The organism is Actinoplanes sp. NPDC048796, assembly GCF_040650035.1.
Classification (GTDB): Bacteria; Actinomycetota; Actinomycetes; order Mycobacteriales; family Micromonosporaceae; genus Actinoplanes.
The window spans coordinates 866,088-923,464 of the sequence record NZ_JBEZGO010000001.1 but is presented as its reverse complement, the minus strand read 5'-3'; the positions used below and the strand labels follow the sequence as shown (position 1 = coordinate 923,464).

Genomic DNA, 57,377 nt, shown 5'->3' with positions numbered 1-57,377 from the left:
CGCTGCCCACAGCTCCCGCCCCCGCGGCGGCCGGAAAGGGACCGGTCCCAGTGGACGGGCAGATGCTCCAAGCCGCCAGCAGCAACAGCGGCGGCGTACCAGGCGTCAACACCACTGTGATCCTCCTTGTCCTCGCCGCCGCGCTCGTGGCCGGCGTCATCACGACCATGCGCATCTTCCGGGCGCGGTAGCCCCAGCCGCCGTCCGAGTCGCGTAAGAGAAAGGTTCACCCCATGCGAAGGTCCAAGTACCGGCGCGCCGCCAGGAGCAACAACTGGTTCAGCGGAAAACGCCGGATCATCGCGGTGGCTGCCACGCTGGTCGCCTTCGGCGGCATCGTGACCGTCACTCAGGTCTCCAACGCGAGCACCGACCGGAACCAGCGCAAGGCGCTCAGCGCGTGCGATCGGATCCAGGCGCCGCCACCGGCCGAACTGTCCACCAAGACACGCAAGGGCACCTACACCACCAACAACGGCAAGGTGACCCAGCACGCGGACGACGGTGCGGGCGAGACGGTGTCGGTCTCGACGCTGCGTACCCGGTGCCGTAACTGGGTGATGAACAACGTCGGCAACAACGGCAACAACAACGGTGGCGGCAACAACGGTGGTGGCCAGGCCACGACGCCGCCCACCACGCCGGCCACCCCGGCCGCCGACCCGAGTGCGAGCGTGCCCGCGGAAGAGGGCGGCAACAACGGCGGCGGCAACAACGGCGGCGGCAACAACGGCGGCAACAACGGTGGCCAGCCGAGCGAGAGCGCGCCCGCGGAAGAGGGCGGCAACAACGGTGGCGGCCAGGGTAACGGTGGCAACCAGCCCGACCCGCAGCCGACCGAGTCGCAGACCACCCCGCCGCCCGGCGCCGGCCTCGGCGTTTTGACCAACAGCTGCGACACCAGCCAGCTCGCGCCGCACGACGGCTTCCAGAACGGCAACCGCTGCGTCTCCACCGAGTTCGGTGAGGTCGGCGAGGCCGCGAACAACCCGACCCTGCTGATCACGCAGGCGCCGCGCCAGGTCGCGCCCAACACCCCGTTCACGCTGACCGTCAGCACCCGCAACCTGATCCGTGACCGCTTCCTGGCGGCCGGCAAGGGCGGGTACTACGTGGAGAGCTCGGTCCTGCAGAACGGCCTGGTCCGCGGTCACTTCCACACCGCGTGCCGGATGCTCGAGAACACCAACGCCGCCCCGGCGCCGGATCCGGTCCCCGCGTTCTTCGTGGCGACCGAGGACAGCCGCGGCAGCGCCACGCCGGACTCGGTGCAGATCCAGGTTCCGGGCCTGCCCACCGCCGGCACCGCGCAGTGCGCCTCGTGGGCCGGTGACGGCTCGCACCGCATCCCGATGATGCAGCGCGCCAACCAGATCCCCGCGTACGACGCCGTCCGGATCTCGGTCCGCAACGGCCGCGGGCGCTAAAGGTCGAGGAGCGGCGCCGCCTCACCGGCGGTGAACCCGGCCGGGGCGAGGCCACCGACATGGCCTCCGTCCCGGTCCGGGACCCCCCATCCCCGCCGGCTGGTCGTCCTTCCCCCTGATGGACGATGTGCGGCGGTCTCCGCTCCCAACGGCGGTCCGGACCAACTCGGGTGTCCGGTCGCCCCTCCGATGGCCCTGACCGGGAGCGCGGTCAGGGCCATCGGTCTGCCTGGGCAATCGCCGCCGAAGGTGGCACAGTGTTCCGGTGACTTCCGAGGTGACCCGCCGGCTGACGACGCCGCCGCGCTATCACTTCGGCGCCTCGGTCCGTCAGCTCGTGGTCCCCAAGCACGACCCGTGCGGCCACGTCACCGGGGACGACCTCTGGCTCGCGGCCCGCACCCCGGCCGGCCCGGCCACCCTCCATCTCTGCCGCGACAAATCGGGCATGGACGCCACGGCGTACGGGCCCGGCGCCGAGTGGATCATCGAGCGGGCCGACGCCATCGCCGGTCTCCGCGACGATGTCGAGGGCTTCGCCGAGCTGGCGGCGGGCAACCCGCTCGTCGCGCGATTGGCCAAGACCTTTTCCGGTGTACGGATGCCGTCCACCGCCATGGTGTTCCCGCGCGTGCTGCGGGCGATCCTGGAGCAGAAGGTCACCGGCAAGGAGGCCCACCGGTCATACCGGGGAATCTGTAAGGCTCTGGGCGAGCCGGCGCCGGGCCCGGCCGATCTCGTGCTGCCGCCCGACCCGGCGGCGGTCGCGGCCATGGCGTACTGGGAATTCCATCCGTTCGGGGTCGAGCAGCGCCGCACGCAGGCCCTGCTGCGCGCCGCCCAGGTGGCCGAGCGGCTCGAGCGCTGCGCGGACTCGGCCGAGGCGACCCGCCGGCTCGTCGCCCTGCCGGGGATCGGGCCGTGGACCGCGGCCGAGGTGGTCCGGGTGGCCTACGGCGACGCGGACGCGGTGAGCGTCGGCGACTTCCACATCCCGAACACGGTCGCCTGGGCGCTGGCCGGCGAGGCCCGCGGCACCGACGAGCGCATGCTGGAGCTGCTGGAGCCGTTCCGCGGCCACCGGGGCCGAGTCTGCGACCTGCTCGCGCACGGCGGGATAGGCGCGCCGAAATTCGGCCCTCGGATGCCGATCCGCTCGTTCGCGCGCTTTTGAGGAAGCCGGGAAGCGCCCCTTCAGGGATGCTCTAAAATCGGGCGAATGGGCGAAATCGTCCTGGTGCTCGTGCTCGTCCTGGTCAACGCGGTCTTCTCGGGCAGCGAGATGGCCCTGGTCTCCTTGCGCGACAGCCAGGTGCAGCGGCTCGAACGGCAGTCGGGCGGTGGACGGGTGCTGGCCCGGCTGACGCGTGACCCCAACCGGTTCCTCGCCACCATTCAGATCGGCATCACGCTGGCCGGCTTCCTCGCCTCGGCCACCGCCGCGGTGTCGCTGTCCGAACCGCTCGTGGGGCCGCTCGGCTTCCTCGGCAGCGCCGCCGAGCCCGCCGCGATCTTCGTCGTGACCGTGCTGCTGACCTTCGTCACCCTGGTCATCGGCGAGCTCGCGCCCAAGCGGATCGCCATGCAGCGCACCGAGGGCTGGGCCCTGCTGGTGGCCCGGCCGCTGGACGTGCTGTCGATGATCTCGCGACCGGCGGTCTGGCTGCTCGGCGCCTCGACCAACCTGATCGTCCGGCTGGCCGGCGGCGACCCGGCCGCCCAGCGCGAGGAGGTCACCACCGAGGAGATCCGCGACATGGTCGCGGCCCAGCAGGACTTCTCGGCCGAGCAGCGGACCATCATCAGTGGCGCCTTCGAGATCGCCGACCGGATCCTGCGGGAGATCCTGGTGCCCCGCCGCGACGTGCTCACCCTGCCCAGCGGCGCGTCCGCGCACGACGCGCTGCGCCTGCTGATCGACGGCGGCCACTCGCGGGCTCCGGTGGTCGGCCCGGCCGGCCTGGACGACGTGGTCGGCACGGTGCACCTGCGCGACCTGGTCGACGTCGCCGGCACCGTCGACGAGCACTGCCGCCCCGGCGTCTTCCTGCCCGAGACGTTACGGGTCTCCGACGCCCTCATGCAGCTGCGCGGCGAGCGGCGGCAACTCGCCTTCGTGGTCGACGAGCGCGGCGCCATCGACGGCATCGTCACCATGGAGGACCTGGTCGAGGAGATCGTGGGGGAGATCTACGACGAGACCGACCGGGACGTGGCGGCGGTGGTCCACGAGCCGGACGGCGCCATGTCGATGCCCGGCTCGTTCCCCGTGCACGACCTGCCCGACCTCGGCTTCCACCCCGCGGGCGACTCGACCACGGTGGCCGGCATGGTGCTGGAGGCGCTCGGGCACATCCCCACCTGCCCGGGCGAGGTGGTGGCGCTGCCCGAGTTCACGGCCGAGGTGACCGAGGTGACCGGCCGGGCGATCACCCGTGTGCGGATCCGCGCGACCGCTGCCGGCTGACCTCGTAGAGCACGACGGAGGCGGCGGTGGCCGCGTTCAGTGAGCTGGCCGCCCCGGTGATCGGAATGCGGACCATGGCGTCGGCCGTCTCCCGCCAGCCGGCGCTGAGCCCGGTCGTCTCGTTGCCCACCAGCAGCACGCGCGGCCCGGTGAGGTCGTAGTCGGCCACGTCGACCGTGCCGTGCTCGTCGGTAGCGACGAGCCGCACGTCAAGTCCCTCCGAGCGCAGCCGGGACACCCAGCTCAGCACCTCCTCGTGGCCGTCGGCGCGGATCACCGGCAGCGCGAAGAGCGAACCCGTGCTGGCCCGGACCGCTTTCGGGTCGTACGGATCGGCGGCGTGCCCGGTGATCACCACGGCCGCCGCCCCGAACGCGTCGGCCGACCTGATCAGCGTCCCGATGTTGCCCGGCGTGGACGGCCGGTCGAAGACGACCACGAGAAGATCGTCGCTCCCGCGCGGCAGATCCGCCATTTCCGGAACGCGGACCACGGCCACCAGCTCAGCCGACTCCTTGTCGGCCAGCTCGGCGAACAGATCGAGCGCCATGGCCACCGGGCGCGCGCCGGACCGATCGAGGGTCGACCGAGCCCAGGCCGACAAGGAGTGGTTGTCGGGATAAATCAGGTCGGAGATCTCCCACCCGTAGTCCAGGGCCAGCGAGATCGGGCGCACACCATGAACCAGAAACGAGCCGGCGCGGTGCCGCTTCGTCCGGTTGGTGAGCAGCGCCTGCCACTGCTGAAAGGAGGCATTCCGGGTAGTTACTCGCACGGCCGTCGACCCTACCCAACCGCACACACGCCAGTCACAATCGCTAGGCGAGGAGGTGTCCGCCATGCAAACTGACGGCGTGGCTTTCACCCTGACGATCGATTGCGGCGGCGGCGGCATCAAGGGGTCCGTCCTCGACGAGGCGGGCACGATGCGGGCGCAGCCGCTGCGCGTCCCGACCCCGTACCCGCTGCCTCCCGACCTCTTCGTGAAGACGCTGGTGCAGCTGGGGGAGCGCCTGCCCAGCGCCGACCGGGTCACCGTCGGCATGCCGGGCATGCTGCGGCACGGCGTGGTGGTCGCGACCCCGCATTACGTGACGCGGAGCGGGCCCCGTACCAAGGTCGATCCCGAGCTCGTCGAGGCGTGGAGCGGGTTCGACGCGCGCACCGCGCTGGCCGAGGCCTTCGGCATGCCGACGCTGGTGCTCAACGACGCCGAGGTGCACGGGGCCGGTGTGGTCGCCGGTACCGGGTGCGAGCTGGTGCTGACGCTCGGCACCGGGCTCGGCTGCGCGCTGTTCGACGGCGGCAAGCTCGCGCCGCACCTGGAGATGTCGCAGGCGCCGGTGCGCTGGGGGATGTCCTACGACACGTACATCGGCGAGCACGAGCGGCGCCGCCTGGGTGACGCCCTCTGGTCGCGGCGCGTCCGCAATGTCATCGAGGGGCTGCGGCCGGTCTTCCTGTGGGACCGGGTCTATCTGGGCGGTGGCAACTCCCGCCTCATCACTCCCGCCCAACTGGCCCGCATGGGCGACGACGTCGTGGTGGTGCCGAACACGGCGGGCATCGTCGGGGGTGTCCGGGCCTGGACGTTGGGTACCGTTCGTTGACATGCGGCCCGCTGCGCTTCTCCTCGACTTCGGGGGCGTACTGGCGGACGCGCCGCCGCAGCGCAGCGCTCCGCCCGGTCTCGTCCTGCGGATCTTCAATCTGACCCGGGGCGCGCTGTCGCCGGGGGAGATCCAGCGGTCGGTCACCAAGGGCGCGGCCGATTACGCGCGGTGGCGCGACGAGGACTGGCCGGACGAGCTGAGCCAGGCCGAGGTGTTCGAGCGGTTCATCCTGCCCGGCTGGCCGCCCGCGGCTCAGGTGCCGGTGCGCGGGGCGGTGCGGAAGCTGGCGTACGAGTGGGCGTGGCGCGACAACTGGGCGCTGCGGGCCGGGATTCCGGAGATGCTGCATTTCGCCGAGCAGGCCGAGATCCCGCTCGCGGTGGTCAGCAACTCCCTGGCCGGCGCGGCCCACCGTGACTTCCTCGACAAGGCCGGTATCGGCGGGTTCTTCGCCGCCCAGATCTACAGCGACGAGGTGGGCGTCCGCAAACCGAACCCGCAGATGATCTGGCACGCGACCGACGCGCTCGGCGTGGAGCCCGAAAAATCCTGGTTCGTCGGGGACACCCCGCGCCGCGACATCGAGTGCGGCCGCCGCGCCGGCGTCGGCCGGGCCCTGCTCATGCCGTCCCCGCGGACCAGGACGGAACCGGACGGCCCGGCCCCGGACGACGTCGTCGAGGACGGTTTCGCCCTGCTCAGGCTCCTGCGGGAATGAGCCCCGCTCAGGCTCCGGCGGGAATGAGCCCCGCTCAGGCTCCGGCGGGAATGAGCCCCGCTCAGGCTCCGGCGGGAATGAGCTGCCAGACGGTGGTGTGACGCACCGGCACGCTTTCCAGCGACACCGGCACCGGTACGTCGTACGACGCCCGCCTGGTCAATCCCTCGGACGGCAGGTAGGCCCGGCCCGGGTCGCCGATCAGCACCAGGCTGCCCCGGCCGGCCGCGCGCCGCAGGAAGGGCAGGACCCGGCCCGCCATCTCGCGGCTGTAGAAGACGTCACCGGCCAGGATCACGCCGTACGGGTCGTCGGTGTCCAGCAGATCGGCCTCCACCGTCAGTACCTCGACGCCGTTGGCCTCCGCGTTCACAGCGGCCGCGGCCAGCGAGTACGGATCGACGTCGTTGGCCGTGACCGGCCGCGCCCCCGCCTTGGCCGCGGCCACGGCCACCAGCCCCGAACCCGTGGCCAGGTCGAGCACGCTGCGCCCGCTCACCAGGTCGGGATGGTCGACCACGTGCCGGGCCAGCGCCTGCCCGCCCGCCCAGGCGAACGCCCAGAACGGCGGCGGCTGCTCGGCCCCGGCCTCCTCGGTCTTCTCCCACAGCGCGATCGGTTCCTCCGCCTGGTACAGCGAGAGCTCGGGGACGAAGGGCACGGGTGCGAGCACGGTGTTGCCGCGGATGAACTCGAGGAGCACACCACGATTGTGCCGGTTTCACTCAGGTCACCCCGCGCCGGGCCGATCAGGCACGCCGCGGAACCGATCGCGGAAGTGGGGGGCGGATCAAGAATGCCGGCACGCTGGGCCGCCGCCTTCGGTGGCTGGATGGCGCTGATCGCCGTCCTTTTCGTGCTGGCGCCGGCCGAGGCGCAGAGCCTCGTGCGGGTGGCCGGTGGTCTCTCGGCGGTCGCCGCTGTCGCTTATGGGGTACGCCGTTCCCAGCCGGCCGACCGCATGCCGTGGCGCCTCCTGGGTCTCGCGGTGGCGCTCTCCTCGGTCGGCGCCGCCGCCGTCGCGGCACCGGCCTGGCTTCTCGGCCACGTTCCGGGCCTGTCCACGGCCGGCTCGGTGCTGGCGCTGGTCGCCTACCCGGTGCTGGCCGGCATGCTCCTCGTGCTGATCCGCCGGCGTACCGGGGGGATCCGCGACCGGGCCGCCCTGCTCGACGCGCTCACCCTCACCGCCGGTGTCGCGCTGCTCGCCTGGAGCTTCGTGCTCGGCCCGGACCCGCAGCGGACCGGCGCCTTCGCCGAGATCGCGTTCCCGCTGGCCGACCTGTTGCTGCTGGGCACGCTGACCCGCCTGCTGACCGCGGGCCGCCCGGTGACGGCCGGCCGGATCCTCGGCGCCGGCCTGCTGGTCATGGTGGTGTCCGACGCCGCCTGGCCGCTGTCCGCTGTCGGCGGCTTCGCCCTGTACGCGGCGGCCGGCCTGGCCGCGCTGCACCCGTCGATGATCGAGCTGAGCCGGACCGCCCCGGCCGCCGAGACCGAGCTGACCCGCGTCCGGCTGGCCCTGCTCGGTCTCGCCTCCATGGTGGCGCCGGCGGTGCTGGTGATGCGGATGTTCCGTGCCGGCGAGGCGCCTGATCTGACCGTCGTCGCGATCCTGAGCGCCCTGACGTTCCTGCTCGTGCTGGTGCGGATGGCCGGCATCATGGCCAGTCACCGGCAGGCGCTGGCCCGGGAGCGGGCGCTCCGCCGGGCCTCGGCCGCCCTGGTCTCGGCCAACGCCACGGACGAGGTCAACGCGGCCGTCCGCGTCGCGGTGGCGGAGCTGCTGCCGCCGGACACCTCGCACGGGGTCGTGCTGGCGCTCGCCGAAAGCGAGGCCGAGCCCGGCGGCACCGAGGCCCGGATCGTGCCGACCAAGGACGTCGACTGGGCGGTCGCGGTGCGGCTCACCAACTTCAGCATGACCCTGCGCAGTCCGATGGTGCTCGGCGATCGCCCGGCCGGGGCATCGCTGCTCGGCGTGCTGCACGTCGGCGCGCCCACCGCGCTGCTGCCCGGCCTGCTGCGGGCGGTCGAGGTGCTGGCCGGGCAAGCGGCGCTGGCGCTGGAACGGATCGCGCTCAGCCACGAGGTGATCCGGCGCAACAGCGAGACGTACTTCCGCACCCTCGTGCAGAACACCTCCGACGTCATCCTCATCGTCGACGAGTTCGACCGGATCCGGTACGCCAGCCCGTCGGCGGCGACGGTGCTCGGCGCCGACCCGAGCGGCACGCTGCTGCCCGGCGTGATCCATCCGGGCGACCGGAGCCGGCTCGACGAGGTGCTGGCCGCTATCCGGGCCGGTGACACGATGCGGGAGGGGCTGGACTTCCGGGCGGTCGGCCACCGCCGTACCTCCGTGCTGCTGGAGATGCGGGCGCAGGATCTGCGGGCCGATCCGACGGTGGCCGGCCTGGTGGTGACCCTGCGGGATGTGACCGAGCGGCGCCGGCTCGAGCAGGAACTGACCCATCAGGCGTTCCACGACTCGATGACCGGGCTCGCCAACCGGGTGCTGTTCCACGACCGGCTCGGGCACGCGCTGCACCGGGGTGCCCGCGACGGCTCGGTCGTGGGCGTGCTCTTCATCGACCTCGACGACTTCAAGAAGGTGAACGACACGCTCGGCCACGCGGTCGGCGACCAGCTGCTGATCACGGTGGCGCACCGGATCGCCGGGGCGCTGCGGGCCGACGACACGGCGGCCCGGCTCGGCGGCGACGAGTTCGCCGCGCTGGTCGAGAACGTGCAGGACCCGGGCGCGGTCGAGGAGACCGCCCAGCGCATCCTGGCCGCGCTGGCCGAGCCGGTGCCGCTCGACGACGGCACGAGCATCATGGCCGTGGCCAGCATCGGCATCACCACCACGCCCGAGGCCGACTCGGCCGACGAGCTGCTGCGCCAGGCCGACCTGGCGCTGTACGTGGCCAAGGGCGCCGGCAAGAACCAGTGGCGCCGCTACCGGGCCGACCTGCACGGCGCGATGGTCGAGCGCCTGGAGCTGCGCTCGGCTCTCGACCACGCCGCCCGGGAGGGACAGTTCGTGCTCGCCTACCAGCCGATCGTGGACCTCGGCTCGGACGAGCCGGTCGGCTACGAGGCCCTGGTCCGCTGGCACCACCCGGCCCGCGGCGTGGTCCAGCCGGCCGAGTTCATCGAGGTGGCCGAGGAGAGCGGCCTGGTCGTCCCGATGGGCCGCTGGGTGCTGGAGCAGGCGCTGCACACGGTCGCCCAGTGGCGCCGCATCCTGCCGCGCTCGCGCCAGCCGTACGTCAGCGTGAACGTCTCGGTCCGCCAGTTCCGCGAGACCGGCTTCGTCGACGAGGTCAAGCAGGCCCTGGCCCGGGCCGCCGTGCCGCCGCACGCCCTGATGCTGGAACTGAACGAGACGGCGCTGACCCCGGAGAACGAGGCGGTCCGGCCCCTGCTGCGGGAGTTGCGGGAGCACGGCGTCCGGATCGCCGCCGACTACTTCGGCCCGGACCTGGACGGTCTGCCCCTGGACGTCGTGAAGATCGACAAGTCGGCCATCGACGACATCGCCCAGAGCCAGGAGCAGCTGGCCCGGGTGCAGGGCATGGTCGCCCTGGCCCGCCAGTACGGCCTGACGGTCATCGCCGAGGGCATCGAGAGCACGACCCACCGCGACCTGCTGTCCTGGCTCGGCTGCCCGCTGGGACAGGGCTACCTCTTCTCCAGCCCGGTCGACGGCACCGACGCCCTCAGCCAGATGACCGCCCGCCTGCCGCTGACCGCATAGAAAAAAGCGCTAGTACGGGTTGCCGGTGCCGGGCAGGCGCCCCCGGAGCAGGCCGCCGAGGCGGCCCGGGAGGGCGGGGTCGGCCGACAGGGGCGGGCCGTCGCCGTGCGCGCGGTCGGCCATGCCGGCGATCAGCTCCCGCAGCGACTCGACGGCGTCGTGGGCCGGGCGCCAGCCGAGTTCGGTGGCCGCCCGGTCGCAGGACATCAGCGGGGCCTTCAGGGCCAGCCGCACCCAGCCGGCGTCGATCGGCTGCAGGCGCAGCCACCACGACAGGGCGGCCGCGCCGGTCAGGGCGGCGCCCGGAACCGGGACCCGGATCCCGTGGAAGGCCTGGGCCGCGACCCGCGTGTCGAGCACCGGGCCGGCGGCGATGTTGAAGGCGCCGTGCACGTCCGAGAGCACCGACCGGGCGTACGCCTCGGCCACGTCGTCGGCGTGGACGGCCTGGACCCGCAGGGCCGGGTGGGACGGGATGGCCGGGATCCACTGCGGCCGCAGCAGCCGCGCCGGCAACAGCGGCCCCGCGAAGTAGCGGGCGATCTCGGTGCCCACGGCCCGCTGGAAGATCAGGCCGGGGCGCAGGCGGACCACGCGCAGCGTCGGATGTTCCGACTCGACAGCGTCCAGCATCCGTTCGACCTGGGCCTTGTGGCGGCTGTAGGAGGAGGCGAGCACCCCGCCCCGGGCCCAGTTCTCCCGGACGTAGGCGTCCTTCGGCCCCGGCGAGTAGACGCCCACCGACGACGCCTGCACCAGGGCGCGGGCCCCCGAGCGCAGCACCGCCCGGGCCACCGCGCGGCTGCCCAGCACGTTCGTGCGGTACAGCAGGTGCTGGTCGTGGCTGGGCTGGATCTGCCAGGCCAGGTGCACCACCGCGTCGGCGCCGGTGAAGACCTCGGTGAGGCGCTCGGTGGCGTCCTCGGCCCCGATGTCCACCGAGTGCCAGGTCGCGCCCGCGTACACGCCGACGGGGTCGGGCAGCCGCCGGGCCACCCCGGCCACCTCGACCCCGGGTTCCGCGGCCAGACGGCGCAGCAGGGCGGTTCCGGCGTTGCCGGTGGCTCCGACGATGACGACTCGCATGCATTGGCCGTACCCGAGGCGGCGCGGTTGAATCACCCCGGCCGGGGTAGGCAGTCCACTCATGAACCTCGTCGTGAACGGCGTCGAGCACGAGCTTGACCTGGACCCGCGCACCACGCTGCTGGACGCGCTGCGCGAACACCTCGGCCTGACCGGGGCCAAAAAGGGCTGCGACCACGGCCAGTGCGGCGCCTGCACGGTGCTGCTCGACGGCCGCCGGGTGAACAGCTGTCTGATCCTGGCCGTCACCCAATCGGGCACCCCGATCACCACCATCGAGGGGGTCGATCATCCGGTGCAGCGCGAGTTCCTGGAGCACGACGGCTTCCAGTGCGGTTACTGCACGCCGGGCCAGATCTGCTCGGCGGTCGGCATGCTGGACGAGGTGGCCCGGGGCTGGCCGAGCGCGGTCACCGACGGCGGTGACGATCTGCTCAGCGACGCCGAGATCCGGGAGCGGATGAGCGGCAACCTGTGCCGCTGCGGGGCCTACGCGAACATGGTCCCGGCCATCAAAGAGGCGGCGGCCCGGTGAAGACCTTCACTTACCGGACGGCCACCGACGCGGAGGGCGGCCTCGAGCCGGGCGCGACGTTCCTGGCCGGCGGCACCAACCTGGTCGACCTGATGAAGCTGGGCGTGGCCACGCCGGACGTGCTGGTCGACGTGACCCGGCTCGGCCTGGACGAGGTCAGCGAGCGGCCCGGCGGCGGGCTGCGGATCGGAGCCGGCGTGCGCAACAGCGACCTGGCCGCCCATCCGCTCGTGCGCCGCGACTTCCCGGTGCTGAGTCAGGCGTTGCTGGCGGGGGCTTCGGGTCAGCTGCGCAACATGGCCACCACCGGGGGCAACCTGCTGCAGCGAACCCGGTGCCGCTACTTCATGGACCCCACCAAGCCGTGCAACAAACACGCGCCGGGTACGGGCTGTCCCGCGCGCGAGGGCGACCATCGCAACCTGGCCGTCCTGGGCGGCTCCGAGCACTGCATCGCCACGCACCCGTCGGACATGGCGGTGGCCATGGTCGCGCTGGACGCCGTGGTGAACACGTCGCAGCGGGCCATTCCGGTCAGCGATCTCTACCGGCTGCCCGGCGACGACCCGTCCCGGGACACCGTCCTCGAGCACGGTGAGCTGATCACCTCAGTCGATCTTCCCGTTCTGAAGGGGAAGTCGGCCTACCGGAAAGTGCGCGACCGGGCCTCGTACGCCTTCGCCGTCTCCTCCGTCGCGGCCGCGGTGACCGTCGCGGACGGCCGGGTGACCGACGTCCGGCTCGCGTTCGGCGCGGTGGCGCCGAAACCGTGGCGGGCGCTGATCGCCGAGGAGGCGCTGCGCGGACAGCCCGCCACGCGGGAATCCTTCCTGGCCGCGGCCGACGCCGAGCTGGCCGCCGCCGAGCCGCTACGGGACAACGCTTTCAAGATTCCGCTCGTCCGCAACCTGGTCGCCTCCGTGCTCGAAGGGCTGACGTCATGACCGCCACCGCACACCGCGCCGTCGGGCAGCCGCTGCCGCGCGTCGAGGGACCGGACAAGGTCACCGGCACGGCGAAGTACGCGGCCGAGTATCAGGTGGGCGACGACGTCGCGTACGCCTGGGTCGTGCAGTCGCCGGTGCCCCGGGGGCGGCTCGTCGACGTCCAGGTCGATCCGCTGCTCGACGTGATCGCCGTTCTCTGGCACGGCAACGCGCCCCGGCTCGCCGACGGCGACGACCCCGAGCTGGCCGTCCTCCAGTCCGACCAGATCAGCTACCGGGGCCAGGCCGTGGCGCTGGTCGTAGCCCGCACCCTCGAAGCCGCCCGGCGCGGGGCGCAGGAGCTGTCACTGACCATCGAGAAGGAGCCGCACGACGCCGTCCTGCGCACCGACCATCCGGACCTTTACACCCCTTCGGTCGTCAACCCGAGCTTCCCCTCGGAGACCTCGGCCGGCGACGTCTCGGTCGCGGCGCCGGTGACGGTCGACGTCACCTACACGACGCCGGCACTGCACAACAACCCGATGGAACCCCACGCCACGACCGCCGTGTGGTCCGGCGACGACCTCATCCTGTACGACTCGAACCAGCACCCGGCCGGCGTCGCGGCCACCGTGGGCGCGCTCTTCGGTCTCGAACCGGAGCAGGTGCACGTGGTGACCGAGCACGTCGGCGGCGGGTTCGGCTCCAAGGGAACGGCCCGGCCCAACGCCGTCCTGGCCGCGATGGCGGCCCGGGTCACCGGCCACCCGGTGAAGCTGGCCCTGCCCCGGCAGGCGCTGTTCAGCATGGTCGGCCACCGCACGCCGACGATCCAGCGGGTCCGCCTCGGCGCCACCGCCGACGGGGTGCTCACCGTGATCGACCACGAGGCGTACTCGCAAAGCTCCCGTCTCCTGGAATTCGCCGAGCAGACGGCGGTGGCCACCCGGCACATGTACGCGGCCCCGAACCGCCGCACCGGCCACCGCCTGACCCGGCTCGACATGCCGACGCCGCGCTGGATGCGCGCCCCCGGCGAGGCGCCCGGCATGGTGGCGCTGGAATGCGCGATGGACGAGCTGGCCGTGGCGCTCGACATGGACCCGATCGAGCTGCGCGTGCGCAACGAGCCGACGGTCGACCCGGACTCGGGCAAGCCGTTCACGTCACGCCACTACGTGGAATGCCTGCGCCGGGGCGCCGACCGTTTCGGCTGGGTGAACCGCAATCCCCGGCCCCGGCAGCGACGCGAGGGCGACTGGTGGATCGGCACGGGCGTGGCCGGCGCGACGTACCCGACGATGGCCCAGCCGTCCACGGCCCGCGTCCGCGACCTCGGCGAGGACCACTTCGAGGTGGCGATCGCGGCGGCCGACCTGGGCACGGGCGCCCGCACCATCCTGACCCAGATCGCCGCCGACGCCCTCGGCGTGCCGGTCACCCGGGTGCGCCTGCGGATCGGCGACAGCACGCTGCCCAAGGCGTCGGTGGCCGGCGGCTCGTCGGGCAGCGCCTCCTGGGGCTGGGCGGTCACCGGGGCCTGCCGGTCGCTGCGCGAGACCGGACAGAGCGAAGTCGTCTTCGACAGCACGGAGATCGTCGGCCGGCAGGAGAAGGAGGGAAAGCACGCCTTCGGCGCCCACTTCGCCGAGGTACGGGTGGACGCGGTCACCGGCGAGGTGCGCGTGTCCCGGCTCTTCGGCATGTACGCGTGCGGCCGCATCCTGAACCCGCGCACGGCCCGCAGCCAGTTCATCGGCGGCATGACGATGGGCATGGGGATGGCCCTGTTCGAGGAGGGCGTCCTCGACCCGGCCATGGGCGAATGGGTCAACCACGACCTGGCCGAGTACCACATCCCGGCGCACGCCGACATCGAGTCCATCGAGGCGGAGTGGCTGGACGAAGAGGACTCCGCGGTCAACCCGATGGGCAGCAAGGGCATCGGCGAGATCGGCATCGTGGGGTCCCCCGCCGCCATCCTCAACGCCGTCTGGCACGCCACCGGCGTCCGGATCCGCGACCTCCCGGCCCGCCTGGACAAGATCCTGCCGTTCCTCTAGCCCGTTCCGCCGGCCCCCGGGGGCACGTCAGCGGCCGCCGATCCGCCGGCGCCGCCCACGAATGATCACCGCTCGCGGTTCACCGAGCAGGGCGAGATCGTGGCGGGGGTCGGCGTCGTAGACGACCGCGTCCGCCGGAGCGCCCTCGACCAGGCCGGGCAGGCCGAGATAGGCGCGGGCGGTCCAGGACGCGGCGGCGATCGCGTCGTGCGGGGACACCCCGGCCGCGACCATGGCCCGGATCTCCCGGGCGATGCCGCCGTGCGGCCGGGTGTCCGTGCCGGCCAGCACGGTGACCCCGGCCTCGACGGCGGCGGCGGTCAGCCGGCCGTGCGCGCTCGCCCCCGGCACGTACCAGCTCCGGCCGGCCCGATCCGGGTCGGCGGTGATCCGCTCAAGGGACTCGGTGATCACCGCCAGCGTCGGGGTCAGCGCGATGCCTCTCTCCGCCATGCGGGGCAGAAGCCGGGGATCCAGGCCCATGCCGTGCTCGATCGAGTCCACGCACGCCTCGACCGCGACCTCGCCACCCGCCGCGTGCTGCGAGTGCACCGCCAGGCGCCCGCCCACCGCGTGTACCCGCGTGACGGCCTCCCGCAGCACGTCCACCGGCATGACCTCGTCGCCGGGCTTCCAGTCGACGACCACCTTCGCCCATCCCGTACGGGCGGCCTGCTCGGCGGCGACGGCGGGCAGGTCCACCGGCTCGGGCCGGCGACCCCACCCCTCGAAGAACTGTCCGTGCTGGACGATCCACGGCCCGGCGTGCCGGGCCCGGGGGCTGTCGTCGTGCCGGCCGAACCACTCGGGCGGATCGCCGGCCAGGCCCGGGGACCGGATCAGCGTGACCCCCGAGTCCAGGTGCGCCCGGAGGTCGCGGCGCAGGGTGCCGTCGTCCAGCGGCCGGCCGGGCGCCTCCGCCCCCGGGTGCGTGTGCGCGTCGACCAGCCCCGGCAGGATCCAGCCCTCGGCCACCAGTTCGGCGTGGGGAACCGGGTCGGCCGTCCATCGGTCGCCGTCCGCGTAGAGGTCGATCGGCTCACCGTGGGGAAGGGCGAAGCCCCGGATGCGCAGCGCTGCCATGCCGGCGATCCTAAGGTCGATCGACACCTCGCGATGGCCGGCGATCGGCGAACCGTGATGGTGTGCGGAATTGGACGAGCCGCCCCGGCGCCGGAGAATCGGCTACGAGGCGGCTCGGGTCTTTGCGGGCTAGACCCTGGCGCAGGCGGTGCCGTTGAGGGTGAAGGCGGCCGGGGCCGCGGTGTTGCCGGTGTGGGTGGCCTGGAAACCGAAGCTGGTGCTCGCGTTCGGGGCCAGCGTGCCGTTGTGGGCGACGTTTCTGGCGGTGACCGCACCCGAGGAACCGGTCAGGTTGGCGTTCCAGGAGCCGGTAATGGTCTGGCCGGAAGGCAGCGTGAATCCGAGCGCCCAGCCGTTGAGGGCAGTACTGCCTGTATTGGTCACCGTTACATTTGCGGTAAGGCCGGTGTTCCAAGTGTTGGTCGCATAGGTGACGCGGCAGGCGGAACTGGCGGGCGGCGGCGAGGTTGTTGTCGGCGGGGAAGTGGGGACGCCTCCACCGTTAACCGTGGCCGCGAAATCGGTCACGGCCAGACCGGCGCCGCCGATCCACGGCTCGAATCCGGCTTGAATGCTCGTCAAATACCAAGCGTTGGTGATCGCGCCGCGATTCTGCACGTCGCGGATGAAGTCGAGGACGCTGAACGACCATGACGTGATCGGTGCCGGTGCCACGTACGAAATCACGGCATTGGCGCCGTTGCTCCCCCGCCACACCTCCCAGGACCGGCCGCCGATCGTGGTGGTGCCGACGACCGAGCCGATGGGCTGGATGGAGCCCTGCCGGTTGAACCAGATCATGATTTCCTGCTGGTTGACGCCGTCGGTCCGCGGCGAGGGGTCCAGCCAGATGTCGAACGCGGCGTCGTAGGTGGCGCCCTGCACGTAGTTGAAGCTGACCCGGCTGGTGGCGCTGGAGATGTCGCTGACCCGGATCGGCAGGTTCGTGCCGGGGGAGCACTTGGTGTAGTGGCAGCCGAAATAGACCGCCGGATAGGAGACCGGGGCACCGCTGGTGCTGCCGGTGCCCTGCTGGCTGGTGATGGTGAAACCGCTGCCGGTCACGTTGATGCACTGCTGGGCCGAGGTGCCCCAGCGGTTGTTCATCACGACGTAGCGGCCGCCGATGGTGGTGGTCCCGTATTGCTCGCAGATCTCGGCGTCGGCCGAGGCGGGCCCGGCGACGGCGAACGCCGCCACGCCGGCCGCGGCGAGCAATCCGGCGGCCAGGCAGGCACGGAAGAGGCGTCTCATTTCCACATGCTCCGGGGGAGGGGGACGGGGGTGGGAGCGCTCCCAGCACACGTTACAGGACATTCACAAGCATGAAAAGAGGGGCACCGGAGGAGCGGAATTGCGACATGCGAAGGGGTCAAATTTGCTCTGACAAGGGTCGGGAGACAGAATGAAAGCGTATCGACATTCACGGCGTCGCCGACGTGCGCATAGTCGTGACTCAAATGACATCGCTGTAGGAGCGGGGCACACCATGGCCAAGCAGGTAATAACCCTTCTGACCGACGACCTCGACGGTGGGGAGGCCGACCGCACGGTCGAGTTCGGACTGGACGGTGTGAACTACACGATCGACCTCTCCGAGAAGAACGCCGGCAAGCTGCGCAAGGCGCTCGACCCGTTCCTGAACGCGGCGACCCGGGTCGGCCGCAGTTCGGTCGCGTCGCCGGCGCGCCGGGGCGCCCAGGCCAGCACGGGCCGGGCCAGCCGCGACCAGAACCAGGCGATTCGCGAGTGGGCGAACAAGAACGGCTATGAGGTCTCCGAGCGCGGCCGCATCCCGAGCCACATCGTCGAGGCGTACCACAGCAAGCGCTGAACCGAATCGGCGCCGCCGGGAAACCGGCGGCGCCGCTTTGTTTTGTGGGGGAGGCAAGCGAATGCCGGTCGTCATCGTCACGGGCGCGTCGAGCGGGATCGGGCGCGCCACCGCCCAGCGCCTGGCCCGCAACGGCACCACAGTCGTGCTGGCGGCCCGCCGCGCCGACAAACTGCGGGCGCTGGCCGAGGAGACCGGCGGCCTCGCCGTCCCGACCGACGTCCGCGACCCGGCGGCGATCACCGCCCTGGTCGCCCGGGCCCGCGAACTGACCGGCCGCGTCGACGGCCTGGTGAACAACGCCGGCCTCGGCGGCGCCGCGTCGATCCTCTCGGACGACGAGGTGGTGGTCGGCATGGTCGAGGTGAACCTGATCGCCCCCATCCGCCTGATGCGCGCGGTCATCCCCCTCATGCGCGACCAGGGCACCGGCGCCATCGTCAACATCGGCTCGGTGGCCGGCGAGGTCGGCATGAGCGGCGCCTATTCGGCCACCAAGTTCGCACTGCGGGGCATGACCGATTCCGTACGCCGTGAGCTGGCCGGCACAGGCATCGGCGTCACCCTGGTGGAGCCCGGCTACATAGCCGGCCCCGCCAACAAGAACCGCCCCGGCCTCCCCGGCCCCGAGATCGTCGCCGCCGCCATCGAAAAGGCCCTGAAACACCCCCGCCGCCGGGTGATCGTCCCCGCCAAATACCGGGCCGCCGTCGCCGCGGCCAACGTTTTCCCGTTTCTCGCCGACCGCATGTACGCGGGCAAGGCCGCCGGCAAGAACGAACTGAAAGGCCGCCTCTGAGCCGGCCGCCCCACCTTGCCGGCTCACTCCGCTTCTCCGCTAGCCGCCTGGCCGCCGACTTCGATCGGGTGAGGCGGCAATTCGCCGCCGCCGCCCGCACCGACGACGATCGACGACCCGGTACGGTGCCGCCGGTGGACCACGGCGCGTCTGGTCGCGCTCGACCTCGAAGGAAGCTCGCCGAGCCGGCCCGGCGGGGTGAGGCCGCCTTCGACGAGATCCGCGGTGACCTGCTCGCCCGGCTGGCCGGTGTCTACCTGGTCGGGCACAACATCGGCGTGGACTGGCGGATGCTGCACTGGCATCTGCCGGAACTGTCGGTCGCGGGGCTGATCGACACTCATCGCCTGGCAAAGCCGCCAACGTGACCGGCGCTAGGCCTCGCCGATCTGCTCCCCACCGTCCGCCTCACCGGCGCCGTCACCCACGCTGCGCCCGGCAGCCGGCCGCATCGGGCGCTGGGGGATGCCGCCGGCGCCGCGTTGCTGCTGCCTGAACTGGTCCGACGGCGACCCGGCGCTTCACTACCGGCATCCCGACGGCGCCGGCAGCCTCACCGCCGTTGGGCTCACGGGCCCGGCTGACCGGCACAGGCGGAGACGCTGCTGCGCACCGCGGTCCGCGGCGTCACCCACATCGACACCGCCGCCGTCCCCGGGCCGCGCACCGTTCTCTGCGCGACGGCGATTCGCCGCTGGTAGCGGGGCGGGCGGGGAGAACGATGGGCGCGGACGTCGCCTTCGGCGCGGGAATTGGTGCTCGGGCTGCCATGGTTGCTCTGGGGCCGCGCGGTTCTACGACCCTTCGCCGGGCTGAGAGGATGGTGGGTGTGGATCTGAGTGAGGCGCGGGAATTGGTGCTCGGGCTGCCGCGGCTGCTCGGGAGCGCACGGCGGGTTCGGATCTACGACCAACGGGGGCCGATGGCGCCGCCGCGGAAGCGGCGGGACTGGGGGGAGTCGTCGCTTCTCGCTGATGTCACGTATGTCCCGGCGGTGGCGGCGTTCGCCGAGGCGCTTCGGGTGCGGGCGGACACCGAATTCATGGACTGGATGGAGCATCCGGGGCTCTGGCTCGTGTTCGACGGGGCGGACGGGCGCCCCCTCGTCCGGCTGGGGCTGCTCGGAACCGAGTGGCTGCGATGGGGCTCGCGCGGCGATGTTCAGCTTGCCTCGCCGGACACGTTGCGGTCGGTGCTGTCCGCGTGGGTAGGTCCGGGCGGCGCGCAGTAGAGTTTGCGCGATGCTGCGACGGCGCCTGCTCTATCCGATCGTGGTCGCGCTGTTGCTCGGGCAGATGGCGTTCGCCATGGTGACGACGGCGGTTCAGCAGTCGCCGACCATCGACGAGCCGGTCTATGTGGGTACGGCGGCGGTCTACGCGCAGCAGCACAGCCTGCGCTACAACCCGGAGCATCCGCCGCTGGCCAAGCTGCTCATGGCGGCCGGGATGGCCTTCGAGGACGCGGAGCTCGATCCGGCTTACCGGGGCGATCAGACGATGCTCGGACGGCATCTGCTGTACGAGTCGGGGAACAACCCGTTCCGGCTGATGCTCGCGGCGCGGCTGCCGATCATCGTGCTCACGCTGCTGTTCGGGCTGGTGGTGCTCTTCTTCGCGCGGGACCTGGCCGGGCCGTGGGCGGGGCTGGTGGCGCTGGCCCTCTACAGCTTCTCGCCCGACCTGATCGCCCACGGATCGCTGGCGACGCTCGACGTGCCGGCGGCGGGTCTCGTGCTGACCACGTTCTGGCTGCTCTGGCGGGGGCGCGAGAAGCCCAAGCTCTACCTGCCGCTGGCCGGGGTCGCGCTGGGCGCGGCGCTGGCGACCCGGGCCAGCACGCTTCCGGCGGTGCCGATCGCTTTGCTTCTTGCGCTCTTTCCCCTCCGTACGCCATGGAAAGCTCTGGGCAGGAAGGTTTTGACCGCCGTGGGGGTCGGGGTGATCGCGGTCGCCGTGGTCTGGGCGGTCTACCTGGCCGTGGATCCGCGGCTCCGCTTCACCACGCCGGCCGGGGTGACGAACCCGGGCGGACTGCGCGGGCTCGCGGTGGACCTGCTGCCGTTCCCGAAGGCGTACCGGGACGGGGTGCTGATCCAGTTCAAGTTCGAGTCGCAGACGTTCAACGGGTTCCTGCTCGGCGAGGCGTACCGGGGGTCGCGCTGGTACTACCTGCCGGCCGCGCTGCTGATCAAGACGCCGCTGGGGATGCTCGCGCTGTGGGTCGCCGGGACGGTCGCGCTGCTGGTCAGGAAGTGGGTCGCGGGGCTGTACACGCTGCTGCCGGCCGGGGTGCTGACGCTGGTGGCGATGACGGGGGCGCGGGACTACGGCAGCCGGTACGTCATCTTCCTGCCGATGTTCCTGGCGGTGGTGGCCGGGACGGTGATGCTGATCCGGTGGAAGTGGACGTGGATCCCGGCCGCGGTGCTGGTCGCGGTCGTGGCGGTGAGTTCGTTGCGCACGTTCCCGTACTACCTGCCGTACTCGAACGAGGCTTTCGGCGGTACCGCGAACACCCACAACAACCTGCACGATTCGAACGTCGACTGGGGTCAGGACCTGCCGCGGCTGGCGGCGACGCTGAAGAAGAAGTACCCGGGCGAGAAAGTGTGGCTGGTCTACAAGGGAAGCGGGGTGCCGAGCTACTACGGCATCGACGCGCCGGACCCGCTCGGGGTGCCGCTCGACGAGGTGCACGGGATCGTCGTGGTGTCGGACTCGCGGGTGGCCCTCGCCACCAACCAGCTGAAGCGGCTGATCGACTCGAGCACGGTGATCGATCAGGTCGGCTTCTCAATGACCGTCTACCGCCGCTGAGCCGAGCGTGAGCAGGCCGGTCACCGCCACCACCAGGGCCCGGCCGAGCCGCGAGGCGAAGTCGACCCGCGAACCCGCCAGCCGGGGGTCTCGAACGGCCTCGGCCACCCCGGGGGACGGGTTGGCGAACGGCCACAGGCCGGCCAGGAGCAGGATCGTGTACGAGACGAGCTCGCGGGACGACGGCCCGGTCAGCTCCGGGATCCGCTCCCGCAGCTTGCCGGCCAGCGCCGCCTGGAGCTCGCCGTTCGCCAGTTTGAAGTCGCGGACCGCCTCGGCCGAGATGTTGCGTTCCAGCTCGGTGCCGAGCGAACTCCACAGATCGCAGATCAGCGGCCGCCCGGCCAGGGACCGGGCCAGCGCCTCCACCACCCCGGCCGGCGGGCCGGCGGGCAGCTCGAGCGTGTCGAGCCACTCGCCGACGGCCTGGTTGAGCAGCGCGAAGAACACCGCCTCGCGCGTCTCGAAGTAGCGGACCACGTTGGTCTTGGACAGGCCGACCCGGCGGGCGAGCTCGCGGAGGCTGATCTCGCTCACCGGCATCTCGGCCAGCAGTTGCTCCGCCACCTCGAGGATCGCCCGCCGGCGGGCCTCGCGCTGTTCGGGGCTGCGGGCCCGCTGGAAGTCAGTCATCGCCGGTCACCTTACGCAAAGCTGACCGACTCGCTCACCGCCCGCCACTCGGCGTCCGAGGCGGCGAGCGCGTCGGCCTTGGCCTGGGCGACCGCGACGGCGTCGGCACCGAGCAGCAGGTGCAACGGCGGCTCGGGGTGGTTTGCCACGTCGATCAGGACCTGGGCGATGCGGGCCGGGTCGCCGGGCTGGTTGCCGTTGTGCTCGCTGAAGCGGGCCACGGCCGGCTCGAGGACCGGCTTGTACGCGTCGCTGATGGGCAGCGTGCCCATCGAGTCGCCGGCCCAGTCGGTGCGCATGCCGCCCGGCTCGGCCACGGTGATCCGGATGCCGAACGGCGCGACCTCCCGGGCCAGTACCTCGGAGAAGCCGCCGACGGCCCACTTGGCCGACTGGTAGCCGCCGAGGCCGATGCTGGCGACGCGGCCGCCGACCGAGGAGATCTGGATGATGTGGCCGCCGCCCTGCTGCCGCATGACCGGCAGCGCGGCCCGGGTGACGTTGACGACGCCGAAGAAGTTGGCCTCGATCTGGGCCCGGAAGACGTCCTCGGGCATGTCCTCGATCGCCGCCACGTCGGCGTATCCGGCGTTGTTGACCAGCACGTCGAGCCGGCCGAAGGCGCTGACCGCCTCGGCGACCGCGTGCCGGGCGGCGGCGGGGTCGGTGACGTCGAGCGCGACGGCACGGACCCGGTCGCCGTAGGTCGTGGTGAGGTCTTCCAGTTGTTCCGGGCGGCGGGCGGTGGCCACGACCCGGTCGCCGTGCTCCAGCACGGAGACGGCCAGCTGGCGGCCCAGGCCGCGGGACGTACCGGTGATCAGCCAAACCTTGCTCATTGCGGGCTCCTTAAGAGGCCAGTGGACTTTTGCTACGTCCACCGTAACGGGCCACCGGCCTCTTATATGCCCGTCGTGTCGGGGGTCACTCGAGTCCGAGGATGCCGGCCGCCTCCTCGCGCATCTGGACCTTGCGGACCTTGCCGGTGACGGTCATCGGGAAGCCGTCGACCACGTGCACGTAGCGCGGGATCTTGTAGTGGCTGAGCTTCCCGGCGCAGAACGCCTTCACGTCGTCGGCGGTCAGCGGGGAGGCCCCGGGGCGCAGGACCACCCAGGCCATCAGCTCCTCGCCGTACTTGGGGTCGGGGACGCCGATCACCTGGACGTCGGCGATGTCGGGATGGGCGTAGAGGAACTCCTCGACCTCGCGCGGATAGACGTTCTCGCCGCCGCGGATCACCAGGTCCTTGATCCGGCCGACGATGTTCAGGTAGCCGTCGGCGTCCATGGTCGCCAGGTCGCCGGTGTGCATCCAGCGGGCGGCGTCGATCGCCTCGGCGGTCGCCTCGGGCTGGTTCCAGTAGCCGAGCATCACCGAGTAGCCACGGGTGCACAGCTCGCCCGGCTCGCCGCGGGCCACGGCCAGGCCGGTGGTGGGGTCGACGACCTTCGACTCCAGGTGCGGCATGACGCGGCCGACGGTCTCGGTACGCCGGGCCAGGTTGTCGTCGGGGCGGGTCATGGTGGAGACCGGCGACGTCTCGGTCATGCCGTAACAGATCGCCACCTCGGCCATGTTCATCTCGGCCACGACCCGCCTCATCACCTCGACCGGGCAGGGGGAGCCGGCCATGATGCCCGTACGCAGGGAACTCAGGTCGTACGCGGCGAAGTCGGGCAGGCCCAGTTCCGCGATGAACATGGTGGGCACCCCGTACAGCGAAGTGATCTTCTCTTGCGAGACGGCCCGCAGCGTGGCGGCCGGGTCGAAACCGGGGGCGGGCAGCACGACGCACGCGCCGTGGGAGGTGGCGGCGAGATTGCCCATGACCATGCCGAAGCAGTGGTAGAGCGGCACCGGCAGGCAGACCCGGTCGTGCTCGGTGTAATCGATCAGCTCGCCGACGAAGTAGCCGTTGTTGAGGATGTTGTGATGCGACAGCGTCGCGCCCTTGGGAAATCCGGTCGTTCCGGACGTGTACTGGATGTTGATCGGATCGTCGAACGACAGGTCGGCGACGACCGGACCGCCCTCCTCGTAGATTTCCGGCAAGTCGGAAATGTAGATGACGTCGCGGAACCCGATCTCGCCGATCATCGCGCGATAGTCGCTGGTCTTGAATGAGGCGGCGCTGATCAGCAACCGCATGCCGGACTGTTCGACGACATAGCGCAATTCGTGCGTACGGTAAGCGGGGTTGACATTTACCAGAATTGCCCCGATTTTGGCCGTCGCGTACTGCGTGATCACCCACTCGCCGCAGTTCGGGGCCCAGATGCCGACCCGGTCGCCCTTGGCGATCCCGCGCCGGAGCAGTCCCCGCGCCAACCGATCCACGTCGTCGTTCAGTTCCGCGTACGTCCAGCGGCGCCCGGCCGCCACGTCCACCAGAGCCTCCCGCTCACCGAAGCGGGACACCGTCCGTTCGAGGTTGGCGCCGATCGTCTCGCCGAGCAGGGGCAGATCCGAGGTTCCCGATGCATACGACAGCATTTCCGCAGCATGGACCGGCCGCCACCGCCGGCGCTAGAGTCAGCGCGGAAGTGGCGGCCGGAGCGGGCTCAGTGCTTCTTGATCCAGGCCTGCTGGTGGTTGTTCGTCTTGTTGCTGCACTTGGCGGCGTCGCCGCGGAGCAGCGTGGCCGTGATGACGTCCACATTGACCTGGCAGGTCTGCGCCGCCTGGAGCACCGACACGTTCTGGAACAGGTAGTACTCGTTACCGGAGGCGATGTCGGTCACCGTGATGTCGACGTTGCCGATGTCGATGGTGGCCTGGGCCGGGGCGCTGAAGGCCAGCACCGCGGCGGCGCCGGCGGCCACCGCGAAAGCAGAGCGAATCCGCATGGAGTCCCTTTCTCAACGGCGGGCGTCCTGCCCGCACGGCGGCAATTTGTCCATAAAAAAGGGCTTTGTAGAAGTGGAAACGCCGGGACTGGGAAAGGTCAGACCGCACCGCGACACTTTCGGATTAAGGTCAGCCCGTGAGAATGCAGCGTGCAATTGTCTCGGCCGGCGGAGTCGCGGTCGTGGACGCCGAAGTGCCCACGCCCCGGCCCGGTGAGGTTCAGGTGCGAACGGCGGTGGCCGGGATCTGCGGGTCGGACACGCACGCGCTGCACGGGCTGCATCCGTTCATCGAGCTGCCGTACGCGCCCGGCCACGAGGTCTCCGGCACGATCTCCGCGCTCGGCGACGGCGTCAGCGCGTTCCAGGTGGGGCAGCGGGTCACCGTCGAGCCGTTCCTGCCCTGCTGGGAGTGCAAGCAGTGCCGGGCCGGCCGGCAGAACATCTGCGAGCGGCTGCGGTTCTTCGGCTGCGCCCACGACCAGGGCGGCATGGCCGACTACTTCACCATCGACCAGCGCCGGCTGCACGTCATCCCGGACGAGCTCGACTGGCCGGCGGCGGCGTTCATCGAGCCGCTGAGCACTCCGGTGCACGCGGCCGGGCTGGCCGGCGGCGTGGCCGGAAAGACCGTGGCCATTCTGGGGGCCGGGCCGATCGGGCTTCTCACGCTGCAAACCGCTTGGGCGTACGGGGCCACGCGCGTCGTGATGACCGCGCGTTCCGCCGCCAACCGCGAACGGGCGCTGTCCTTCGGCGCCTCGGCCGCCGTCGACGCGACCGCTGACGACGCCGTCGAGCAGGTCCGGGACGCGCTGGGCGAGAGCGCCGACGTGGTGTTCGACTGCGTCGCCACGCAGAGCTCGATCACCCAGGCGCTGGGCCTGGCGGCCAAGGGTGGCACCGTCGTCGTGGTCGGGGTGCCGCCGGCCGACGTGACCATCCCGCTGCCGCTCGTCCAGGACAGTCAGCTGCGGATCCAGGGCAGCGCCACCTACCTGCCGGACGACTTCACCGAGGCGATCCGGCTGCTGGTCACGGGAGCGGTCGACGTGTCCCGGCTGGTGTCGGCCACGTACCCCCTGTCGCAAGCCGCATCGGCCTTCGACGATGCCGCCTCGGGCCGCCATCTCAAGGTTTTACTGGTCTGAGGTCTGGTGGTTACCGGCGGGTAATGCAAAAGTGGGGCCGTGGCTGATTACGACGTCGTGATCGTGGGCAGCGGCTTCGGCGGCAGCGTGAGCGCGCTGCGCCTGGCCGAGAAGGGCTACCGGGTCGGCGTGCTCGAGGCGGGCCGGCGATTCACCGCGCGGACCCTGCCGAAAAGCTCGTGGGATCTGCGGAACTTCCTGTGGGCGCCGAAGCTCGGCTTCCGCGGCATCCAGCGGATCACCCTGCTCAAAGACATCGTGGTGCTGTCGGCGGCAGGGGTCGGCGGCGGCTCCCTGGTGTACGCCAACACGCTGTACCGCCCGCCGGCCACGTTCTTCGAGGACGCGCGCTGGTCGGGCATCACCGACTGGGCGGCCGAGCTGGCGCCGTACTACGACCAGGCGTCGCGGATGCTGGGCGTGACCGAACAGCCCACCATGACACCGTCCGACGTGGTCATCCGCGACGTGGCGGAGGAGATGGGGGTCGGGCACACGTTCCGCCGTACGCCGGTCGGGGTCTTCTTCGGCGAAGCCGGCAAGAGCGTCCCCGACCCGTTCTTCGGCGGGGCCGGCCCGGCCCGCACCGGCTGCACCCAATGCGGCAACTGCATGATCGGCTGCAAGGTGGGCGCCAAGAACCGCCTCGACGTCAACTACCTCTACCTGGCCGAACAGGCCGGCGTGACAGTGCACCCGCTGACCACGGCGACCTCGCTGCGGCCCTCGGCCGGCGGCTGGACGGTGACCACCTCGCGGGGTACCTTCACCGCGCGCGACGTGATCCTCTCAGCCGGGGCGCTGGGCACGCAGTCGCTGCTGCACGCCATGCGCGACAAGGGAATCCTGCCGAACATCTCACCCCAGCTGGGCACCCTGACCCGGACCAACTCGGAGGCGCTGCTGGGCGCGCAGGCGGGCACGGTGCCGGCCGAGCCGTTCTCGACCGGCGTGGCCATCACATCGTCGTTCCACCCCGACGAGACCACCCACATCGAGCCGGTCCGGTACGGCCCCGGCAGCAACGCGATGGGACTGCTCTCGACCCTGCTGGTCGACGGCGGCGGACGGGTGCCCCGCCCGCTGCGCTTCCTGGCCGAGGCGCTGCGCCACCCGTACCTGCTGATGCGGTCGCTGTCGGTGCGCCGCTGGAGCGAACGGACCATCATCGCGCTGGTCATGCAGACGGCGGACAATTCGCTGACCGTACGCCGGACGAAAAGCGGCCGCCTCACGACCGGCCCCGGACACGGCGCCCCCAACCCGGCCTGGATCCCGGTCGGCCACGAGGCGGTACGCCGGATAGCCGCCCGGATCGGCGGCTTCCCGGGCGGCACGGTCGGCGACATCTTCAACATCCCGATGACCGCCCACATCCTCGGCGGCGCCACCATCGGCGCCGACCCGTCCGCGGGCGTGGTCGACGCCTACCACCGGGTCTTCGGCTACCCCGGCCTGCACATCATCGACGGCTCGGCGGTGCCGGCCAACCTGGGCGTGAACCCGTCCCTGACCATCACCGCGATGGCCGAGCGGGCCATCGCCCTGTGGCCCAACAAGGGCGAACCCGACCAGCGCCCGGCCGAGGGCTACGCCCGCCTGGCCCCGATCGCACCGCACACACCGGCCGTCCCGGCCCACGCCCCGGCCGCACTGAGGCTGCTCGGCTGACGTAGCGCCAGCCCTGCTCGATGCCACCATCGAGACGACAAACGCCCACCGCGACGCCGCCGGCGACGTCGCCGCCGCCGGCGTTTCGATCCGTGCCGTCCAGCCCGGCGGGACCATGCGGTCAAGGCCGCGGTCGCGGTGCAACGGGTGGGATCAGCCGGTGAACTCGCCGGGTGGGGTGGTGTCGGGGGTGGGGCGCTTGGTGAGTTCGGCGGCCCGTAGTTCCACTCGGCGGATCTTGCCGGAGATGGTTTTCGGGAGGTCGGTGAACTCGAGGCGGCGGATGCGGGCGTACGGCGGCATGTGCTCACGGGCGTACTGGAAAATCGCCTCTGCCGTCTTCTCGTCGGCGGGCCAGCTCTCGGCCAGCACGATGTACGCCTTGGGGACCGCCAGGCGCACCGGGTCGGGGGACGGGACCACGGCCGCCTCGACCACGGCCTCGTGCTCGATGAGGATGCTCTCCAACTCGAACGGGGAGATCCGGTAGTCCGACGCCTTGAAGACGTCGTCGGTGCGTCCCACGTACGTGATGTAGCCGTCCTCGTCGCGGGAGGCCACGTCGCCGGTGTGGTAGTAGCCGCCGGCCATGCGGTCGGCGGTCAGTTCGGCGTCGCCGTGGTAGCCGACCATCAGGCCGGCCGGGCGCGGGTCCAGGGCCACGCAGATCTCGCCCTCGGTGGCCGGCTCGCCCGTGTTCGGGTCGATCAGCTCGATGCGGTATCCGGGGACCGGGCGGCCCATCGACCCCGGCTTGACCGGCTGGCCGGGGGTGTTGGCGATCTGCACCGTCGTCTCGGTCTGGCCGAAACCGTCGCGGATCGTCACGCCCCAGGCCTTGTTCACCTGGTCGATCACTTCCGGATTGAGCGGCTCACCGGCGCCCACCACCAGGCGGGGTGGGGTGGTCAGGGCGCTCAGGTCGGACTGGATGAGCATCCGCCAGACGGTCGGCGGGGCGCAGAAGCTGGTGACGCCGCAGCGCTGCATCTCGGCCATCAGGCGGCCGGCGTCGAAGCGCGTGTAGTTGTAGATGAAGACGCAGGCCTGGGCGTTCCACGGGGCGAAGACGTTGCTCCACGCGTGTTTCGCCCAGCCCGGCGACGAGATGTTCAGGTGCACGTCGCCCGGTTGCAGGCCGATCCAGTACATGGTCGAGAGATGCCCGGCCGGGTACGAGGCGTGGGTGTGCTCGACCAGTTTCGGGTTGGCCGTCGTGCCCGACGTGAAGTAGAGCAGCAGCGTGTCGTCGGCCCGGGTCACGCCGTCCGGCTCGAAACCCGCGCCGGAGGAGTAGGCCGAGCGGAAGTCGAGCCAGCCGTCGACGGCCGGGCCGACCGCGATGCGCGTGATTCCGGGATCGACCGCGGCGAACTTCTCGGCCGCGGGCGAGCCGGCGATCACGTGCTTGGCCCCGCCGCGGGCCACCCGGCCGGCGGCGTCGGCCGGGCCCAGCAGCGGCGTGGCCGGGATCAGCACGGCGCCCAGCTTCATCACGGCCAGGATGGTGTCCCACAACTCGACCTGGTTGCCCAGCATCAGCACGATGCGGTCCCCACGGCGTACACCCTGAAGCCGCAACCACGACGCGACCTGATCCGACCGCCGGGACATCTCGGCGAAGGAGAACCGCTGCTCGGAGCCGTCCTCCTCGACGATCCACAGCGCCGGCGCGTCGTTGCCGGCCGCGATCACGTCGAACCAGTCGAGCGCCCAGTTGAACTCGCCGAGCTCGGGCCAGCGGAAACCGGCCAGGGCGCCCTCGTAGTCGGTGGCATGGGCGAGCAGGAAATCCCGAGCCTGGCGGAACGAATCTGCTGTCATTCGGCCGAGTCTGCCCCCGATGGGCTCAGATGTTAATCGTGCGGGTGGCCGTGAAGCCGCGTTCAAGATCACCCGTGACGCAGGCCATCGCCAGCGCGTGCGGATTCGTGCCGGCCGGGTCGGCCCCGGTCAGGCGGTCGCGGCTGCCCTCGTACCCCTTGGTGGTGTAGACCTGCTGGCAGACGTCGCCGGGCAGGGAGATCTGACCGCGTACGCCAAGCTCGGCCTCGAAGTGCAGATGCGGCCACTCGTCGCGGTAGGCGCCGGGGAAGACGCTGGTGAAGGTGACCCAGCCGGTGCCGTCGGTGGTCTGGAGCCCGCGCAGGTAGTTCTGCCCGGCCAGGCCCGGCGAGTAGAGCGAGTACGCGCCGTCCCGGTCGCCGTGCCAGAGATAGACACCGTGCCCGCTCAGCGGCCGCCCGGAGGTGGCGCTGGTCAGCCGCAGCCGAATGGTCAGCGGGACGCCCTTGGCGACGCCGGTCGCCGTGCCGAAACCCCAGCGCAGGTCACTGCGCACGATGCCCGAGCGGCTGAGGGCGTCGCCCCCGGGCGTGGCCAGCGCCGCCACCGTGACCCCGGTGACCAGGCCCAGCATGCGGCGCCGCCGCAGCGTGGGGAAGTCGAGCGCGAGGCCGCCGTCGTGCTGCCTGGTCTGCGTCTGCACGGTCATGCCTTCATTGGGCCGGGCCCCGGTTGCCAATCGGGTTTCCCGGCGGGTGCGAGTCGGTTACTGTCCGTTCCATGGGCGGTGATCGATCTTTGAGCCCGGAGGTCGTCTACGACGACGAGGAGCTGCCCGCCCGCCGGCTGGCCGGGCGCGTCGGGCTCGCCGTCTCGATCGTCGCGTTCGCCGTGGCCGTGCTCGTGCTCGTGCAGGTGTTCCGGCCGCTCGCCCGGGGCAGCCAGTACTACCTGATCATCTTCCTGGCCGGGACGCTGCCGCTGGTCTTCCTGGCGTACAAGTTCCGCCTTTCCTCCCGAGAACGCCCGACAACACCGGACTGGATTCTTTCCGGTACGGCGGTGCTCGTCGGCCTCTACCCCTTGAACCCCTTCACCGGCGGGTACGACGCGTTCCTCGACCGCCAGGGCCTGCTCGACCCGATCGACGTGGTCTTCGGCGCGATCATGCTGGTGCTGGTGGTCGAGGCGTGCCGCCGGACCACCGGCTGGGCGCTGCCCGTCGTCTGTCTCGCTTTCCTGGGGTACGCGTATTACGGCGGTCTCCTGCCGCAGAGCTGGCCCATCGCCCACGCCGGTCTCGACTTCGCGCAGATCGTGGACGCGCTCTACAACTCGGGCAGCGGTTTCTACGGCACCCCGCTCGACGTCGCGGCCACGTACATCGTGCTCTTCACCATCTACGGCGCCGTCCTCGACCTCAGCGGCGCCAGCCGGTTCTTCGTCGACCTGTCGGTGGCCGCGTTCCGCCGCTCGCGCAGCGCCGCCGGCCGCACCGCGGTGGCCGCCGGCTTCCTGCTCGGCACGGTCTCCGGCTCCGGCACGGCCACAGCGGTCAGCGTCGGCGCGGTCACCTGGCCGATGCTGCGCCGCGCCGGCTACCCGGCCGAACAGGCGGGCGGCATGCTGGCCGCGGCCGGCGTCGGCGCCATCCTGTCACCACCCACGCTCGGCGCGGCCGCATTCATCGTCGCCGAATACCTCGACGTCTCCTACCTGACCGTCCTGGGCTGGGCGACGATCCCCACGATCCTCTACTACCTGGGCATCCTGCTGGCCGTCGAGATCGACGTCCGTCGCTTCCGGGTACGGTCGCTGGACACCCCGCCGGTCAGCACGCTCCGGCTGCTGGCCCGGTTCGGCTACCACTTCTCGTCGCTGGTGCTCATCGTCGTCCTGCTGGCCCTGGGGGAGAGCGCCACCCGCGCGGTCGTCTACGCGACGCTGCTGGCGTTCCTGCTCTCGTTCCTCGACCGGAGCTCCCGGCTGACCCCGGGGCGGGTCTTCGAGGCGCTGAGCGCCGGCGTCCGCGGCGTCCTGCCGGTGGTGGCGGTCTGCGCGGCCGCGGGCATCATCACCGCGACCACCACGAAAACCGGACTGGGCGCCCAGCTCGCCTCGCTGCTGGTCCGAGGCGCGCAGGCCCTGTTCACCGACCCGACAGCGGTGCTGGCCACGACGGTGGTGCTGGCGGCGGTGGCACTGGCCCTGCTCGGCCTGGCCGTACCGGTCACGGCCAGCTTCATCATCGGCTGGGTCATCATCGGCCCGGCGCTGCTGGCCCTGGGCGTACCGGCCCCCGCGGCGGCGATGTTCGTCTTCTACTACTCGGTGCTGTCGGAGGTAACACCCCCGACGGCCTTGGCCGCGGTGGGCGCCAGCGCCATCACCGGCGGCCGAACCATCCCGACGATGTGGCAGACGCTGAAGTACGCGCTGCCGGCGTTCCTGGCCCCGATAGCGTTCGTGCTGACCCCCGCCGGCTCCTACCTGCTGGCCCGAGGCTCAGCCCTGGAGGTCACCTGGGCCACAGCGGTCGCCATGCTGGCGGTGGCCGCCCTCGCGGTGGCAACCGGCGGCTGGATCCTCGGCCTGGGCCGAGCCGGAACAGCTCCCCGGGTCCTGGCCGCCCTGTCCGGCTTGTTCCTGCTCTACCTGTCCCCGACAGCCATAACGGCCGGCATCGCGCTGTTCGCCGCGGCCATCATCTGGACCTTCGCCCAGCGCCGCCGCTCCTCACCCACCGCCGACCCTTCTCCCGCCCCCTCCGCCGACCCTCGCGCCGATTCTTCCTCCGGGTCGTCGTCCGAGCCTCGCACCGAGCCCTCCTCCGAGCCCCGCGTCCAGCCCCGCTCCGAGTCATCGGTCGTGTCCTCCGTTGAGCCGTCTGCCGAGCCGTCTGCCGAGCCCCTCTCGGGGCCTTTCGGTGAACCCGCCGGGGAGCCTGCTTCCGAGGCTTCGGTCGCGACGCCGACTTCGCCGAGTGGCCGCCCCGTCCAGCCGTCCACGTCCTCCTCACCCGCCCGGCCGTCTGCGGGACACCCCGCGCCGGCGGGGCCGTCTGCGGCGCATCCCACGCCGGCGGGGCCGGCCGATGCCGCTCCCGGCGAGACCGGCAGCCCGCCCTCCGCTCCGCTCCCTTCTCCGCCCTCCTCCTCTTCCAACGAACGGGGTTGACATGAAGCGAAATATCGGATTTGTCCGAGCGATGACCCGCCGGGCGGCGGGGTTCAGAGCCTGGGCTTTGCCCTCCCGCGGCGTCCGGTCGGCGGCATGGCCGGTTCCCGGCGCCTGGTCGGCTGGCCAGCCTGTCCGCGTTGGGTTGGTGGCCGAGCCTGTCCGCGTTGGGTTGGCGGCCGAGCCTGTCTGCGTTGGGTTGGTGGCCGAGCCTGTCCGCGTTGGGTTGGCGGCCGAGCCTGTCTGCGTTGGGTTGGTGGCCGAGTCCGTCCGCGTTGGGTCGGCGGCCCAGCCATTCCGCGTTCAGTCGGCGGCTTTGGCCGGACATGGCGGTCGTTCTGTGGGCCTGGCCGGTCGTGGCGGTCGGTCTGTGGGGCTAGGCGGTCGTGGCGGTCGGTCGGTGGGTGTGCCTGTGATGCTGGCGGCGACGCTCGTGGTGGGTGTTGCCGGGTGTGGTGGGCGGCAGGACGCCGCCACGACCGATGCCGGTGGGGAAGTTACGTGCACTGTGGACAAGGAGACTCGGGTCGGCATTGCCACCGGGAACGCGACCGGTGTCTACTTCGCCCTGGGCAATGCTTACGCCGAGCAGATCAATGCCGGTGGGGGGAAGCTCAAAGCCACCGCCTCCGAGACCGGCGCCTCCGTGCAGAACATTCAGCAGGTTGTCGCCGGGCAGTATGCCGTTGCCTTTTCGCTGGCCGACACCGCCGCCGATGCCGTCGACGGGAGTGGGAGTTTCGACAGCCGGCAACCTGTGGCCGCGCTGGCCCGGATCCATACGAACTACACGCAGGTGATCGTTCGTAAGGCGGCCGGCATCAAGGATGTCGCCGGCATGAAGGGTAAGCGGGTCTCCACCGGGTCGCCCAAGTCCGGTACCGAGGTCATCGCCAACCGGATGCTCACCGCGGCCGGGCTCGACCCCGCCCAGGATGTCAGCGCGCAGAAGCTCGACCTCACCAAGACCGTCGACGGGATGAAGGACGGCTCGATCGACGCCCTGTTCTGGTCGGGTGGTCTGCCCACGCCCGGCATCACCGACCTGCTCACCACGTCGGCCGGGCAGGTCGAGTTCCTTGACGTCACGCCTCTGCTGCCGGCCCTTCAGAAGATCAATCCGGTGTACGAGGCCGGCGCCATCCCGGCCGCGACCTACAAGCTCGCCGCCGACACGCCGACCGTTGTCGTGCCCAACCTTCTTCTCGTACGCGATGACCTCGACCCGAATGTGGCCTGCGTGCTCACCAAGACCCTGTTCGAACGGCAGCCGCAGCTCGTCCAAGCCAACGCCGCCGCCAAGGAGATCTCGCTCGGCCAGGCCCGCAGGACCGATCCGGTTCCGCTGCACCGTGGGGCCGTGAAAGGGCTCGACGATCTGAACGCCCCCAAGTAACCGGGTTGCCGTTCCGGCGGGAGGGGGTCATCATGGTCGCCATGATGATCTTCTCCCGGAAGGGCGCGTGCGCCCTCGCGCTGTGATCGCGCTCGCGCGGCGGGACGCCGCGCTCCGTACGAACCTCTGGCAGCAGGCGGTGGACATCCGCCGCGAATGGCTGGACATCGGATTCTCCACCGAGCCGGCCGACCGCCAGACCGCTGAAGAGGCCATCGCCTCGATCTGTCATCGCCGGCCCGAGTTCGTCTGGGTCGACTCCCCGCGCGCGGCCCGGCCGTACCTCGCAGGTCTGCCCACGCACGACGACCTGCGATCCTGGGTCGCCTCCCGGCGCCCACCGGGCCGCCCGCCGATCGCCAGCGACATCGCGGCGGGGCTCTCGTTTCTCAGGTCCACGGTGGACGAGACGTACACCGAACCGCCCTCGGACCGGCCCGCCCCGAAGCGCAAGAAAGGCGAGTCCTGGCCCCTCCTGCCGCCGGAGCGGGCCCTCGAGATGGGCCTTCCCTTTCGGGAGATCCTGGCCCAGGGCGTACGCCAATCGCTGTTCCAGACATTCTCCACCTTCTATCTTGCCGTGCGGGCGGCTCTCGGTCCGGTCCCGGTGGGCTGGTACGGGCAGCAGGACGCCTGGTGGATCGCCCACGTCGACGTTCTGCGCCGGCTCGGGCTGGTCGCGCCCGGCGCCGGTCGTGAGCTGGCCGCCTGGGAGGCGCTGGCCCGGTCGACGGGATGGTGGTGGCCCGGTGAGGACCGCTGTGTGCTCGTCGAGCGACCTGCCGCCGTACACAGCAAGCGTGTCGAATTTCGCGACGGGTGGGTCGTGAACCTGGGCGGCTGACGATTTGATGGTTCGCCGGGCATCGATTTGCCGGTGCCCGGCCCTACGATCGCGGAGTGACGACAACGCTGGCTCCGGAGCCGACGACTCTTCGCGCGGTGCCCGACATCGTCCGGCGCCGGCTGGCCACCCTCGACAACTGGCTCGACCCGCATTCGTGGGCGGTCACCGGGGTGATCGTGGTGATCGCGGCGATCCTGCGGCTCAACGGCATCACCAGCGCCAAGGGTTACGTCTTCGACGAGGTCTACTATCCGACCGACGCCTGGGACATGCTCCAGCACGGCGTCGAGTGGGACGAGAAGACCAACGGCCCGGCGTACGTCGTGCATCCACCGCTGGGCAAATGGCTGATCTCGGTCGGCGAGGCGCTGTTCGGCAACACCGAGCTCGGCTGGCGGTTCATGCCCGCCGTGGCCGGCATCCTGATGATCCTGGTGCTCGTCCGGGTGGCGTACCGGCTGTTCCACTCGGTCGTCCTGGCCGGCGCGGCCGGGCTGCTGATGACCCTCGACGGCTATCAGCTGGTGCTGTCGCGGATCTCGCTGCTCGACATCTTCCTCGGCCTGTTCATCCTGATGACGTTCGCCGCCGTCGTGCTCGACCGCGACCACTACCGGCGCGGACTGCTGCGGGCGCTGGAAACCGGCGGCGACCCACCCCGGGTGCCCTGGTGGCTGCTGACCTCGGGAGTGATGCTGGGCCTGGCCTGCGGCGTGAAGTGGAGCGCGCTGTTCTTCGCGCCCTTCTTCGCCGCGCTGGTGCTCGTCTGGCGGATCCAGGCACGCCGCTCGGCCGGCGTCCCGGGGCGGATCGGCCGCGACCTCGGCTGGCTGATCCTGACGCTGGGTGTGGCGCTCGTGGTGTACCTGGCCACGTGGACCGGGTGGTTCGTCACCGACACGGGCTACTTCCGGCACGACCGCGCGCGCAACGGGCGCGACGAACCGCCGGTGATCGGCGCGCTCATGAACCTGTGGCATTACCACCGGATGGCGTACGAGTTCCACAGTGGCCTGACCTCGAAGCATCCGTACCAGTCGTGGCCGTGGCAGTGGCTGCTGCTGGGCCGCCCGGTCAACTTCTACTGGCCCAGCGCGACCGGCTGCGGCGCCCCCAGCTGCGTACGGCAGATCCTGCTCCTCGGCACGCCGGTCCTGTGGTGGTCGTTCCTGCCCGCGCTGGCCGCCCTGACCTGGTTCGGCATCGCCCGGCGGGACTGGCGGGCGTGGGCGATCGGCACCGGCGTGGTGGCCGGCCTGCTCCCGTGGTTCTACTACGCGATCAAGGACGGGCGCACGATGTTCTCGTTCTACGCGCTGCCCGCCCTGCCGTTCCTGATCCTGGCCGTCGTCTACGTGCTCGGCGCGATCATGACCCCGCCGGAGGGCGTCACCACCGGGGCCGCGCGGTCGGACCGGCAGATGATCGGCACGATCGCGGCGGCGGCGTACGTGGTCCTGGTCGCTCTCTGCTTCGCGTACTTCTATCCGATCTTCGTGGGCTCGTCGATCCCGTACGGCAGCTGGTCCCAGAGAATGTGGCTGGGGAGCCGCTGGATCTGAGGAATCCCCTCATTCGGGGGCATCCGGCGTGGGAGCCTCCAGAAGTGTCGTTCACGATCAAGATGAGAATCATCGTCTCGATGGTGCTGATGCTGGTGATCTCGATGGTGGCGGTGGTCTGGTACATCACCCACCGCAACGCCGGCGACGCGCGGGACACCGGCTTCTCCTACGCCGACGAGGTCGCCCAGCGCAACGCCGCCGAGGTCCGGCAGGTGGTGCTGGGCGGCCTCGATACGGCGCGGGACATGGCTCAGGCGCTCTCCGTGACCTCGAGCCGGGCCGCCGCCAACGCCCAGCTGCGCTCGGTGCTGGCCGGCCACGACGACTTCCTCGCCGTGTGGACGGCCTGGGAGCCCGGCGCGTTCGACGGGCGGGACAGCCGGCACCGCAACGCGGGCGCGGGTGACGACGCCACCGGGCGCTTCGTGCCGTACTGGTACCGCGACGCCGGCAAGATCGCTCTCACGCCGCTGACCGACTACGACAAGAGCGGGCCGGGCGACTACTACCAGATTCCCAAGACCACCGGCGCCGAGAAGGTCATCGAGCCTTACCTGTACGAGGTCGGCGGTGTCGACACTCTGATCACTTCCGTCTCGGTGCCGATCAAACGCGGCGGTACGGTCGTCGGTGTCTCCGGCATCGACATGTCGCTGGCCAGCCTGCAGACGCTGGTCGGTGCGATCAGGCCGTTCGGCACGGGCCGGGCCGTGCTGGTCAGCACCGCGGGCGTGGTGGTCGGCGGTGGGGACTCCGCCGCGGCCGGCAAGGCGGCCCCGGACGACATCGCGGCGCTGGCGGCCAAGGCCGTGCAAGCGGGCGACACCACCCAGGAGGTCAGCGACACCGGCGACGAGACGCTGTGGACCGCGGCGCCGGTGGCGCTCGGGGCGAGCGACACGTGGACGCTCGTGGTCTCGGTGCCGACCGCCACGATCCTGGGCACGGCGAACACGACCCGCCAGATCAGCGTCGTCCTGACGCTGATCGCCGTGCTCGTCGCCGCGGCGGCGGCGCTGTACCTGGCCCGCACGATCGTGCGCCCGATCGAGAAGCTGCGCGACCGGATGGCCGAGATCGCCGACGGCGACGGCGACCTGACCCAGCGGGTCACCATCGCCCGCGACGACGAGGCCGGGCAGCTCGCCGGCGCCTTCAACCGCTTCGTGGAGAAGGTGGCGGTGACGATCCGCGGCATCGCCGACTCCACGGGCCGGCTGACCGGCGCCGCCCAGGACCTCAACCAGGTCAGCGCCCAGCTGCAGGCGGGCGCGGCCGACGCCTCGGGCCGGGCCCTGACCGCCCGTTCGGCCAGCGAGCAGGTCAACTCGGGCGTGCACTCCATCGCGGCCGGGGCCGAGCAGATGACCGCCTCCATCGGCGAGATCTCCACCAACGCGGCCCGGGCCGCGCAGGTCGCCAACCAGGCCATGTCGGTCGCCGAACGCACGAACAGCCAGGTGGCCGAGCTGGGCTCGGCCAGCGCCGAGGTGAGCGAGGTGGTCCGGCTGATCACGTCGATCGCCGAGCAGACCAACCTGCTGGCCCTGAACGCGACGATCGAGGCGGCCCGGGCCGGCGAGATGGGCAAGGGCTTCGCGGTGGTGGCGGGCGAGGTGAAGGAGCTGGCCCAGCAGACCGCCCAGGCCACCGAGCAGATCACGGCCCGGATCGGTGCCATCCAGTCGTCGAGCACGGCCGCCGCGGCCGCGATCGGCGAGATCGCCGAGGTCATCAACCAGATCGGCGAGTACACGACGACGATCGCCTCGGCGGTCGAGGAACAGACGGCGACAACGGCCGAGATGAGCCGCACGGTGACCGAGGCCGCGGCCAACAGCGGCGACGTGGCCCAGACCATCACCGGCGTGGCCGACGTGGCCTCCTCCACCGCCGGCGTGGCGGCGACGACCCAGCAGGCCGCGGCCAACCTGTCCGAGCTGGCCGCCGACCTGACCACCCTGGTCCGAGCATTCCGCTACTAGGGTTCGCCCGGCACGACGATCACGACCTCGCCCCGGCCGGGCGGGTTCCACCCCTCGCACGGCACAGTCGTACGGCTGGATGCCGGCCGTCCGGATCCGCACACCCACCGGCCCAGCGGGCGCCTCCATCTCCTTCAGAACCTCGGGCGGTCCCGGCGTCTCGAACGCAGCTGCTCGCATTCCCACCCGCCAACCTGAACCGTACTTGAGGTCAACCGCTATTGCTCGGGAAAAAGGGATTGTCAGAATGGCGAGCACGGGCTAATCTTCAACAAGTCAGAACGTCGAACGTACGAGAAAGGGGAGCGAGATGATGTGGCAGGCCACCAACATGGTCGCCCTCCGCGCGTGCGGACCGGTGTCCTGGCGACGAGCCGTGTCGGGGGTGTGCAGGCGAAACAGCTGATCAGCAGCTGTACGGCCGCCGCCCTCCCGGTTCGGGACGGGCGGCTTTTTCATGTCGTATGGGCGTAGCTCAATGGGGAGAGCGGCGGCCTCCAAAGCCGAAGGTTGCGGGTTCGATTCCTGCCGCCCGTGTGCTTAATTCCAAGACAATTTAATAGCACCCAGAAATGGGTCGAGAACGTGGCCACGCGGGCCGGCTGCGGCGGGTAGGACAACCGCCGGGCTAGCTGGGCGGGACTACTTGCGCTACCCACCCAACGCGCCGGCCACCTCTTCCCGAACCCGCCACCCTTCCCACCCCGCGCTCCCCGGCCACCGTCGTCGGCTGGCGTCTCTTCCCGCGTTCCCGGCCACCGCTCTTGCTGTCCGACTCGTCGGCTAGCGTTTCTTCCCGCGTTTCCGGCCACCGCTCTTCCTGCCCCATCTGTCGGCTGGCGTTTTCTCCGCCCACGCTTCTGACCACGGCTCTTCATGCCAGCCCGACGGCTGCCCTTCCGATTCGCGCTCTCGGCCATTCACACCTCACCCCACTTCTCCTTGCCAGCGCAGCCGTGTCGGGTGGGGAGTGGGTGCGGTAGGCGTGGTTGTGCTGGGGAGTGGGTGCGGTAGGCGTGGTCGTGCTGGTGGCGGTGGGCGCGGAAGAGCTCGCGGTGCTGGGGGCGGGCGCGGTAGGGCTCGCGGTACTGGGAGCGGGCGCGGTAGGGCTGGCGATGCTGGGTGGGAGCGGGCGCAGTAGGGCTGGCGGTGCCGGGTGGGCAGTGGACGCGGTAGGGCTGGCGGTGCCGGCTGGGCAGTGGACGCGGTAAGCCTGGTGGTGACGGGCGGGAGTGGGTGCGGTAAGCCCGGCGCGGCCGAGCCGGGTAATTGATGGGCTCGTAGCTCAGTAGGGAGAGCGCCCGCCTTGCAAGCGGGAGGTGGCCGGTTCGAGACCGGCCGGGTCCACGGTGGCGCGGCGGCGGCCGTGTCCCGACGAGTCGTCGTAGCTCAGCGGTAGAGCGCCGCCCTCATAAGGCGGAGGCCGGATGGTTCGACACCACCCGACGACATGCAAGCCCCTGTAGCGCAGCTGGACAGCGCGCCGGTCTACGAAGCCGGAGATCGGGAGTTCGAATCTCCCCGGGGGCACGGAGTGCCGCTAGCTCGACAGGTAGAGCAATCGCAGGGTGGAGGAGTTCGGTCTCATGAGCCGGGGATCGAATCCCGCCCCTGCCACCAAATCCCGGCGTTGTCGATACACTCCGGCCTCAACACGAGGGGGGATCGATGCGCGTCAGTCGGCGGGGGTTGTTCGGTGGGGTGGCCGCGGTGGGCGTGGGAGCGTTCGCCGGGTCGGAGCCGGCGCGGGCCGAGAGCTTGGACCGGCCTTTCGTGCCGGTGTCGGCACCCCATCTGATCGTCGCCGAGCAGATGGTGCAATATCAGCGGCTGCTTGCCGCGGGGCATCTGCCGGAAGGGCTGGCCGGGCACTGGCCGCTGTGCGGGGACGGCGTCGACCGCACGGGGCGTGGGGCGCTCGTCCGGGGCGCCGGCACCAGTTTCACCACGCTGCGGGCCGGTGGTGAGCTCAGTTTCGACACGACGCCGGCTGCCAATGCGACTGCCGCCGCCGTTCTCGACACGAGCAAGCCGTTCACCGTGTCGGCCTGGGTTCGGCTCGCGGCGGGTGCCGCCCTCACCACCATGTACACCGCGGTCAGCCAGGATTCGGGGGCGACCAGCCGGTTCCTGTTGCAGTGGGATCCGGAGTTCGGCTGGGCGTTCAAGGTGCGTGACCCGGCCGGAACCGTCAAGGAGTCGGCGGCCGGCGGCAACGGCGGTGATCCGCGTGGGGTCTGGGTCCATCTGGCCGGGGTCAGCGCCGGCGGCACGATCCGGCTTTTCGTCGACGGCGTGCCGGGCGCCGAGGTCGCCTCCTCGATCACGCCGTGGGCCGCGACCACCAGCCTCCACCTCGGACGGGCCACCTGGAACAGCGCGCCGGCCAACCGGTGGAACGGGGCGATCTCCGACGTCCGGGTCTATCAGCGCGCCTTGAGCGCCGACGAGGTCCGGGTGGTGTCCGGGGTCAAGGCCCGGGCCAACAACGTGTACGACATGGACAACCCGGCCGTGCTCACGTTCGGGAGTCCGGGTGATCCGGCCTCCTGGATCGCCCGCGCCCGGTGCGCCTCGTTCATCTCCGGGGTTCTCGGGCGTACGTACCCCTGGGTGACCGCCGCGTTCTTCGACCAGTTCTTCGGCGAGTCCCCGGAGGCCGAGGACTACCAGCGGGTCTTCGCCGCCGGCAGCTGTACCCGCTTCCGGCGCGTGGAGCGGGTCACCGATCTCCAGCCGGGCGACCTGATCGCCATCGACTACGACCCGGCCCGCACCGGACCGGGCCAGGTGAACAGCGGGCACATCGTGATGGTGCGCGAGCTGAAGGGTGAGAACCCGAACGGCCCGGCGATCGAGGGCGCGAAGCAGTACGCGGTGGAGGTGGTCGACTGCACGGCCGACCCGCACGGTGTGTACGGCAAGGCCACCTACGCGCCGTACCCGGACACCCGGATGGTCGACGACGTGAGTAATTTCCAGGGCGCCGGGATCGGCCACATGATGTTCTACGCCGACGCCGCCGGCCTGTTCGCCGGGTACCGCTGGAGCGCGAACAGCGGCAGCGACGGCACGTACCCGATCGCGAAGAGGCCTGTGGCCGCCGCCCGCGTCGTCTGAGCCCGGCGAGAGCGGACCGAGAGCGAAACGGAAGGCGCTCCCCGGATGATCCCTCCTGCCCGCACCTATCGGGCCGGGAGTGGGTTCAGGAGTGAGTGTTCTTTCTTTCCGCGTGCTCGGGCCGCTCGTCGTGGAGCGGGGAACCGAGACGATCGATCTGGGTGGGCCGCAGCGGCGCCTGGTTCTGGGGCTGTTGCTGGCCCACGCCGGCCAGGTGGTCTCGGCCGACGAGCTGGCCGACGCGTTGTGGGGCGAGCACCCGCCACCCTCGTACCGTGTGCAATTGCAGGGGATGGTCTCGGATCTGCGCCGGCGACTCGCGGCCGGCGGCGACCGGGCGGCCGCGCCGATCCTGACCAGGCCGCCCGGCTACCTGGTCCGGGTGAGCGGCGACAGCTTCGACCTGGCGCAGTTCCGCGCTGACGTCGCCGGCGCCCGCGCGCTGCGGGCCTCGGGTGACGACGAGGGCGCGGCCCGGCTGCTCGAAGTGGCCCTGGGGCGCTGGCGCGGGCCGGCCTTCAGCGGCCTCGAGCACGCCGCGATCGGCTTCGTCGCCGCCGCGGCCGAGGAGTCGCGGGCCGAAGCCCATGAGGAGCGGGTCGACGCGCTGCTCGCCGGCGGCCGCGTCGCCGGGCTGGCGGCCGAGTTGACCGCGCTCGTGGCCGAACACCCGCTGCGCGAGACCTTCCACCGGCAACTGATGACCGTGTACGCCGGGACCGGCCGCGCCGCCGAAGCCTTCACCGTCTACCGCGATCTGCGCCGGCGGCTGGTCGACGAGGTCGGCGTCGAGCCGTCCGAGCCACTGCGGGAGCTGCACCGGCGGATCCTGGCCGAGGATCCGGGGGTGCTCGCCGGGGACGGCCGCCCGCCGGTGAACACCTACCGCCAGCTGCCGCCGGACATCGCCGAGTTCACCGGGCGGGCGGCCGAAGTCGCGGCCATGGCCTCGTCCGTGTGCGGCGACCCCGCGACGGCGGCGACCCTGTGGACCGTGGCCGGCATGGCCGGCGTCGGCAAGACGCGTCTCGCGCTGCGCGTGACCCATCAGCTGGTCGCCGCCGGCCGGTACGACGAGGGCCAGCTCTACGTGGATCTGCGGGGCTTCGCGCCGGCCGAGGCGCCGGCCGACCCGTCCGCCGTGCTGGAGTCCTTCCTGCGGGCCTCCGGTGTGCCGGCCGGCCGGATCCCGCCCGATCTCGGCGGCCGGTCCGCCGTCTACCGCGATCTGCTGGCCGGCCGGCGGATGGTGGTCGTGCTGGACAACGCCGCCGACGAGGAGCAGGTCCTCCCGCTCCTGCCGGGCAGTTCGGCCTGCCTGGTCATCGTCACCAGCCGGCGCACGCTCGCGCTGGACGGGGCCCTTTCGGTCGAGCTGCACCCGTTCACCGAGGCCGAGGCGGTGGAACTGCTCGGCGAGATCGCCGGCCGGGCCCGGCTCGACGCCGAACCGGCCCCGGCCCGCGAACTGGCCGCCCTCTGCGGGCATCTGCCGCTGGCCGTGGCCCTGGCCGGGCAACGGTTGCGGGCGCGACCGTGCTGGACGGTCGAGCACCTGGTGACCCGCCTGTCCGGCCGGGCCCACCGGCTGGACGAGCTGGTGGCCGGCCGCCGGGCGGTCGAGCCGGTTCTGGCCCGGTCGTACGACGCCCTCGACCCGGCCGCTCGCCGCCTGTTCCGCCTGCTCGGCCTGCACCCCGGCGACGACATGACGCCGGCCTCGGTGGCGGCGCTGGCCGGGCTGGAGGTGGCCGAGGCCGAGGCGGGGCTGGAGGCGCTGCTCGACGAGCACCTGCTGCAGCAGTCCGTCCCCGGGCGCTACCACCTGCACGATCTGCTGCGGGAGTACGCGGTCCGGCTGAGCCGTCGCGACGACAGCACCGAGGAACGCGACCGGGCGTTGCGAGCGGTCCTCGACTGGTACCTGCACGGCACCCACGCCGTGCCGCTGCCGGCCGACCGCCGCGCCGCCCGCCAGTGGACCCGCGCCGAGTACGCGAACGTCCGGGCCGCGCTGTTCCTCGCGGCCAGCACGCCCTGGTACGAGCACGCCCAGCAACTGGCCACCTTCCTGCAGGCTTAGCGGTTTGTTAGCGGCCGCCGATACGTTCCGATCCGTTCCGCCGCAAGATCCGCGGCGGGGCGGATCGCACACCATCGAGGAGGTTGGACATGCACGAGCTTCACGTGCTGGACCTGTCCGTCGAGGACGTCACCGAGGGCTTCCAGAAGGAAGACACCGATCTCGGCAGCGAGACCTGGTGCGAGGCCAGCGCCGGCGGTGGCGGCAACGCCTGGTGTGACTGCTCGCGCAACGAGTGACGGTCACCGTGCGGGGTGGCGTGGACGCGCCACCCCGCACGGCATCACCCGGCCGAGGCCGCGAAGGGAAAGTCCCATGACATCCACCCTGGACCACCTGGTGTCGCCGGCGGGCATCGTCGCCACCGTCGGCCGCCCCGACGCCGCCCGCGGCCTGGCCCGGCTGACCGGTGTCGGCGCCTCCGCCGGTGGCCCGCGCGACGACCGGACGCGGGGCGGCGGCCGCTCGCTGCGCGGGCCGGAACACGCCCGCCTGATCGCCATCGCGGAGGCGGCGGAGCGGTACGCGGCGCGCGTCTACGGCGAGACCGCGCCGGCCGTGACCGCGACGGCGCGCGACCTCGACGGCATGGTGCTCGACCCGGCCCGGTACCCGCGCTGTTCGGCGGCCGAGCGCGCGCGACCGCAATGCCGTGTCGTGCCGTTCGATGCCGGTACGCCGATCCGCTGGGTGCGCGGGCTGGAGCTCACCTCGGGCGAACCGATCTGGGTGCCCGCGGTGCAGGCGGCCTATCGCCTGCACGACGTGACACCCGCGGAACGGTTCACCTACCGGATCTCCACCGGGTGGTCGGTGCACACCGACCCGGTCGAGGCCGTGATCGGAGCCGTCTGCGAGGTCGTCGAGCGGGACGCCATCGCGCTGACCTGGCTCCAGCGCCTGCCGCTGCCGCTGATCGGCGCGGAGGTCACCTCCGAGGACCTGCGTTATCTGCTCCGCGGGGCCGAGCGGCATTTCGTCCGGACGTACCTGTTCGACGCCACGACCGACCTCGGCGTGCCGACCGTCTACTGCCTGCAGGTCGCCGAGCACGACCCGGTGCTGCGCAACGTGGTCGGCTGTGCGACCGCCCGCGATCTCGTCACGGCGGCCGAGAAGGCGCTGGTCGACACGATGACGATCACCCCGTACCTGCACTCGGCCACCACACCGGTTCCCGACTCGGTGGACCGGATCCGCGAGATCGACGACGGCGCCCGGTACATGGGGTTGCCGGAGCGGGCGCACGCCTTCGACTTCCTGGTCGACGGCGCCCGGGACCGGCCGCGCCGGCGCCGCGAGCCGTTGCCCGCCGATCCGCGGGCCGCTCTGGCCCGGCTGACCGCTGTCTTCGCCGAGCGCGGCATGCCGGTGGCCGTGGTCGACACGACACCGGAAGACCTGGCCGACGCCGGACTGACCTCGGTGAGCGTCGTCATCCCCGACCTCCAGCCGATGAGCCTGCACCCGTACGCCCAGTTCCTGGCCCATCCCCGGCTGTACGGCGCGCCGGCCCGGATGGGACACCGGGTGCTGCCCGAACAGGAGTTGAACACATGGCCCCAACCGTTCGCGTGATCAGTGCCCTGGGCGTCGGCGCGTTCGGCCGCCGCGTCGCCGCCGACCTTCCGGCCACGCCGGCCGGTGATCTGGGAACCGCGTTCGCGAGCCGCCCGGACGTCGTGGTCGTGGCGTTGTGGCGGCCGTCGCCGGCCCTCTGCGACGAGGCCGACCGGATGTCGTTCGGCACCGGCACGCCGTGGCTTCCGGTGATCCTCGACCATCCCGTGGTCCGGATCGGCCCGTGGATCGCCCCGCCGGCGGCGCCGTGTTTCGACTGCTGTCGCCGGCGCCGCGCGCAGCACACCATGCACGGTGACAAGAGCGCGATGCTGCACGAGGCGTACGACCGGGACCCCGCCCTCGGTCCGTCCGGCTTCCTCCCGCATCACGCGCGGGCCACCGCGGCCACCGTCCGGCTCCTGCTGCGGCGCGTGGCGGATCTGGCCGGGCGCGTGGTCACGCTTCAGCCGGACGGGCCGCGCCTGACCGCCGATCCGGTCGCGCCCATGCCCGGCTGCGCCCGCTGCGGGCCGCCGGTGCGTCCCCGCGATCCGGCCGCGCTGTTCGGGCTCGGCACGCCGGTGGGTGCGCGGTGACCGCCCCTCGGCTGGCCCGCGGACTGGCTGTCGTGCCCGGGCCGAACGGCCTGCTCATCGAGGGCGGCCCGAGCCGGCACTGGTTCACCGGCCGCGCCGCCACCACGGTCCTGCCCCGGCTGCTCGACCTGCTCGACGGCCGCCACGACACGGGCGAGCTGGCCGCGGGTCTCGGGCTCGGCCCGGAACAGCTGGCGCCGGCCCTGGCCATGCTCGAGGCCCGCGGGCTGCTGGACGGCTCGCCCGGCGGCGACGCCTATTTCTCCCGCATGCTTCCGGCCGCGGGCGGCTACCGCTCCAGCGCCGAGTTGCGTGACGTCCTGCGCCGCGCGGTGGTCGTGCCGGCCGTCGCGGGTCCCGTCCGTGACCAGCTCGCGGCCGACCTGCTCGAGGCCGGTGTCGGGACGGTCTCGTCCGACCTCGGCGCCGCCCTCGACGGCGACGGGCCGCGGCTGGTGGTCGCCGGTGACGACCAGCTCGAGGCCGTGGTGGCGGTGTGCCGCCCGGCCGGGGTTCCCGTCCTGCGGGCGGCGGCCGGCGCCGATCAGATCCAGCTCGGCCCGCTCTTCGACCGGCAGATGCCGCTGTGCCCGTCGTGTCTGTCGACCGGCCTGGCCGGCGCCGGCTGGACGGTCGGTGGCGCCCCGGACGACGCGACCGCCGGCCTGCTCGCCGGTCTCGCCGCGGGTGAGGTGCTGGCCCGGGTGGCACACACCCATCAGCCCGCGCCGCCGCCTCGGGTCGTCCGGGTCACGGTGGCCGGCCTGACCTCGGAGGCCCGGCTGGCGGTGCCCGAGCCGGGCTGTGCCGAGTGCGGCCTGGCCGGCGGGGACGCCACCACCGCGGAGGCCTACGAGTGGTGGATGCGGACCCGCCGGCACGAGCCGGTGTGGGCGGGCCGGACCACCCCGGAGGAGGAGCGCCGGCTGCTGGAGCTCCAGACGACGCGCCCCGCGTTCTGGTCCTCGCCCCGCCGGCCGCTGCCGTCCGGCGACCCGCTCGGCACGGTCCTGTCCCGCGTCGCCGGGCAGCGGGCCGTGGCGGATCCGGCCGACCGGCGGCGGTGGGCGCCGAGCGGCGGCAATCAGGCGTCGCCGGCCGCCTACGTCATCACCGCCGACGGCGAGGTCTGCCGCTACGACGACCTCACCCACGAGCTCGTCGTGGCCCACGCCGACCGGATCGGCCTGGGCGAAGCCCTGGCCGGCACCGACCTGGCGCCCGGCGGGCTCGACGCGGTGCTGGTGCTGGTCGGTGACGTCGGCCGGCTCGGGCAGAAGTATGGCGCCTTCGCCTTGCGCCTGGCGCACCTCGACGCGGGCTGCGCGGCGATGCAGCTCGCGGTGGTGTCCCGCGAACTCGGCCTGACGGCGCGGCCGGCGACGGCCTGGGACGAGCGCCTCGCGGACGTGCTCGACCTGCGCCCGGACCGGGAGATCGTGACCGTCGTCGCCGGCCTGGCCGGCCTCGTGAGCTGAGAGGAGCGGGCGACCATGCCCCTTGTCGAGGAAACCGTGCTCATGGAGGAGGCCGGGCGTCTGCTGGGCCGTCGCCACAGTGGACCGGCACCCACTCCGGTCCGGCCGGTGGCGGCCCCACGGCCCGGCCCGCGGCCGTGGTCCGACGTTCTCGGCGACCGCCGGTCGGTCCGCCGGTTCACGGCCGATCCACTGTCGCCGGCCGAGCTCGCCTTCATCACGGGCAACGCCGTGGACATGCTCCGGCCGGAGTTCCCCCTCGCCGCGGACCTGCTCACCATCGGGACCACCGAGGTGCTCGGGTCGCTCGCGCCGACGGCCCCGGTGATCCTGGCCGTCCGGGGTGACCTCGTCCGCGCGTGCTCGCCGGCCGGGCCCGGATACGGCGGGCTGCTGGTCGCGGCCGGTGCCCTCGGTTACGCCGCGTGGCTGTCGGCCCTGTCGGTGGGGCTGTCCGCCTCCGTCTACGGCGCGACGACCGAAGCGGCGGGCCGCGCCGGCCTGCGGCATCTGTTCACCGTGGCGATCGGCCGGGCCGCGTGACCGGGGCGTCCCGGTGGCGGCGGATCGCCGCCCGGTTCCGGCCCCACCGCCGGGCGGTGCTGCTCGCGGTGACGCTGATGGCGGTCTCGGTCGGCTTGTCGGCGGGAAGCCAGCTGTTGCTGCGGAGACTCATCGACGAGGCCCTGCCCCGTCACGACGTCACGGCGGTCGGCTGGCTGTGCGGCGGGATGCTGGCCGCCGGCGTGATCGGCACGCTCGCCTCGGTCGGGCAGACCGCGCTCACCCACCGGACCGGCCTGCGGGTCGTGCGGGACCTCCGGGCCGATCTGTACGACCGGGTCCAGCGCCGGCCGCTCGGTTTCTTCACCGAGAACTCCACCGCGGAAGTGCAGGCCCGGCTCGTCAGCGACATGGGCGGCATCAGCGAGATCCTGACCTCGACCGGGCAGAGCGTCGTCTTCGCCGCCCTCGGCCTGATCGCCGCCTTCGCCGTCATGCTGGCCCTCAACTGGCCGCTCGCGCTCATCTCGATCGGCCTCGCCCTGCTGCTGAACCTGGCCAACAACGTGCTGGCCCGCCGGGGCCGGGTGCTGGCCCGGCAGCGCCAGGACGGCGTCGGCGAGATGATGCGCGTCGTCGGCGAGGACCTGAGCCTGTCCGGCATCGTGCTCGGCCGCACGCTCGGCCGGCAGGAGTGGCAGCGTGACCGCTTCGGCACCGTGTCCGAGCGCATCGGCGACCTGTCGTACCGCCAGCGGATGGTCGGCACCAACGCGTGGGCGCTGAGCGCGGTCACCTTCGCCTGCCTCCCGCCGGCGGTGTACTGGCTGTCCGGGACGGTCTTCCCCGGCCTGACTCTGGGCACGGTCGTCGTGATCGCCACGCTCCAGTTGCGGCTGTCCGGCCCGATCCAGCAGCTCCTGCAGCTGAGCACGACCGTGCAGAGCGCCGGGGCGATGGTCGACCGGGTCTTCGACTACCTCGACGCGCCGGCCACTGTGGAGCCGGCCGGCCCGGTGACACCGGGGCCGGTGCCGGCGCTGAGGGTCCGGGGGGTCGGATACACGTACCGGAATCGTCGCGCCCTGCACGACGTCGACCTGGAGATCCCGGCCGGATCGTTCGTGCTGATCGCCGGCGCGACCGGATCGGGCAAGAGCACGCTGGCGCTGGCCCTGGCCGGGCTCCTGCCGCCCGGCGAGGGTGTCATCGAGGTGGCCGGCTCGGGCCCGGCCGACGAGAGGCGGCTGCGGGAGCTGGTGACCCTGGTGCCGCAGGAGTCGGTGCTGTTCAACGCCTCGCTGCGGGAGAACCTGATGCTGGCCCGGCCCGGCGCCACGGCCGCCGAGCTGGCCGCGGCGACCTCGGCGGCCGCCCTCGACGAGCTCGTCGCCCGGCTCCCGGACGGGCTCGACACGACGGTGGGCGAGCGCGGTTACCAGTTGTCGGGCGGCGAACGGCAACGCCTCGCGGTGGCCCGCGGCTTGCTGGCGCCCCGTGGCGTGATCGTTCTGGACGAGGCGACGAGCGCCCTCGACCCGGCGACCGCCGACCGGGTCGTCCGCGGGGTCGTCGACCACGCCGGAGGCCGGACGGTGGTGATGATCGCGCACCGGATCCCGGCTCTGCACGCCGGCGACCGGGTGGTGCTGCTGGACGGCGGGCGGGTGCGGGAGTCGGGCACGCACGAGGAACTGATGGCTCTGGGAGGCGCCTACGCGGCGATGGGTGTGAGGCGCGACTCCGTTGCGCCGGCAACGGCGGCGGGTAGGTAGGTCCCCGTACTCACGAGGGCGGGAGGCCGAAATGTTCGGCAGGAGTCAGACGGTCGCGGATCAGCTGGTCGAGGTGCTGGTTCAGGCGGGTGTGCGGCGGATCTACGGGATCGTGGGGGACAGTCTCAACTCCCTGAGCGACGCCATCCGGCGCAGCGACGAGATCGAGTGGGTGCATGTGCACAACGAGGAGGCCGCGGCGTTCGCGGCAGCCGCCGAGGCGCAGCTCACCGGCAAGCTGGCCGTGTGTGCCGGCAGTTGCGGGCCGGGTAACACGCACCTGATCCAGGGCGTCTTCGACGCGCACCGGTCGGGCGTGCCGGTGCTGGCCCTCGCCTCGCACATCGTCTCGACCGAGATCGGCACCGGCTTCTTCCAGGAGACCGACCCGAAGCGCCTGTTCGAGCAGGCCAGCCACTGGACCGAGATGGTCTCGGCGCCCGAGCAGATGCCGCGGATGGCCCGCGTCGGCATCCAGACCGCGGTCGGCAAGCGGGGCGCGGCCGTGCTCGTGCTGCCGGGTGACGTGCTGGCCATGGAGGCGACGAACGAGACCGGTACCGGGCATCCGGTGGCCGGTCCGGTGATCGGCGCGCCGCCGGCCGACGTGCTCGAGGACCTGGCCGTACGGATCAACGCCGCCGGCAAGGTGGCCATCTTCGGCGGCATCGGCTGCACCGGCGCCCGCGACGAGGTGCTGCAGCTGGCCGGCGTGCTGAACGCGCCGGTCGGGCACACGCTGCGCGGCAAGGACGTGCTGCAGTACGACAACCCGTACGACGTGGGAATGACCGGTCTTCTGGGTTACGGCTCGTGTTACGAGGCCATGCACGAGGCCGACCTGGTCCTGCTGCTGGGCACCGACTTCCCGTACCGTCAGTTCCTGCCCCAGAAGAACACGATCCAGGTCGACATCGACCCGTCGCGGCTCGGCCGGCGCACCGCCCTCGAGCTGGGCGTGGCCGGCGACGTCGGCGCGACGATCCGGGCGCTGCTGCCCAAGCTGCGGCGCAAGGACGGCAAGTTCCTCGCCAAGATGCTGCACAAGCACGTCGACGAGCTCGACAAGGTCGTCAACGCCTACACCCACGACGTCGACAACCTCGTGCCGATCCACCCCGAGTACGTGGCGCGGGTGCTCGACGAGGAGGCCGCCGACGACGCGGTCTTCACCGTCGACACCGGCATGTGCTGCAGCTGGGCCGCCCGTTTCATCACCCCGAACGGGCAGCGCCGGATCCTCGGCTCGTTCGTGCACGGGACGATGGCGAACGCGCTGCCGCACGCGCTCGGCGCCGCCAAACTCGACCCGCGGCGTCAGGTCGTCTCGATGTCCGGCGACGGCGGCCTGGCCATGCTGCTCGGTGAGCTGCTGACCGCCCGTACCCATCAATTGCCCGTCAAGGTCGTGGTCTTCAACAACTCGAGCCTGGGCATGGTCCGCCTCGAGATGATGGTGGCCGGCGACCCGCCCTACGAGACCGATCACGACGCGGTCGATTTCGCGGCCATCGCCCGGGCCGCGGGTTTCCACACGGTACGCGTGGAGAAGCCGGGCGAGCTCAGGGCGGCCCTGCGCTCGGTGCTCGACCACGACGGCCCGGCCCTGCTGGACGTGGTCACCGACCCGAACGCGCTGGAGATCCCGCCGCACATCACCGCCGAGGAGGCGAAGGGTTTCGCGCTCTCCGCCGGCAAGACGGTGCTGGCCGGTGGGGTCGGCCAGATGCTGCAACTGGCCCGCACGAACCTGCGCAACCTCCCGCGTTAACGCCCGGCGCGGAGGTCGGCGCCCACCTCGTGGAGGTGACTCAAGGCTTGGCGGTACGAATCGGTCAGGCTGGTCATCTCGTACGGGACGCCGATCTCCGCGCAGTACGCCTGCACGATGGGCTGCGCCGTGGGCAGGTTGGGCGTCGGCATCGCCGGGAACAGGTGGTGCTCGATCTGGTAGTTCAGCCCGCCCAGGGCGATGTCGGTGAGCCGTCCGCCGCGCACGTTGCGCGAGGTCAGCACCTGCTTGCGCAGGAAGTCCTCGGTGCCGTCGGGGTGCGGCATGCCCTTGTGGTTGGGCGCGAAGGTCAGACCGAGATAAACCCCGAAGATCGCTTGGTGTACGACGAGGAACGCCACCGCCTGCAGCGGGGTCAGCACGAGGGCGAGCGCGGCGATGTATCCGACGAAGTGGACACTCAGCAGAAGCGCTTCCATGCCCCGGTGCTTGCGCACGGTGCCGTTCATCAAGGCGCGCACGCTGTCCTTCTTGAGCGAAAGGCCGAGCAGGGTCAGGAGCGGGAAAAAGAGATATGCCTGGTATTTGCCGATGAAACCGCGTGCATTCTCCGGCGACCAGGCGAGCACACCCGGGCCCACGTCGGGGTCGAGGTCGTCATGGTTCGGGTTGGCGTGGTGCTTGGTGTGTTTGTCCATCCAGTAGCCGTAGGACATGCCCATGGCCAGGTTGGCCACGATCAGGCCGGCCCGGGAACTCGGCTTGTTGGTGCGGAACACCTGCCGGTGGGCCAGGTCGTGCGCGACCAGCGCCGTCTGCGCGAAGACCACGGCCAGGACCGCGGCCACGGCCAGGGTCCACCAGGACGCGCCGATCAGGAAGAAGGCGGCCCAGCCGCCCACCAGCGCGGCGGCGACCAGGCCGAGGCGAAGCACGTAGTAGGCCGGGCGCCGGCGCAGCAGACCGGCCGCGTTGATCCGTCGGTTGAGCTCGGCGAAGTCGCTGCCGGCCGTCGATCTCGGCCGCTCTGCCATTGTCGTCATGCCGGTCAAGGCTTCTCGGTTTCGCCCGCGAGGGCAGTAATGCCAGGCCCCCGAATTCGGTAGGGCTAGCACTACTGCACCGACCGGCACCGGTGGGTCACGATGAGTCGGTGGAGACACGAGACTGGATTCGCGACGGACTGCGGGCGGTGGCCACCGGGCTGCTGACGATCGTGCTGGCGATCATGAACATCCCGCTGTTCGTGTTCTTCGTGCTCGGCCTGGTGCTGACCCCGGTGCTCGGCCTCGGCCTGGTGATCCTGCCGGGCGTGACCGCGCTGATCCGTGCCAAGGCCGACCTGTCCCGGCGGCTCGCCGGGTGGTACGGGGTGCGGATCGACCGGCCCTACCGCCCGCGCCCAGAGGGCAGCCTGCCCATCGGGTGGGGCGCGTTCCGGCGGATCGTCACCGACCCGGCCACCTGGCGCGACTTCGCCTGGCTGCTGCCCGGCGCGGTGGCCGGCCTGGCCCTCGGCATCGTGACGCTGGCCCTTCCGGCGTACGGGCTGGAGGGCATCCTTCTGCTGCCGCTCTGGCTGCACCTCGGCGGCGTCTGGTACGGCTACGGTGTCAACTGGCCGATCGAGAGTGTCGCCCAGGGCTTCCTGTCGCTGCCGCAGGGCGTGCTCATCGCCATGCTGGGCCTGGTCGTCGCGCCCTACCTGCGCCGCTTCGACGCGCTGTTCAACCAGCTGTTCCTCGGGCCGACCAAGGCCGCCGAGCTGCGCTCGCGGGTCAGCCGGCTGACCGTCACCCGGGCCGACGCGGTCGACGCCCAGGCCGCCGAGCTGCGCCGCATCGAGCGCGATCTGCACGACGGCGCGCAGGCCCGGCTCGCCTCGCTCGGCATGACCATCGGCCTGGCCGAGGAACTGGTCGAGCGCGACCCGGCCACCGCGCGCAAACTGCTGGCCGAGGCCCGCGAGACGAGCTCGGACGCGCTGACCGAGCTGCGTCACCTGGTCCGCGGCATCCACCCGCCGGTGCTGGCCGAGCGCGGCCTCGACGGGGCGGTGCGCGCGCTCGCGCTGACGCTGCGCATCCCGACGTCGGTCGACTCGACGCTCACCGGGCGGCTCGAGACGCCGGTCGAGTCCGCCGCCTACTTCGCGGTCGCCGAGTGCCTGGCCAACGTGGTGCGCCACAGCGGCGCCACCTTCGCCTACGTCAGCATGCACCACGAGGACGACTCGCTGCGCCTGGAGGTCGGCGACGACGGCCACGGCGGCGCCGATCCCCGGCGCGGGACCGGGCTGGCCGGAATGGAACGCCGCCTGGCCGCCTTCGATGGCACGATGTCCGTGTCCAGCCCGCCGGGCGGACCGACCATCGTGACCATGGAGGTGCCGTGCGCGTCGTCATCGCCGAGGACCATGCTCTCCTCCGGGACGGACTGACCAGGATCCTCCAGGCGTTCGACTACGAGGTGATCGCCGTCGTCGACGACGGCCCGTCGGTGCTGCCCACGCTGCTGGAGCGCAAGCCCGACGTGGCCGTGCTCGACGTCCGCCTGCCACCCACCTTCACCGACGAGGGGCTTCAGGCCGCCATCGCCGCGCGGGCCGAGATACCGGGGCTGCCGATCCTGGTGCTGTCCCAGCACGTCGAGCCGCTGTACGCCCGGGAGCTGCTCTCCGACCGCCGGGGCGGCGTCGGATACCTGCTCAAGGACCGGGTGTCGGACGTGGCGCAGTTCCTCGACGCCGTGCAGCAGGTCGCGGGCGGCGGCACGGTGATGGACCCCGAGGTGGTGGCCCAGCTCCTCGAGCGCAACCGCCCGATCGACGTGCTCACGGCCCGCGAGCGGGAGGTGCTCGGCGAGATGGCGGCCGGCCGGTCCAACGCCGCGATCGCGGGCCGGCTCTTCGTCACCGAGAAGGCCGTGAGCAAGCACATCAACAACATCTTCACCAAGCTCGGCCTGCCGCCGTCGGAGGACGACAACCGCCGGGTGCTCGCCGTGCTGGCCTATCTGGACAGCTGAGGCAACACTTCCGAGGCGATCAGGTCGACGTGGTCGAGGTCGTCCATCTCGGTGATCCGCAGGTGGACGCGGGTCGCGCCGATTTCTCGCAGCTCGCCGATCCGCTGGACGAGCCGGTCGGGGGAGCCGACCACCGGGTCCTCCGGCGGCAGCACGCTCTTGGCGTGCAGCGGGGCCTCGCGGCGCCGGGCCTCGGCGTCCGTGCGCCCCAGGGCCACGACGACACCGGCCGACAGGGTGATCGGGCGGGTGCGCTCCTTGCATGCCACGCGGACCCGCTCGAAGGCGGCGGCGGTGTCGGCCACGCTCTTGAACGGCATGTTGTACTCGTCGGCGTACCGGGCGGCCAGCTCCGGCGTCCGCTTCGGTCCCTTGCCGCCCACGATGATCGGCGGATGCGGCCGCTGGACCGGCCGGGGCAGCGCGGGCGCGTCCCGGAGCCGATAGTGCTTTCCGTCGTACGAATACCCCTCGCCCTCGGGCGCCGACCAGATCCCGGTCAGGATCTCCAGCTGCTCCTCGAGCCGGTCGAAGCGTTCACCGAGCGCCGGGAACGGGATGCCGTACGCGGTGTGCTCGATCTCGACCCAGCCCGCGCCCATGCCCAGCTCGACCCGGCCGCCGCTCATCTGGTCGACCTGAGCCACCATGATCGACAGTGGACCGGGCAGCCGGAACGTGGCCGAGTTGACCAGCGTGCCGAGTCGCAGTGTGGTCGTCTCCCGGGCCAGGCCGGCCAGCGTGATCCAGGCGTCCGTGGGGCCGGGCAGCCCCGGCTCGGGCGTCAGCGAGCGATAGTGGTCGGCCCGCAGCAGTCCCTCGAAACCGGCGTCCTCGGCGTGCCGGGCCAGCCTCAATTGGGTGTCGTACGTCGCACCCCGGTGCGGCTCGATGAACAGACAGACGCGCATCATCGTCCCTAATAATCCCTGATCCGGACGCATACCGGCTCATCATGATCGATCATCCGAGATACGTCCACTTCGTGGTTTGAGACGAACTTGTCATCGAGACATGGACCAGTTTGCCCTACGATCCCCGGTCGGGGCATCCCCGTCCCACGTTCGACCCCCCTCGGCGTTTTGCCGGGATCACACCCCCCACCGGAGGATCACGGTGCAGAGAAGGACCTTCGTGCGTTCGGTCGTCGCCGGCGCCCTCGCCCTCACGATGAGCGCCGCGGCCGGCTGCTCCGACGACTCCGGCGACTCGGGCGACAGCAAGGCCGGCGGCGGCAACGGCTCGACCGAGAAGATCACGTACCTGACCTCCTTCAACACCTTCGGCCGGGACGCGTACGCCTATGTCGCCCTCGAGAAGGGCTACTTCAAGGACGCGGGCTTCGACGTCGACATCAAGCCCGGCTCCGGCACGGGTAACAACATCAAGGCCGTCGTGGCCGGTCAGGCCCAGTTCACCCCGGTCGACCTGACCGGCGCCCTGCTCAACGCGGGCGGCAAGGACAAGGTCACCGGCTTCACCGCGGTCGCGGCGATCCAGCAGCGCACGATGGCCGCGATCATCTCGCTCGAGGGCAACGGCATCACCTCGCCGAAGGACCTCGAAGGCAAGCTGCTCGCCGACCAGCCCGGCTCCGTGGTGCAGGGGCTGTTCCCGACGTACGCGAAGCTCGCGAACATCGACGACACCAAGGTCAAGTGGCAGCCGGCCGACGCCAAGGCGCTGATGGGCACGCTCGCCTCGGGCCGGGTGCAGGGCATCGGCCAGTTCGTCGTCGGCAAGCCCACGGTCGAGGGCATCTCGAAGAAGAAGGCGGTCGTCCTGCCGTACAGCGACTTCCTCCAGGACCTCTACGGCAACGTCCTGATCACCTCCAGCGACTACGCCAAGAACAACCCGGAGAAGGTCAAGAAGTTCAACGAGGCGTTGCTCAAGGGCCTCCAGGACTCCATCGACAACCCGGCCGACGCCGGCAAGATCCTCACCAAGTACGTCCCCACGGCCAAGGCGGACTCGGCGGCCGCCGAGCTCACCCTGATGGCGCCGTACGTCCGCTCGGCCGCCGCCGGCATCCCGGTCGGCGCGCTCGACGCCGAGCGCGTGGCCCGCAGCATCGCCATCCTGCAGGGCTCCGGCCAGATCGACCCGGGCCTCAAGCCCGAGGCGGTCATCAACTTCGACCTGACGCCGAAGGCCTGATCCTTCCTAGGGGCGCGCCGTCTCGGACGGCGCGCCCGCTCTCTTAAGGAGCCCCCGTGGTGCAGGAGACGTTGGCCCGCCCCGATTCCCCGGCGGTCGCCCCGCCCCGCCGCCGCTGGTCGCCGTCGGTGGTCCTGTGGCCGCTGCTCGGTCTCGTGGTCACCGTCGCGGTGTGGTGGCTGTCGGTCGAGATGTTCGACCTGCAGACCATCATCCTGCCGTCGCCGCCCGAGGTCGTGGACGCGTTCGCCCAGTACCCGTCGCTGCTCCTGAAGGCCACCTGGGGCACCACCAAGATCACGCTGATCGGCTTCGCGCTGTCGGTGGTGGTCGGCGTGGCCATCGGCGCCGCGCTGGCCGCGTGGAAGCCGTTCGAGCGGGCGTTCGCGCCGCTCCTGGTGGCACTCAACGCCGTACCCAAAGTAGCCCTGGCCCCTCTGATGATCGCCTGGTTCGGCTTCGGCAACACCCCGGTGCTGGCCATGGCGTTCCTGGTCTGCTTCTTCCCGATCGTGCTGTCCACCGCGACCGGCCTGACCAGCACCCCGGCCGACCTGGCCGAACTGGCCCGCTCGCTGGACGCGACACGCCTGCAGACCTTCCACCGGATCCGGGTCCCGGGCGCCCTGCCGCAGATCTTCACCGGCCTCAAGCTGGCCATGCCGCTGGCCGTGATCGGCGTGGCGGTCGGCGAGATGCAGTCCGGCGCGGTCGACGCGGGCCTCGGCACGATCATCGTGCAGACCAGCGGCCAGGGCGACACGGCGACCGCCTTCGCCGCCCTGACCCTGATGGCGATCGTCAGCATCGTGCTCTACTACGCCTTGGTCTGGCTGGAGCACGTGTCGCTGCCGTGGGTGCGCGGCACCACCGGTTAGAAGTTTTCTCGCCGGCCGTGTCGAGAACGCGTGTGCGGCTCCGTCCCCGGTGGTGAGAGCGACCAGAATGGGGTCGCCGCCGCATCGAGGAGAGTTCCCATGGCCAAGTACCTGCTGCTCAAGCACTACCGTGGCGCGCCGTCAGCGGTGAACGACGTGCCGATGGACAAGTGGGCGCCCGAGGAGATCACGGCCCACATCCAGTACATGAACGACTTCGCGGCCCGCCTCGAGAAGTCCGGCGAGTACGTCGACGGCCAGGCGCT

49 protein-coding genes and 4 tRNA genes (2 of these 53 cut by a window edge) are annotated in these 57,377 nt (G+C 71.5%); 40 read left to right on the top strand and 13 right to left on the bottom strand.

Going from position 1 to position 57,377, the window contains the following annotated elements; genetic code table 11:
• The 4 genes from AB0C26_RS04345 to AB0C26_RS04330 all read left to right on the top strand — a co-directional run.
• Positions 1-191 carry the 3' end of a DUF4142 domain-containing protein gene (locus AB0C26_RS04345; protein WP_360241303.1) on the top strand. The gene continues 577 nt to the left of window position 1, outside the view, so 191 of the gene's 768 nt are visible here — the last part of the coding sequence; its start codon lies beyond the left edge, outside the window; its stop codon occupies positions 189-191.
• A 42-nt stretch (positions 192-233) separates the two neighbouring features.
• Positions 234-1,427 carry a Pecanex-like protein 1 gene (locus AB0C26_RS04340; protein WP_360241300.1) on the top strand — a complete coding sequence of 398 codons (1,194 nt, stop codon included), beginning with the start codon at positions 234-236 and terminating at the stop codon, positions 1,425-1,427.
• A gap of 265 nt (positions 1,428-1,692) precedes the next feature.
• On the top strand, positions 1,693-2,601 hold the full coding sequence (locus AB0C26_RS04335) for a DNA-3-methyladenine glycosylase 2 family protein (RefSeq protein ID WP_360241297.1): 909 nt from the start codon (positions 1,693-1,695) through the stop codon (positions 2,599-2,601).
• A gap of 45 nt (positions 2,602-2,646) precedes the next feature.
• Positions 2,647-3,894 (top strand): hemolysin family protein, encoded by a 1,248-nt coding sequence (locus AB0C26_RS04330; protein WP_360241294.1) that lies wholly within the window; start codon positions 2,647-2,649, stop codon positions 3,892-3,894.
• Here AB0C26_RS04330 and AB0C26_RS04325 read toward each other — a convergent pair.
• A complete protein-coding gene (locus tag AB0C26_RS04325; RefSeq protein ID WP_360241291.1) occupies positions 3,857-4,669 on the bottom strand; it encodes a TrmH family RNA methyltransferase in 813 nt (270 codons plus the stop codon). The genes AB0C26_RS04330 and AB0C26_RS04325 overlap by 38 nt on opposite strands.
• A gap of 79 nt (positions 4,670-4,748) precedes the next feature.
• Between AB0C26_RS04325 and AB0C26_RS04320 the strand changes: the two genes are divergently transcribed.
• A complete protein-coding gene (locus AB0C26_RS04320) occupies positions 4,749-5,504 on the top strand; it encodes an ROK family protein (RefSeq protein ID WP_360241288.1) in 756 nt (251 codons plus the stop codon).
• Between the two features lies 1 nt (position 5,505).
• Positions 5,506-6,225, top strand: a complete 720-nt coding sequence (locus tag AB0C26_RS04315) for an HAD family hydrolase (RefSeq protein WP_360241285.1) — start codon at positions 5,506-5,508, stop codon at positions 6,223-6,225.
• A 61-nt stretch (positions 6,226-6,286) separates the two neighbouring features.
• Here AB0C26_RS04315 and AB0C26_RS04310 read toward each other — a convergent pair whose 3' ends face one another.
• Positions 6,287-6,928, bottom strand: coding sequence for a 50S ribosomal protein L11 methyltransferase (locus tag AB0C26_RS04310; RefSeq protein WP_360241282.1), 642 nt, complete (start codon positions 6,926-6,928; stop codon positions 6,287-6,289).
• A 93-nt stretch (positions 6,929-7,021) separates the two neighbouring features.
• Between AB0C26_RS04310 and AB0C26_RS04305 the strand changes: the two genes are divergently transcribed.
• Positions 7,022-9,988, top strand: coding sequence for an EAL domain-containing protein (locus AB0C26_RS04305; protein WP_360241279.1), 2,967 nt, complete (start codon positions 7,022-7,024; stop codon positions 9,986-9,988).
• 9 nt (positions 9,989-9,997) lie between these two features.
• Here AB0C26_RS04305 and AB0C26_RS04300 read toward each other — a convergent pair whose 3' ends face one another.
• Entirely contained in the window at positions 9,998-11,074 is a 1,077-nt protein-coding gene (locus AB0C26_RS04300) for an NAD-dependent epimerase/dehydratase family protein (protein ID WP_360241276.1), read from the bottom strand.
• A 61-nt stretch (positions 11,075-11,135) separates the two neighbouring features.
• Here AB0C26_RS04300 and AB0C26_RS04295 point away from each other — a divergent pair, with 61 nt between their 5' ends.
• From AB0C26_RS04295 to AB0C26_RS04285, 3 genes are read left to right on the top strand one after another with little or no spacing between them, the layout of a single operon-like run.
• Complete coding sequence (locus AB0C26_RS04295) at positions 11,136-11,609, top strand: 2Fe-2S iron-sulfur cluster-binding protein (protein ID WP_360241273.1); 474 nt, start codon at positions 11,136-11,138, stop codon at positions 11,607-11,609.
• Positions 11,606-12,553 (top strand): xanthine dehydrogenase family protein subunit M, encoded by a 948-nt coding sequence (locus tag AB0C26_RS04290; protein ID WP_360241270.1) that lies wholly within the window; start codon positions 11,606-11,608, stop codon positions 12,551-12,553. Before AB0C26_RS04295 ends, AB0C26_RS04290 begins: the two co-directional genes overlap by 4 nt.
• Positions 12,550-14,601, top strand: coding sequence for a xanthine dehydrogenase family protein molybdopterin-binding subunit (locus AB0C26_RS04285; RefSeq protein WP_360241267.1), 2,052 nt, complete (start codon positions 12,550-12,552; stop codon positions 14,599-14,601). Before AB0C26_RS04290 ends, AB0C26_RS04285 begins: the two co-directional genes overlap by 4 nt.
• 27 nt (positions 14,602-14,628) lie before the next feature.
• Here AB0C26_RS04285 and AB0C26_RS04280 read toward each other — a convergent pair whose 3' ends face one another.
• Positions 14,629-15,684, bottom strand: a complete 1,056-nt coding sequence (locus AB0C26_RS04280; RefSeq protein WP_360241264.1) for an amidohydrolase family protein — start codon at positions 15,682-15,684, stop codon at positions 14,629-14,631.
• A 129-nt stretch (positions 15,685-15,813) separates the two neighbouring features.
• Complete coding sequence (locus AB0C26_RS04275) at positions 15,814-16,938, bottom strand: cellulose binding domain-containing protein (RefSeq protein ID WP_360241261.1); 1,125 nt, start codon at positions 16,936-16,938, stop codon at positions 15,814-15,816.
• A 235-nt stretch (positions 16,939-17,173) separates the two neighbouring features.
• Between AB0C26_RS04275 and AB0C26_RS04270 the strand changes: the two genes are divergently transcribed.
• The 5 genes from AB0C26_RS04270 (at position 17,174) to AB0C26_RS04250 (ending at position 21,136) form a co-directional block, all read left to right on the top strand.
• Positions 17,174-17,518: an Lsr2 family protein gene (locus AB0C26_RS04270; RefSeq protein WP_360241258.1), complete on the top strand. Its 345-nt coding sequence runs from the start codon at positions 17,174-17,176 to the stop codon at positions 17,516-17,518.
• Between the two features lie 61 nt (positions 17,519-17,579).
• Positions 17,580-18,317 carry an SDR family NAD(P)-dependent oxidoreductase gene (locus AB0C26_RS04265; protein ID WP_360241255.1) on the top strand — a complete coding sequence of 246 codons (738 nt, stop codon included), beginning with the start codon at positions 17,580-17,582 and terminating at the stop codon, positions 18,315-18,317.
• A 68-nt stretch (positions 18,318-18,385) separates the two neighbouring features.
• Positions 18,386-18,685 (top strand): hypothetical protein, encoded by a 300-nt coding sequence (locus AB0C26_RS04260; RefSeq protein WP_360241252.1) that lies wholly within the window; start codon positions 18,386-18,388, stop codon positions 18,683-18,685.
• A 461-nt stretch (positions 18,686-19,146) separates the two neighbouring features.
• Positions 19,147-19,548: a hypothetical protein gene (locus AB0C26_RS04255; protein WP_360241249.1), complete on the top strand. Its 402-nt coding sequence runs from the start codon at positions 19,147-19,149 to the stop codon at positions 19,546-19,548.
• Between the two features lie 10 nt (positions 19,549-19,558).
• Complete coding sequence (locus AB0C26_RS04250; protein ID WP_360241246.1) at positions 19,559-21,136, top strand: glycosyltransferase family 39 protein; 1,578 nt, start codon at positions 19,559-19,561, stop codon at positions 21,134-21,136.
• Here AB0C26_RS04250 and AB0C26_RS04245 read toward each other — a convergent pair.
• The 4 genes from AB0C26_RS04245 to AB0C26_RS04230 form a co-directional block, all read right to left on the bottom strand.
• On the bottom strand, positions 21,113-21,769 hold the full coding sequence (locus tag AB0C26_RS04245) for a TetR family transcriptional regulator (protein ID WP_360241243.1): 657 nt from the start codon (positions 21,767-21,769) through the stop codon (positions 21,113-21,115). The genes AB0C26_RS04250 and AB0C26_RS04245 overlap by 24 nt on opposite strands.
• Before the next feature lie 11 nt (positions 21,770-21,780).
• A complete protein-coding gene (locus tag AB0C26_RS04240) occupies positions 21,781-22,608 on the bottom strand; it encodes an oxidoreductase (protein WP_360241240.1) in 828 nt (275 codons plus the stop codon).
• Positions 22,609-22,693: 85 nt separating this feature from the next.
• Positions 22,694-24,265 (bottom strand): AMP-binding protein, encoded by a 1,572-nt coding sequence (locus AB0C26_RS04235; RefSeq protein ID WP_360241237.1) that lies wholly within the window; start codon positions 24,263-24,265, stop codon positions 22,694-22,696.
• Between the two features lie 68 nt (positions 24,266-24,333).
• Positions 24,334-24,618 (bottom strand): hypothetical protein, encoded by a 285-nt coding sequence (locus tag AB0C26_RS04230; RefSeq protein ID WP_360241234.1) that lies wholly within the window; start codon positions 24,616-24,618, stop codon positions 24,334-24,336.
• Between the two features lie 143 nt (positions 24,619-24,761).
• On the opposite strand from AB0C26_RS04230, the gene AB0C26_RS04225 reads away from it, so the two are divergent.
• Together AB0C26_RS04225 and AB0C26_RS04220 are read left to right on the top strand one after the other, a co-directional pair.
• Positions 24,762-25,769, top strand: a complete 1,008-nt coding sequence (locus AB0C26_RS04225; protein WP_360243515.1) for a zinc-binding dehydrogenase — start codon at positions 24,762-24,764, stop codon at positions 25,767-25,769.
• A gap of 39 nt (positions 25,770-25,808) precedes the next feature.
• Entirely contained in the window at positions 25,809-27,440 is a 1,632-nt protein-coding gene (locus tag AB0C26_RS04220) for a GMC family oxidoreductase (RefSeq protein ID WP_360241231.1), read from the top strand.
• Between the two features lie 153 nt (positions 27,441-27,593).
• Here AB0C26_RS04220 and AB0C26_RS04215 read toward each other — a convergent pair whose 3' ends face one another.
• Positions 27,594-29,264 (bottom strand): AMP-binding protein, encoded by a 1,671-nt coding sequence (locus AB0C26_RS04215; RefSeq protein ID WP_360241228.1) that lies wholly within the window; start codon positions 29,262-29,264, stop codon positions 27,594-27,596.
• Between the two features lie 25 nt (positions 29,265-29,289).
• Complete coding sequence (locus AB0C26_RS04210; protein ID WP_360241225.1) at positions 29,290-29,934, bottom strand: intradiol ring-cleavage dioxygenase; 645 nt, start codon at positions 29,932-29,934, stop codon at positions 29,290-29,292.
• 71 nt (positions 29,935-30,005) lie between these two features.
• Here AB0C26_RS04210 and AB0C26_RS04205 point away from each other — a divergent pair, with 71 nt between their 5' ends.
• From AB0C26_RS04205 to AB0C26_RS04120, 18 genes are all read left to right on the top strand, one after another.
• A complete protein-coding gene (locus tag AB0C26_RS04205; protein ID WP_360241222.1) occupies positions 30,006-32,402 on the top strand; it encodes a TRAP transporter fused permease subunit in 2,397 nt (798 codons plus the stop codon).
• Positions 32,403-32,802: 400 nt separating this feature from the next.
• Complete coding sequence (locus AB0C26_RS04200) at positions 32,803-33,798, top strand: TAXI family TRAP transporter solute-binding subunit (protein ID WP_360241219.1); 996 nt, start codon at positions 32,803-32,805, stop codon at positions 33,796-33,798.
• Between the two features lie 67 nt (positions 33,799-33,865).
• Complete coding sequence (locus AB0C26_RS04195) at positions 33,866-34,642, top strand: DUF6745 domain-containing protein (protein WP_360241216.1); 777 nt, start codon at positions 33,866-33,868, stop codon at positions 34,640-34,642.
• Between the two features lie 56 nt (positions 34,643-34,698).
• Complete coding sequence (locus tag AB0C26_RS04190) at positions 34,699-36,207, top strand: phospholipid carrier-dependent glycosyltransferase (protein WP_360241213.1); 1,509 nt, start codon at positions 34,699-34,701, stop codon at positions 36,205-36,207.
• Positions 36,208-36,251: 44 nt separating this feature from the next.
• Entirely contained in the window at positions 36,252-38,195 is a 1,944-nt protein-coding gene (locus AB0C26_RS04185) for a methyl-accepting chemotaxis protein (protein WP_360241210.1), read from the top strand.
• Between the two features lie 464 nt (positions 38,196-38,659).
• Positions 38,660-38,732, top strand: a tRNA-Trp gene (locus AB0C26_RS04180).
• A 737-nt stretch (positions 38,733-39,469) separates the two neighbouring features.
• Positions 39,470-39,542 (top strand) — tRNA-Ala (locus AB0C26_RS04175).
• Positions 39,543-39,573: 31 nt separating this feature from the next.
• Positions 39,574-39,646: transfer RNA gene (locus AB0C26_RS04170), tRNA-Met, on the top strand.
• A 5-nt stretch (positions 39,647-39,651) separates the two neighbouring features.
• Positions 39,652-39,725, top strand: a tRNA-Arg gene (locus AB0C26_RS04165).
• A gap of 138 nt (positions 39,726-39,863) precedes the next feature.
• Entirely contained in the window at positions 39,864-41,315 is a 1,452-nt protein-coding gene (locus AB0C26_RS04160; protein ID WP_360241207.1) for a LamG domain-containing protein, read from the top strand.
• A 91-nt stretch (positions 41,316-41,406) separates the two neighbouring features.
• On the top strand, positions 41,407-43,398 hold the full coding sequence (locus AB0C26_RS04155; protein ID WP_360241204.1) for a BTAD domain-containing putative transcriptional regulator: 1,992 nt from the start codon (positions 41,407-41,409) through the stop codon (positions 43,396-43,398).
• A gap of 89 nt (positions 43,399-43,487) precedes the next feature.
• Complete coding sequence (locus AB0C26_RS04150; RefSeq protein ID WP_360241201.1) at positions 43,488-43,637, top strand: hypothetical protein; 150 nt, start codon at positions 43,488-43,490, stop codon at positions 43,635-43,637.
• A gap of 76 nt (positions 43,638-43,713) precedes the next feature.
• Positions 43,714-44,976: a YcaO-like family protein gene (locus AB0C26_RS04145; RefSeq protein WP_360241198.1), complete on the top strand. Its 1,263-nt coding sequence runs from the start codon at positions 43,714-43,716 to the stop codon at positions 44,974-44,976.
• Positions 44,955-45,557: a TOMM precursor leader peptide-binding protein gene (locus AB0C26_RS04140; RefSeq protein WP_360241195.1), complete on the top strand. Its 603-nt coding sequence runs from the start codon at positions 44,955-44,957 to the stop codon at positions 45,555-45,557. The genes AB0C26_RS04145 and AB0C26_RS04140 overlap by 22 nt, the downstream gene beginning before the upstream one ends.
• Complete coding sequence (locus AB0C26_RS04135; RefSeq protein ID WP_360241192.1) at positions 45,554-47,035, top strand: nitroreductase family protein; 1,482 nt, start codon at positions 45,554-45,556, stop codon at positions 47,033-47,035. The genes AB0C26_RS04140 and AB0C26_RS04135 overlap by 4 nt, the downstream gene beginning before the upstream one ends.
• 15 nt (positions 47,036-47,050) lie before the next feature.
• On the top strand, positions 47,051-47,578 hold the full coding sequence (locus tag AB0C26_RS04130) for a hypothetical protein (RefSeq protein ID WP_360241189.1): 528 nt from the start codon (positions 47,051-47,053) through the stop codon (positions 47,576-47,578).
• On the top strand, positions 47,575-49,314 hold the full coding sequence (locus AB0C26_RS04125) for an ABC transporter ATP-binding protein (RefSeq protein ID WP_360241186.1): 1,740 nt from the start codon (positions 47,575-47,577) through the stop codon (positions 49,312-49,314). Before AB0C26_RS04130 ends, AB0C26_RS04125 begins: the two co-directional genes overlap by 4 nt.
• A 31-nt stretch (positions 49,315-49,345) precedes the next feature.
• Entirely contained in the window at positions 49,346-51,085 is a 1,740-nt protein-coding gene (locus tag AB0C26_RS04120) for a pyruvate dehydrogenase (protein WP_360241183.1), read from the top strand.
• Here the strand turns inward: AB0C26_RS04120 and AB0C26_RS04115 are convergent.
• The gene (locus AB0C26_RS04115) at positions 51,082-52,089 is read right to left on the bottom strand and encodes an acyl-CoA desaturase (protein WP_360241180.1); all 1,008 of its coding nucleotides are present in this window, start codon (positions 52,087-52,089) and stop codon (positions 51,082-51,084) included. The genes AB0C26_RS04120 and AB0C26_RS04115 overlap by 4 nt on opposite strands.
• 110 nt (positions 52,090-52,199) lie before the next feature.
• Between AB0C26_RS04115 and AB0C26_RS04110 the strand changes: the two genes are divergently transcribed.
• Both AB0C26_RS04110 and AB0C26_RS04105 read left to right on the top strand, forming a co-directional pair.
• Positions 52,200-53,486 carry a sensor histidine kinase gene (locus tag AB0C26_RS04110; protein WP_360241177.1) on the top strand — a complete coding sequence of 429 codons (1,287 nt, stop codon included), beginning with the start codon at positions 52,200-52,202 and terminating at the stop codon, positions 53,484-53,486.
• On the top strand, positions 53,438-54,073 hold the full coding sequence (locus AB0C26_RS04105) for a response regulator transcription factor (protein WP_360241174.1): 636 nt from the start codon (positions 53,438-53,440) through the stop codon (positions 54,071-54,073). The genes AB0C26_RS04110 and AB0C26_RS04105 overlap by 49 nt, the downstream gene beginning before the upstream one ends.
• Here AB0C26_RS04105 and AB0C26_RS04100 read toward each other — a convergent pair.
• Positions 54,058-54,984 (bottom strand): LLM class F420-dependent oxidoreductase, encoded by a 927-nt coding sequence (locus AB0C26_RS04100; protein ID WP_360243512.1) that lies wholly within the window; start codon positions 54,982-54,984, stop codon positions 54,058-54,060. The genes AB0C26_RS04105 and AB0C26_RS04100 overlap by 16 nt on opposite strands.
• 259 nt (positions 54,985-55,243) lie before the next feature.
• Between AB0C26_RS04100 and AB0C26_RS04095 the strand changes: the two genes are divergently transcribed.
• The 3 genes from AB0C26_RS04095 to AB0C26_RS04085 form a co-directional block, all read left to right on the top strand.
• Positions 55,244-56,233, top strand: coding sequence for an ABC transporter substrate-binding protein (locus AB0C26_RS04095; protein ID WP_360243509.1), 990 nt, complete (start codon positions 55,244-55,246; stop codon positions 56,231-56,233).
• A 56-nt stretch (positions 56,234-56,289) separates the two neighbouring features.
• The gene (locus AB0C26_RS04090) at positions 56,290-57,111 is read left to right on the top strand and encodes an ABC transporter permease (protein WP_360241171.1); all 822 of its coding nucleotides are present in this window, start codon (positions 56,290-56,292) and stop codon (positions 57,109-57,111) included.
• 99 nt (positions 57,112-57,210) lie between these two features.
• On the top strand, positions 57,211-57,377 hold the start of the coding sequence (locus AB0C26_RS04085) for a YciI family protein (protein WP_360241168.1). Its footprint extends 241 nt past the window's final position; the window shows 167 of its 408 coding nt (coding positions 1-167); its start codon is at positions 57,211-57,213; the stop codon falls past the right edge of the window.

Bases quoted from the DNA above. Each gene is read 5' to 3' on its own strand.
- AB0C26_RS04340 (WP_360241300.1), top strand. From the start codon at position 234: ATGCGAAGGTCCAAGTACCGGCGCGCCGCCAGGAGCAACAACTGGTTC.
- AB0C26_RS04330 (WP_360241294.1), top strand. From the start codon at position 2,647: ATGGGCGAAATCGTCCTGGTGCTCGTGCTCGTCCTGGTCAACGCGGTC.
- AB0C26_RS04315 (WP_360241285.1), top strand. From the start codon at position 5,506: ATGCGGCCCGCTGCGCTTCTCCTCGACTTCGGGGGCGTACTGGCGGAC.
- AB0C26_RS04305 (WP_360241279.1), top strand. From the start codon at position 7,022: ATGCCGGCACGCTGGGCCGCCGCCTTCGGTGGCTGGATGGCGCTGATC.
- AB0C26_RS04300 (WP_360241276.1), bottom strand. From the start codon at position 11,074: ATGCGAGTCGTCATCGTCGGAGCCACCGGCAACGCCGGAACCGCCCTG.
- AB0C26_RS04295 (WP_360241273.1), top strand. From the start codon at position 11,136: ATGAACCTCGTCGTGAACGGCGTCGAGCACGAGCTTGACCTGGACCCG.
- AB0C26_RS04285 (WP_360241267.1), top strand. From the start codon at position 12,550: ATGACCGCCACCGCACACCGCGCCGTCGGGCAGCCGCTGCCGCGCGTC.
- AB0C26_RS04280 (WP_360241264.1), bottom strand. From the start codon at position 15,684: ATGGCAGCGCTGCGCATCCGGGGCTTCGCCCTTCCCCACGGTGAGCCG.
- AB0C26_RS04275 (WP_360241261.1), bottom strand. From the start codon at position 16,938: ATGAGACGCCTCTTCCGTGCCTGCCTGGCCGCCGGATTGCTCGCCGCG.
- AB0C26_RS04270 (WP_360241258.1), top strand. From the start codon at position 17,174: ATGGCCAAGCAGGTAATAACCCTTCTGACCGACGACCTCGACGGTGGG.
- AB0C26_RS04265 (WP_360241255.1), top strand. From the start codon at position 17,580: ATGCCGGTCGTCATCGTCACGGGCGCGTCGAGCGGGATCGGGCGCGCC.
- AB0C26_RS04250 (WP_360241246.1), top strand. From the start codon at position 19,559: ATGCTGCGACGGCGCCTGCTCTATCCGATCGTGGTCGCGCTGTTGCTC.
- AB0C26_RS04245 (WP_360241243.1), bottom strand. From the start codon at position 21,769: ATGACTGACTTCCAGCGGGCCCGCAGCCCCGAACAGCGCGAGGCCCGC.
- AB0C26_RS04240 (WP_360241240.1), bottom strand. From the start codon at position 22,608: ATGAGCAAGGTTTGGCTGATCACCGGTACGTCCCGCGGCCTGGGCCGC.
- AB0C26_RS04235 (WP_360241237.1), bottom strand. From the start codon at position 24,265: ATGCTGTCGTATGCATCGGGAACCTCGGATCTGCCCCTGCTCGGCGAG.
- AB0C26_RS04230 (WP_360241234.1), bottom strand. From the start codon at position 24,618: ATGCGGATTCGCTCTGCTTTCGCGGTGGCCGCCGGCGCCGCCGCGGTG.
- AB0C26_RS04225 (WP_360243515.1), top strand. From the start codon at position 24,762: ATGCAGCGTGCAATTGTCTCGGCCGGCGGAGTCGCGGTCGTGGACGCC.
- AB0C26_RS04215 (WP_360241228.1), bottom strand. From the start codon at position 29,264: ATGACAGCAGATTCGTTCCGCCAGGCTCGGGATTTCCTGCTCGCCCAT.
- AB0C26_RS04210 (WP_360241225.1), bottom strand. From the start codon at position 29,934: ATGACCGTGCAGACGCAGACCAGGCAGCACGACGGCGGCCTCGCGCTC.
- AB0C26_RS04205 (WP_360241222.1), top strand. From the start codon at position 30,006: ATGGGCGGTGATCGATCTTTGAGCCCGGAGGTCGTCTACGACGACGAG.
- AB0C26_RS04160 (WP_360241207.1), top strand. From the start codon at position 39,864: ATGCGCGTCAGTCGGCGGGGGTTGTTCGGTGGGGTGGCCGCGGTGGGC.
- AB0C26_RS04150 (WP_360241201.1), top strand. From the start codon at position 43,488: ATGCACGAGCTTCACGTGCTGGACCTGTCCGTCGAGGACGTCACCGAG.
- AB0C26_RS04145 (WP_360241198.1), top strand. From the start codon at position 43,714: ATGACATCCACCCTGGACCACCTGGTGTCGCCGGCGGGCATCGTCGCC.
- AB0C26_RS04140 (WP_360241195.1), top strand. From the start codon at position 44,955: ATGGCCCCAACCGTTCGCGTGATCAGTGCCCTGGGCGTCGGCGCGTTC.
- AB0C26_RS04130 (WP_360241189.1), top strand. From the start codon at position 47,051: ATGCCCCTTGTCGAGGAAACCGTGCTCATGGAGGAGGCCGGGCGTCTG.
- AB0C26_RS04120 (WP_360241183.1), top strand. From the start codon at position 49,346: ATGTTCGGCAGGAGTCAGACGGTCGCGGATCAGCTGGTCGAGGTGCTG.
- AB0C26_RS04115 (WP_360241180.1), bottom strand. From the start codon at position 52,089: ATGACGACAATGGCAGAGCGGCCGAGATCGACGGCCGGCAGCGACTTC.
- AB0C26_RS04100 (WP_360243512.1), bottom strand. From the start codon at position 54,984: ATGCGCGTCTGTCTGTTCATCGAGCCGCACCGGGGTGCGACGTACGAC.
- AB0C26_RS04095 (WP_360243509.1), top strand. From the start codon at position 55,244: ATGAGCGCCGCGGCCGGCTGCTCCGACGACTCCGGCGACTCGGGCGAC.